The sequence below is a fragment of the Janthinobacterium sp. BJB401 genome (assembly GCF_013372745.1).
Classification (GTDB): domain Bacteria; phylum Pseudomonadota; class Gammaproteobacteria; order Burkholderiales; family Burkholderiaceae_D; genus Janthinobacterium; species Janthinobacterium rivuli.
The window spans coordinates 1-55,978 of the sequence record NZ_JABXFH010000025.1 but is presented as its reverse complement, the minus strand read 5'-3'; the positions used below and the strand labels follow the sequence as shown (position 1 = coordinate 55,978).

At 62.6% G+C, this 55,978-nt stretch carries 56 protein-coding genes and 1 riboswitch (1 of these 57 cut by a window edge); of the genes, 18 read left to right on the top strand and 38 right to left on the bottom strand.

From position 1 onward, the window contains the following. The 16 genes from rnc to HWE17_RS16910 form a co-directional block, all read right to left on the bottom strand. Positions 1–509, bottom strand: the 5' portion of a protein-coding gene (gene rnc, locus HWE17_RS16985) for a ribonuclease III (RefSeq protein WP_034749615.1). 307 nt of this gene lie to the left of the window's left edge; the window shows 509 of its 816 coding nt (coding positions 1–509); the start codon lies at positions 507–509; its stop codon lies off the left edge, out of view. A 74-nt stretch (positions 510–583) separates the two neighbouring features. After that, positions 584–1,501, bottom strand: coding sequence for a signal peptidase I (gene lepB, locus HWE17_RS16980; RefSeq protein WP_034749618.1), 918 nt, complete (start codon positions 1,499–1,501; stop codon positions 584–586). A 3-nt stretch (positions 1,502–1,504) separates the two neighbouring features. Beyond that, the gene (lepA, locus tag HWE17_RS16975; RefSeq protein ID WP_099400486.1) at positions 1,505–3,295 is read right to left on the bottom strand and encodes a translation elongation factor 4; all 1,791 of its coding nucleotides are present in this window, start codon (positions 3,293–3,295) and stop codon (positions 1,505–1,507) included. Positions 3,296–3,613: 318 nt separating this feature from the next. Further along, a complete protein-coding gene (locus tag HWE17_RS16970) occupies positions 3,614–3,859 on the bottom strand; it encodes a glutaredoxin family protein (RefSeq protein ID WP_035820236.1) in 246 nt (81 codons plus the stop codon). A 54-nt stretch (positions 3,860–3,913) separates the two neighbouring features. Beyond that, entirely contained in the window at positions 3,914–5,416 is a 1,503-nt protein-coding gene (locus tag HWE17_RS16965) for a DegQ family serine endoprotease (protein ID WP_176389540.1), read from the bottom strand. A 236-nt stretch (positions 5,417–5,652) separates the two neighbouring features. After that, positions 5,653–5,958 carry a sigma-E factor negative regulatory protein gene (locus HWE17_RS16960; RefSeq protein WP_176389539.1) on the bottom strand — a complete coding sequence of 102 codons (306 nt, stop codon included), beginning with the start codon at positions 5,956–5,958 and terminating at the stop codon, positions 5,653–5,655. Positions 5,959–6,030: 72 nt separating this feature from the next. Continuing rightward, positions 6,031–6,654: an RNA polymerase sigma factor RpoE gene (gene rpoE / locus HWE17_RS16955; protein ID WP_035820241.1), complete on the bottom strand. Its 624-nt coding sequence runs from the start codon at positions 6,652–6,654 to the stop codon at positions 6,031–6,033. A gap of 66 nt (positions 6,655–6,720) precedes the next feature. Further along, on the bottom strand, positions 6,721–7,230 hold the full coding sequence (locus tag HWE17_RS16950) for a hypothetical protein (RefSeq protein ID WP_176389538.1): 510 nt from the start codon (positions 7,228–7,230) through the stop codon (positions 6,721–6,723). A 121-nt stretch (positions 7,231–7,351) separates the two neighbouring features. Continuing rightward, positions 7,352–8,602 (bottom strand): beta-ketoacyl-ACP synthase II, encoded by a 1,251-nt coding sequence (gene fabF / locus HWE17_RS16945; RefSeq protein WP_035820244.1) that lies wholly within the window; start codon positions 8,600–8,602, stop codon positions 7,352–7,354. Positions 8,603–8,631: 29 nt separating this feature from the next. Further along, positions 8,632–8,871 carry an acyl carrier protein gene (gene acpP / locus HWE17_RS16940; RefSeq protein WP_008449912.1) on the bottom strand — a complete coding sequence of 80 codons (240 nt, stop codon included), beginning with the start codon at positions 8,869–8,871 and terminating at the stop codon, positions 8,632–8,634. Between the two features lie 178 nt (positions 8,872–9,049). Then, on the bottom strand, positions 9,050–9,793 hold the full coding sequence (fabG, locus tag HWE17_RS16935) for a 3-oxoacyl-ACP reductase FabG (protein WP_035820245.1): 744 nt from the start codon (positions 9,791–9,793) through the stop codon (positions 9,050–9,052). Positions 9,794–9,842: 49 nt separating this feature from the next. Further along, complete coding sequence (gene fabD, locus HWE17_RS16930; RefSeq protein WP_035820249.1) at positions 9,843–10,784, bottom strand: ACP S-malonyltransferase; 942 nt, start codon at positions 10,782–10,784, stop codon at positions 9,843–9,845. Positions 10,785–10,814: 30 nt separating this feature from the next. Then, a complete protein-coding gene (locus tag HWE17_RS16925) occupies positions 10,815–11,813 on the bottom strand; it encodes a beta-ketoacyl-ACP synthase III (protein WP_099400483.1) in 999 nt (332 codons plus the stop codon). 15 nt (positions 11,814–11,828) lie between these two features. Continuing rightward, positions 11,829–12,896, bottom strand: coding sequence for a phosphate acyltransferase PlsX (plsX, locus tag HWE17_RS16920; protein WP_076566622.1), 1,068 nt, complete (start codon positions 12,894–12,896; stop codon positions 11,829–11,831). Positions 12,897–13,106: 210 nt separating this feature from the next. Further along, positions 13,107–13,289, bottom strand: a complete 183-nt coding sequence (rpmF, locus tag HWE17_RS16915) for a 50S ribosomal protein L32 (protein WP_034749653.1) — start codon at positions 13,287–13,289, stop codon at positions 13,107–13,109. A gap of 202 nt (positions 13,290–13,491) precedes the next feature. Beyond that, entirely contained in the window at positions 13,492–13,989 is a 498-nt protein-coding gene (locus HWE17_RS16910; protein WP_034779242.1) for a DUF177 domain-containing protein, read from the bottom strand. A 221-nt stretch (positions 13,990–14,210) separates the two neighbouring features. Here HWE17_RS16910 and HWE17_RS16905 point away from each other — a divergent pair, with 221 nt between their 5' ends. Both HWE17_RS16905 and HWE17_RS16900 read left to right on the top strand, forming a co-directional pair. Then, on the top strand, positions 14,211–14,819 hold the full coding sequence (locus HWE17_RS16905) for a Maf-like protein (RefSeq protein WP_176389558.1): 609 nt from the start codon (positions 14,211–14,213) through the stop codon (positions 14,817–14,819). An 18-nt stretch (positions 14,820–14,837) separates the two neighbouring features. Beyond that, on the top strand, positions 14,838–15,587 hold the full coding sequence (locus tag HWE17_RS16900) for an SAM-dependent methyltransferase (protein ID WP_035820257.1): 750 nt from the start codon (positions 14,838–14,840) through the stop codon (positions 15,585–15,587). Positions 15,588–15,785: 198 nt separating this feature from the next. Here HWE17_RS16900 and HWE17_RS16895 read toward each other — a convergent pair whose 3' ends face one another. Then, on the bottom strand, positions 15,786–16,703 hold the full coding sequence (locus HWE17_RS16895; protein ID WP_034749665.1) for a 23S rRNA (adenine(2030)-N(6))-methyltransferase RlmJ: 918 nt from the start codon (positions 16,701–16,703) through the stop codon (positions 15,786–15,788). Between the two features lie 278 nt (positions 16,704–16,981). Here HWE17_RS16895 and HWE17_RS16890 point away from each other — a divergent pair, with 278 nt between their 5' ends. Beyond that, the gene (locus tag HWE17_RS16890) at positions 16,982–17,413 is read left to right on the top strand and encodes a thioredoxin family protein (protein WP_176389537.1); all 432 of its coding nucleotides are present in this window, start codon (positions 16,982–16,984) and stop codon (positions 17,411–17,413) included. Positions 17,414–17,416: 3 nt separating this feature from the next. Here HWE17_RS16890 and HWE17_RS16885 read toward each other — a convergent pair whose 3' ends face one another. Together HWE17_RS16885 and HWE17_RS16880 are read right to left on the bottom strand one after the other, a co-directional pair. Next, the gene (locus tag HWE17_RS16885) at positions 17,417–19,690 is read right to left on the bottom strand and encodes a xanthine dehydrogenase family protein molybdopterin-binding subunit (RefSeq protein ID WP_176389536.1); all 2,274 of its coding nucleotides are present in this window, start codon (positions 19,688–19,690) and stop codon (positions 17,417–17,419) included. Between the two features lie 17 nt (positions 19,691–19,707). Continuing rightward, complete coding sequence (locus HWE17_RS16880; protein ID WP_176389535.1) at positions 19,708–22,824, bottom strand: EAL domain-containing protein; 3,117 nt, start codon at positions 22,822–22,824, stop codon at positions 19,708–19,710. Between the two features lie 259 nt (positions 22,825–23,083). On the opposite strand from HWE17_RS16880, the gene HWE17_RS16875 reads away from it, so the two are divergent. Continuing rightward, positions 23,084–23,590 carry a DUF1993 family protein gene (locus HWE17_RS16875; RefSeq protein ID WP_176389534.1) on the top strand — a complete coding sequence of 169 codons (507 nt, stop codon included), beginning with the start codon at positions 23,084–23,086 and terminating at the stop codon, positions 23,588–23,590. A 116-nt stretch (positions 23,591–23,706) separates the two neighbouring features. Here HWE17_RS16875 and HWE17_RS16870 read toward each other — a convergent pair whose 3' ends face one another. Continuing rightward, positions 23,707–23,901 carry a DUF1289 domain-containing protein gene (locus tag HWE17_RS16870; RefSeq protein WP_035820271.1) on the bottom strand — a complete coding sequence of 65 codons (195 nt, stop codon included), beginning with the start codon at positions 23,899–23,901 and terminating at the stop codon, positions 23,707–23,709. Beyond that, on the bottom strand, positions 23,901–24,473 hold the full coding sequence (locus HWE17_RS16865; RefSeq protein WP_035820273.1) for a DUF1415 domain-containing protein: 573 nt from the start codon (positions 24,471–24,473) through the stop codon (positions 23,901–23,903). Before HWE17_RS16865 ends, HWE17_RS16870 begins: the two co-directional genes overlap by 1 nt. Before the next feature lie 338 nt (positions 24,474–24,811). Here HWE17_RS16865 and HWE17_RS16860 point away from each other — a divergent pair, with 338 nt between their 5' ends. From HWE17_RS16860 to HWE17_RS16840, 5 genes are all read left to right on the top strand, one after another. Further along, the gene (locus HWE17_RS16860) at positions 24,812–26,224 is read left to right on the top strand and encodes a transglycosylase SLT domain-containing protein (RefSeq protein WP_034779271.1); all 1,413 of its coding nucleotides are present in this window, start codon (positions 24,812–24,814) and stop codon (positions 26,222–26,224) included. Positions 26,225–26,324: 100 nt separating this feature from the next. Continuing rightward, positions 26,325–27,113, top strand: a complete 789-nt coding sequence (gene fabI / locus HWE17_RS16855) for an enoyl-ACP reductase FabI (RefSeq protein WP_176389533.1) — start codon at positions 26,325–26,327, stop codon at positions 27,111–27,113. Between the two features lie 72 nt (positions 27,114–27,185). Continuing rightward, entirely contained in the window at positions 27,186–27,464 is a 279-nt protein-coding gene (locus tag HWE17_RS16850) for a hypothetical protein (protein WP_176389532.1), read from the top strand. A 5-nt stretch (positions 27,465–27,469) separates the two neighbouring features. Beyond that, complete coding sequence (locus tag HWE17_RS16845) at positions 27,470–27,991, top strand: AlpA family transcriptional regulator (RefSeq protein WP_176389531.1); 522 nt, start codon at positions 27,470–27,472, stop codon at positions 27,989–27,991. Between the two features lie 381 nt (positions 27,992–28,372). Beyond that, entirely contained in the window at positions 28,373–29,779 is a 1,407-nt protein-coding gene (locus HWE17_RS16840) for a DEAD/DEAH box helicase (protein ID WP_035820280.1), read from the top strand. Between the two features lie 87 nt (positions 29,780–29,866). Here the strand turns inward: HWE17_RS16840 and HWE17_RS16835 are convergent, their stop codons facing one another. The 4 genes from HWE17_RS16835 to HWE17_RS16820 form a co-directional block, all read right to left on the bottom strand. Next, the gene (locus HWE17_RS16835) at positions 29,867–30,325 is read right to left on the bottom strand and encodes an acyl-CoA thioesterase (RefSeq protein WP_034750191.1); all 459 of its coding nucleotides are present in this window, start codon (positions 30,323–30,325) and stop codon (positions 29,867–29,869) included. An 83-nt stretch (positions 30,326–30,408) separates the two neighbouring features. Next, entirely contained in the window at positions 30,409–30,777 is a 369-nt protein-coding gene (locus tag HWE17_RS16830; RefSeq protein ID WP_035820282.1) for a hypothetical protein, read from the bottom strand. A 129-nt stretch (positions 30,778–30,906) separates the two neighbouring features. Beyond that, positions 30,907–31,044: a hypothetical protein gene (locus HWE17_RS16825; protein ID WP_176389530.1), complete on the bottom strand. Its 138-nt coding sequence runs from the start codon at positions 31,042–31,044 to the stop codon at positions 30,907–30,909. Between the two features lie 240 nt (positions 31,045–31,284). Then, positions 31,285–31,458 (bottom strand): hypothetical protein, encoded by a 174-nt coding sequence (locus HWE17_RS16820; protein WP_176389529.1) that lies wholly within the window; start codon positions 31,456–31,458, stop codon positions 31,285–31,287. A gap of 138 nt (positions 31,459–31,596) precedes the next feature. Between HWE17_RS16820 and HWE17_RS16815 the strand changes: the two genes are divergently transcribed. The 3 genes from HWE17_RS16815 to HWE17_RS16805 all read left to right on the top strand — a co-directional run bounded on the left by HWE17_RS16815 (position 31,597) and on the right by HWE17_RS16805 (position 35,105). Further along, positions 31,597–32,829 (top strand): glycosyltransferase, encoded by a 1,233-nt coding sequence (locus HWE17_RS16815; protein ID WP_217916804.1) that lies wholly within the window; start codon positions 31,597–31,599, stop codon positions 32,827–32,829. A 188-nt stretch (positions 32,830–33,017) separates the two neighbouring features. Further along, complete coding sequence (locus HWE17_RS16810) at positions 33,018–33,998, top strand: EDSAP-1 family PEP-CTERM protein (protein ID WP_176389528.1); 981 nt, start codon at positions 33,018–33,020, stop codon at positions 33,996–33,998. Positions 33,999–34,106: 108 nt separating this feature from the next. Further along, complete coding sequence (locus tag HWE17_RS16805) at positions 34,107–35,105, top strand: EDSAP-1 family PEP-CTERM protein (RefSeq protein WP_176389527.1); 999 nt, start codon at positions 34,107–34,109, stop codon at positions 35,103–35,105. 32 nt (positions 35,106–35,137) lie between these two features. Here HWE17_RS16805 and HWE17_RS16800 read toward each other — a convergent pair whose 3' ends face one another. The 5 genes from HWE17_RS16800 to HWE17_RS16780 all read right to left on the bottom strand — a co-directional run bounded on the left by HWE17_RS16800 (position 35,138) and on the right by HWE17_RS16780 (position 42,060). Continuing rightward, positions 35,138–36,247 (bottom strand): nitroreductase family protein, encoded by a 1,110-nt coding sequence (locus tag HWE17_RS16800; protein WP_176389526.1) that lies wholly within the window; start codon positions 36,245–36,247, stop codon positions 35,138–35,140. Beyond that, positions 36,248–37,117 carry a ThiF family adenylyltransferase gene (locus HWE17_RS16795; RefSeq protein WP_176389525.1) on the bottom strand — a complete coding sequence of 290 codons (870 nt, stop codon included), beginning with the start codon at positions 37,115–37,117 and terminating at the stop codon, positions 36,248–36,250. Positions 37,118–37,204: 87 nt separating this feature from the next. Then, positions 37,205–38,788 (bottom strand): methyl-accepting chemotaxis protein, encoded by a 1,584-nt coding sequence (locus HWE17_RS16790; protein ID WP_176389524.1) that lies wholly within the window; start codon positions 38,786–38,788, stop codon positions 37,205–37,207. 144 nt (positions 38,789–38,932) lie between these two features. Then, entirely contained in the window at positions 38,933–39,130 is a 198-nt protein-coding gene (locus tag HWE17_RS16785; RefSeq protein ID WP_010399555.1) for a hypothetical protein, read from the bottom strand. Positions 39,131–39,225: 95 nt separating this feature from the next. Then, positions 39,226–42,060 carry a pitrilysin family protein gene (locus tag HWE17_RS16780; protein WP_176389523.1) on the bottom strand — a complete coding sequence of 945 codons (2,835 nt, stop codon included), beginning with the start codon at positions 42,058–42,060 and terminating at the stop codon, positions 39,226–39,228. A gap of 185 nt (positions 42,061–42,245) precedes the next feature. After that, a riboswitch (FMN riboswitch) is annotated at positions 42,246–42,396 on the top strand. A gap of 95 nt (positions 42,397–42,491) precedes the next feature. On the opposite strand from HWE17_RS16780, the gene ribB reads away from it, so the two are divergent. Next, on the top strand, positions 42,492–43,139 hold the full coding sequence (gene ribB / locus HWE17_RS16775; protein WP_176389522.1) for a 3,4-dihydroxy-2-butanone-4-phosphate synthase: 648 nt from the start codon (positions 42,492–42,494) through the stop codon (positions 43,137–43,139). A gap of 4 nt (positions 43,140–43,143) precedes the next feature. On the opposite strand, the gene HWE17_RS16770 is transcribed toward ribB, so the two are convergent. Beyond that, the gene (locus HWE17_RS16770; protein WP_176389521.1) at positions 43,144–44,514 is read right to left on the bottom strand and encodes an MFS transporter; all 1,371 of its coding nucleotides are present in this window, start codon (positions 44,512–44,514) and stop codon (positions 43,144–43,146) included. Between the two features lie 120 nt (positions 44,515–44,634). Between HWE17_RS16770 and HWE17_RS16765 the strand changes: the two genes are divergently transcribed. The 5 genes from HWE17_RS16765 to HWE17_RS16745 all read left to right on the top strand — a co-directional run bounded on the left by HWE17_RS16765 (position 44,635) and on the right by HWE17_RS16745 (position 49,542). Then, on the top strand, positions 44,635–45,501 hold the full coding sequence (locus HWE17_RS16765; protein ID WP_176389520.1) for a LysR family transcriptional regulator: 867 nt from the start codon (positions 44,635–44,637) through the stop codon (positions 45,499–45,501). Between the two features lie 72 nt (positions 45,502–45,573). Beyond that, the gene (locus tag HWE17_RS16760; protein WP_099400686.1) at positions 45,574–46,389 is read left to right on the top strand and encodes an ABC transporter permease; all 816 of its coding nucleotides are present in this window, start codon (positions 45,574–45,576) and stop codon (positions 46,387–46,389) included. 52 nt (positions 46,390–46,441) lie between these two features. Then, a complete protein-coding gene (locus tag HWE17_RS16755; protein ID WP_035820309.1) occupies positions 46,442–47,452 on the top strand; it encodes an MlaD family protein in 1,011 nt (336 codons plus the stop codon). Next, a complete protein-coding gene (locus tag HWE17_RS16750; RefSeq protein WP_176389519.1) occupies positions 47,449–48,129 on the top strand; it encodes a hypothetical protein in 681 nt (226 codons plus the stop codon). The genes HWE17_RS16755 and HWE17_RS16750 overlap by 4 nt, the downstream gene beginning before the upstream one ends. An 87-nt stretch (positions 48,130–48,216) precedes the next feature. Continuing rightward, positions 48,217–49,542: an ATP-binding protein gene (locus tag HWE17_RS16745; protein ID WP_176389518.1), complete on the top strand. Its 1,326-nt coding sequence runs from the start codon at positions 48,217–48,219 to the stop codon at positions 49,540–49,542. On the opposite strand, the gene HWE17_RS16740 is transcribed toward HWE17_RS16745, so the two are convergent. From HWE17_RS16740 to HWE17_RS16710, 7 genes are all read right to left on the bottom strand, one after another. After that, a complete protein-coding gene (locus HWE17_RS16740; protein WP_255206281.1) occupies positions 49,539–50,870 on the bottom strand; it encodes an HD domain-containing phosphohydrolase in 1,332 nt (443 codons plus the stop codon). The two genes, HWE17_RS16745 and HWE17_RS16740, sit on opposite strands and share 4 nt — an antisense overlap. After that, positions 50,867–52,330: an ATP-binding protein gene (locus HWE17_RS16735; protein ID WP_081922503.1), complete on the bottom strand. Its 1,464-nt coding sequence runs from the start codon at positions 52,328–52,330 to the stop codon at positions 50,867–50,869. Before HWE17_RS16735 ends, HWE17_RS16740 begins: the two co-directional genes overlap by 4 nt. Positions 52,331–52,344: 14 nt before the next feature. Next, positions 52,345–53,184 (bottom strand): HDOD domain-containing protein, encoded by an 840-nt coding sequence (locus HWE17_RS16730; RefSeq protein WP_176389517.1) that lies wholly within the window; start codon positions 53,182–53,184, stop codon positions 52,345–52,347. Further along, a complete protein-coding gene (locus HWE17_RS16725; protein ID WP_176389516.1) occupies positions 53,181–53,513 on the bottom strand; it encodes a hypothetical protein in 333 nt (110 codons plus the stop codon). Before HWE17_RS16725 ends, HWE17_RS16730 begins: the two co-directional genes overlap by 4 nt. Next, positions 53,510–54,352, bottom strand: coding sequence for a response regulator (locus tag HWE17_RS16720; RefSeq protein WP_176389515.1), 843 nt, complete (start codon positions 54,350–54,352; stop codon positions 53,510–53,512). The genes HWE17_RS16725 and HWE17_RS16720 overlap by 4 nt, the downstream gene beginning before the upstream one ends. 149 nt (positions 54,353–54,501) lie before the next feature. Further along, positions 54,502–54,960: a hypothetical protein gene (locus tag HWE17_RS16715; RefSeq protein ID WP_176389514.1), complete on the bottom strand. Its 459-nt coding sequence runs from the start codon at positions 54,958–54,960 to the stop codon at positions 54,502–54,504. An 87-nt stretch (positions 54,961–55,047) separates the two neighbouring features. Continuing rightward, positions 55,048–55,978, bottom strand: a 931-nt coding sequence (locus HWE17_RS16710) for a DEAD/DEAH box helicase (RefSeq protein WP_176389513.1), incomplete at its 5' end; no start/stop codon positions are given.

Below are 55,978 nucleotides of genomic sequence, written 5' to 3'. Positions count from 1 at the left end.
TGTGGCAGCGAAATTTTCTTGCTTTGCAAAAACTCCTGCAGCAGGGTCTTGGCATCCTTGCCCAGGGTTTGCGGGTCGACCGAGTCGAGAATGGGGATGTAGAAGGCGCGGATCACCGTGCTGGCGGCGTCAAACCCCGTGTCGAGGAAAATCGCGCCCAGCAAGGCTTCCAGGGTGTCGGCAAGGATCGATGGACGGCGGAAACCGCCCGATTTGAGCTCGCCTTCGCCCAGGCGCAAAAATTGCGACAGTTCCAGCTTTTGCGCGATTTCATACAGCGACTGCTGTTTCACCAGATTGGCGCGCAGGCGCGACAAATCGCCCTCGTCGATGGACTTGAAGCGTTCGTACAGGATGGACGCGACCACGCAGTTGAGGATGGAGTCGCCGAGAAATTCCAGCCGCTCGTTATGCAAACTGCTGTGGCTACGATGCGTCAAGGCTTGCTGCAACAGGCCAGCATCCTGGAACGTATAGCCTAAACGGGTTTGCAATAACTGAAGATTCATTGTTGTTTCTGTGTCATCTGAGTAATTCGGCTGGCCGCCGCGCGGGGAATCGGCGCGGCAGCCATGCGGGCGGCTTAGTGTATGCCGCCCACTCTTTTCGGATTGCTGAAGTTCATCCACACCAGGAAAGCCTTGCCGACGATGTTCTCGTTCGGCACGAAGCCCCAGTAGCGGCTGTCCGCACTATTGTCGCGGTTGTCGCCCATCATGAAGTAATTGCCTTGTGGCACTACACACGTAAAACCGTCTTCGTTGTAGTTGCACGCATCCTTGTGCGGGAAATCCTTCACTTCGCGCAAATTCAACGTAGGAGCAGGCTCGTCGTTAAGGATGCGGTGGCTCACGCCCGTCAGGTTTTCTTCCAATTGCTTGTGGTAGACCGTGCTTTCATCGTCCAGGTAGTCGTCCAGCGGCGTGTACGCCACTTCCTTGCCATTGACCGTCAAGCGCTTGTTTTCATAGGTAATTTTATCACCGGGCACACCGATCACGCGCTTGATATAGTCTTGCGACATATCTTTCGGGTACTTGAACACCATCACGTCGCCGCGCTGCGGATCGTTGACTTCAATGATGCGCTTGTTGACGATAGGCAGACGAATGCCATAAGTAAACTTGTTCACCAGGATCAGATCGCCCACCAGCAAGGTCGGCACCATCGAGCTCGACGGGATCTTGAACGGCTCGTACAGGAACGAACGCAGGCAGAACACGAGAGCGATGACGGGGAAGAAACTGCCCGAATACTCGACCCAGGTCGGCTGACGCAACAGGGCCGCCTCGATACTGGCGCGGCTGCCACCCGCATCGGACTTGATGCCCTCGGCGGCCAGCTTGGACTGGCGCGCATCGAATTCAGCCAGGGCGCGGTCGGCCGCCTTGCGGCGCTGCTTGGACAGATAAAACACATCCAGGCACCAGACCAGGCCCGTCAACACCATCAGCACGAACAGGATTAAAGCGAAATTTCCTAAAATCACTTGCAGGTTCATTGATTAACCATCCACTTGTAAAATTGCCAGGAATGCCTCTTGCGGGATCTCCACGGAACCCACTTGCTTCATGCGCTTCTTACCCGCCTTTTGTTTTTCCAGCAATTTTTTCTTGCGGCTGATGTCGCCGCCATAGCACTTGGCCAGCACGTTCTTGCGCAAGGCTTTCACGTTCTCACGCGAAATGATGTTGGCGCCGATGGTCGCCTGAATGGCCACGTCGAACATCTGGCGCGGGATCAGTTCGCGCATCTTGGCGGCCACCTGGCGGCCACGGTACTGGCTGTTCGAACGGTGGACGATGATGGCCAGCGCATCGACTTTTTCGCTGTTGATCAGCATGTCGACCTTGACCACGTCGGCCGCGCGGTATTCCTTGAACTCGTAATCCATCGAGGCATAGCCGCGTGACGTCGATTTCAGGCGGTCGAAGAAGTCCAGTACGATCTCGGCCATCGGCATTTCATACACGAGCTTGACCTGACGGCCGTGGTAGCTCATGTCCATCTGGATGCCGCGCTTGCCGATACACAAGGTAATCACGGAGCCGACGTATTCCTGCGGCATGTACAGATTGACCGTGACGATAGGCTCGCGCACTTCCTCGATGCGCGACGGATCGGGCATCTTCGATGGATTGTCGACGTTGATCATGGTGCCGTCGCGCTGGATCACTTCGTACACCACGGTCGGCGCCGTGGTGATCAGGTCCATGTCGAATTCGCGCTCGAGGCGTTCCTGCACGATTTCCATGTGCAGCAAACCGAGGAAACCGCAGCGGAAGCCGAAGCCCAGCGCCTGCGACACTTCCGGCTCGTACATCAGGGCCGCGTCGTTCAGTTTCAGCTTTTCCAGCGAGTCGCGCAGCGCGTCGTACTGGTTCGCTTCCACAGGGAACAGGCCGGCGAACACTTGCGGCTGCACTTCCTTGAAGCCAGGCAATGGCGCGGCGGCAGGACGGCTGGCCAGGGTGACGGTGTCGCCCACTTTCGCCGCTTTCAATTCCTTGATGCCGGCGATGATGAAACCCACCTGGCCTGCCGACAACTGCGGCAAGGATTGCGAACGGGGCGAAAACACGCCGATGTCTTCCACCAGCTGCACCGAATCGGTGGCCATCAGGCGGATCTTGTCTTTCGGTTTCAGGGTGCCGTTGACGACGCGCACCAGCATGACCACGCCCACATAGGCGTCATACCAGGAGTCGACGATCAGCGCCTGCAGCGGCGCGTCCGGATCGCCCTTCGGTGGCGGTACCTTGACGATCAGTTGTTCGAGCACGTCCAGCACGCCGAAGCCCGTCTTGGCCGAGCAATGCACGGCGTCGGCCGCGTCGATGCCGATCACGTCTTCGATCTCGGCAATGGCGTTCGGCGGGTCCGCGTTCGGCAAGTCGATCTTGTTCAGGACGGGCACCACTTCCACGCCCAGATCCAGCGCCGTGTAGCAGTTGGCCACCGTTTGCGCTTCCACGCCTTGCGACGCGTCAACCACCAGCAGCGCGCCTTCGCACGCCGACAGCGAGCGCGACACTTCATAGCTGAAGTCGACGTGGCCCGGCGTATCGATCAGGTTCAGGTTGTAGATCTGGCCATCGCGCGCCTTGTAGTGCAAGGCCGCCGTTTGCGCCTTGATGGTAATGCCGCGCTCGCGCTCCAGATCCATCGAATCGAGCACCTGCGCCTCCATCTCGCGGTCGGACAAGCCGCCGCACAATTGAATGATGCGGTCAGCCAGGGTCGATTTACCGTGGTCAATATGGGCGATGATGGAGAAGTTGCGTATGTTGTTCATTAACTAATATAAGTGCGAAGTTGACGACACTGCTTTAACAGGAATCATGGGGATCATGCTCGGGCCAAACAGGGCCAAAACCGGGCGCCCCACTCATGATGAAAAAAAGCGCTCCGGGCAGGACATCTGCATGCCCAGGCGAGCGCTTTTGAAGCGACAGAAGCTGCTGCCTCGGACAGTAGCTTTTTCGACCTCCCCATTTTACCGGATTTCAGAGTAGAAAGCCCGTCTTATGAGGCCGGCACGGGGGCAAGCCGACATTTTCGGCGGTTTTCGGCACCAGAATGGTGCAATGCAGTGTCAATATTGACATTTAAGCTATGCCAGGCGGCGCCGCACGGCCGCTTCGTCGAGGAAATAATGGCATAGCTCGGGCTGCGCCAGATCGCCAAACAGCACCGGCACCAGCTCATCGAAACGGGCCAGCAGCGAGGCGTCGGGCGACGCATCGATGTCGATCACGTCCACCGTGAACGGTTTTCCGGGCGGCTGCAGCAGGAGCAAGGCGTCGAGCATGTCCTGGCAAAGGTGGCAATAACTGCGGGAATAGAGGGTGAAGTGCATGGCGGGCAGGATACCGCATTCCAGCTGCAGCCGGAATGCGGGATGATCACATAGTTACTTCGCCGACGGACGCAGCGAAACGAATTGCGCCACGTCGCCACGGCGCACCAGCACGGCCGACGTCTTCTTCGGATCGAGCTTGGCGACCAGGGCGTTGAACTGCTTGGCGTCTTTCACGGCGACATTATTCAACTGCAAAATCACGTCGCCAGGCTGCAGGCCGGCCTGGGCCGCCACGCCATCGGCATCGTCGACCAGCACGCCCGCGTCGATCTTCAATTCCCGCTTCTTGGCGGCCGGCACGTCGCTGACCTTCAGCCCCAGCGCATTGACGGCTTGCGCTTCCGGCTCCTTGGCGCCCTTCTTCGCCGTTTTCTCGCTTTCGAGCTCGACGACGGTGACGGGAACATCCTGCTGCGCACCCTTGCGCCAGACGGTGATCGTGGATTTGCCGTTGACGGCGGCGCCGCCAACCAGGCGCGGCAGGTCGGATGAACGCTCGATCTGGGCGCCGTTGAATTTCAGGATGATGTCGCCCGGCTTGATGCCCGCCTTGTCGGCCGGGCCGCCCGGTTCCACCATCGATACTTGCGCGCCCTTGGCGTTCGGCAAGCCCAGCGATTCCGCCACGTCCTTGCTCACTTCGCCGATTTGTACGCCGATGCGTCCGCGCACGACCTTGCCCGTCTTTTTCAGCTGCTCGCCCACGCGCATGGCTTCATCGATGGGCACGGCAAACGAAATGCCATTGTAGGCGCCGGACAAGGTGGCGATCTGCGAATTGATGCCGATCACTTCGCCGCGCATATTGATCAAGGGACCACCGGAGTTGCCCGGGTTGACGGCCACGTCGCTCTGGATCAGAGGCAAGTAGTCGCCCGTGTCGCGCGACTTGGCGGAAATGATGCCGGCCGTCACCGTGTTTTCCAGGTTGAACGGCGAGCCGATGGCGATGACCCATTCGCCCACGCGGATCTTGTCCGAGTCGCCAATGGTCAGGCGCGGCAGGTTGCCGCCTTCGATTTTCAGCAGGGCCACGTCGGTGCGCGCATCGGCGCCGATCACCTTGGCCTTGAATTCGCGCTTGTCCGTCAGGGTCACATACACCTCGTCGGCGCCGTCGACCACGTGGGCATTGCTCAGCACGTAACCATCGGCCGAAATGATGAAGCCGGAACCGACGCCGCGCTGCACTTCCTGCTCCTGCGGCACGGCGCGGCGGCCGCCGCGTGGCGCCTGCTGGCGCGGCGTCGGCATGGCGCCGCCAAAGAAGCGGCGCAGGAATTCCTGCATTTCCTGCTCATCCTGGCCGCCCGCGCCAGCCCCGGCGGCGCCCATCTTCAGGCGCTCGGTGGTGCGGATATTCACCACGGCCGGGCCGACGGCGTCGACCAGGTCCGAGAAATCAGGCAGTTTTATGGCGGGCACGGCGGCCTGCGCCTGTGGCGCCAGGCCCAGCATGGTGGGAGCAAGGAAGACGCCAGCCGTACCGAACAATAAAGCGGAAAGCGTCTTCACTGAAAACGACTTGCTGGCGGCACACATGGTTTTTTTCATGGAAAGGATCTTTTCGAATAGATAAACGGATCAAAACGCAAATCAGGCAATTGCCTGCGCGCATGATTGGCCATCATGACGGCAATCCAGGGGCAAACCCACCTGACAACGCACATGGCAGCAACAATATATCGCAAAAGCAAGATATTGCCTGCCCACAGTGTCAATCGTACCGAAGGCCAGTGTCAAGGGGGCGAAGAGGATGTTAAGCCTGGCATAAGATGGAAACGCGCCAGCTAGCGCTGCGCCAGCGGCTCGGCCACGCCCGGCGGCACGAGGGGCGGCAACGGCTCCACATGAGCTGTCCCTTCAGGCGCCGCCTCCGCAGCCAGGCGGCTGGCCATGCGCGCATCGAAGTGGGCGCTCAGTGCATGGCCGTACTGCTCCGAGCGCAGCACGTCACCGATATGGCGATAGGCATCCCAGGCCTGCCGCCCCGATGGCGTATCGAGGGCGGCAAAAGCCAGTTCGAGTTCGCTCGCCGCCAGCTCGCCATCGGCCAGGGCGGAAATAGTCTCGTGCAATCGTGTATGCGTATCCATGATGGGTCCTGCCATTTCAAAAGGATCGGTGCGGAAACCGGACGCAGCCATGCCAGCCTCATACTCCCCAGATTACCAGCGCTTGTCAATCGGCATGTCCAACAACGGTTTCAATTTCTCCGCGATCACTTCGCGCGCGCGAAAAATCCGGCTGCGCACGGTGCCGATGGGGCACGCCATGATTTCCGATATTTCTTCATAGCTCAGGCCCTCGATTTCGCGCAGCACGATGGCCGTGCGCAACTCGATGGGCAGCACATCCATGGCCGCATTGACGGTGGCCGCGATCTGCTTGCTGGCCAGCACCGATTCGGGCGTATTGTTGTCTCGCAATTTATTGCCATCATCGAAGGACTCCGCCTGTTCGGCGTCGGCATCGCTGGATGTGGCGGCGCGCCGCCCCTGCGTGACGAGATAATTCTTGGCCGTATTGATGCCAATGCGATACAGCCAGGTATAAAAGGCGGCCTCGCCGCGAAAATGGCGCAGCGCCCGGTATGCCTTAATAAAGGTTTCCTGCACCACATCTTCGGCCTCCGCCGGATCATGCACCAGCCGCGACACAAGACGCATCAAGCGGCGCTGATATTTCGATACCAGCACATCGAATGCCCGTTTGTCGCCAGCCTGCACCCGCTCGACCAGTAACTGATCATACTCGCGCTCTGTCCTCACGCCCAATGTCCCTGTAGTCATGCAGCGTGGGCGCCTGTATGGATATAGAGTTGGCCCGCTGCAAGAAGTTCAGTGTTCGCCCCACTTTTATTCTTCCCTGTTCCGCGCCGCGATAGCCCGGCAAGCCACGGCCAGCGGGCGGAAGGCGGCGCAACTGCCGCCGCGCTGTACCAGCACTTCCGTGCGACGCCCGGCGGCATCCGCCAGGCACAGCACCAGCAGCGACGGCCACAAGGTCGAGCCCGGCAACAGGCGCAGCCCCGGCGCCGCCTCAATCACCCCGGCAGCACCGCTTCCAGGCACCCCGCCATGCTCCAGATATACCGCCAGCCGCAACTGGCCAACCGGCGAAATATCAAGCGCCTGCGGCTTTCTGCGCCAGCGCAGCAAGGCCAGCAAAAACACGCCGCCAGCCGCACTCAGCAAGGCTGCAAACAAGCCCAGCGCATAGCCGCCCACCAGTTGGCCGGGCACGGGCAGGCTGCGCCAGACACCACTCAAGGGCCAGGCAGCCAGCAAGGCGCACAGCCCCAGCACCGCTTGCAACAGGCGCAAACAGACAGGCGTGCGAATGACAGCCGCTACCGCGATCGACATACTTCATGGGAAAAAAAAGGCGCGCCGGCAACATGCCGGGCAAATTCAGGCGCCAACGAACGTTGGCGCCGAATCAGCGCTCACTACGATTTGACCGTAGCGAGCGCTTGAAAGTTCCTGCTTATTTCGCTTTACCGAAAATCAGCGTGCCATTCGTTCCGCCGAAGCCGAACGAATTCTTCACTGCATAATCGATCTTCATATCACGCGCCGTGTTGGCACAGAAATCGAGATCGCACGCCGGATCCTGGTTGAAGATATTGATGGTCGGTGGCGACACCTGATGGTGCAATGCCAGGACCGTAAATACCGCTTCCAGACCGCCCGCGCCGCCCAGCAAATGGCCCGTCATCGACTTGGTCGAGTTGACGACAATATGCTTGGCGTGATCACCGAAGGTGCGCTTGATGCCCATCACTTCCGCCACGTCGCCTTGCGGGGTCGATGTGCCGTGCGCGTTCAGGTATTGAATCTGATCCGGGTTCAAGCCTGCGTTGTCGAGGGCCGCGATCACCGATTTGCTGCCGCCGCTACCATCTTCCAGCGGCGAGGTCATGTGATAAGCATCTGCGCTCATCCCGAAACCATGCACTTCGGCATAGATCTTGGCACCACGGGCCACCGCGTGCTCGTACTCTTCCAGCACCATGACGCCAGCACCCTCGCCCAGCACGAAGCCGTCGCGGTCGGCATCCCACGGACGCGATGCCGTTGCCGGATCGTCGTTGCGGGTCGACAAGGCACGCGCCGAAGCGAAACCGCCCAGGCCCAGTGGCGACACGGTCGATTCAGCACCGCCGGCGATCATGACGTCGGCATCGCCGTACTCGATCATGCGCGCTGCGGCACCGATGCTGTGCAAACCGGTGGTACACGCTGTAACGATCGCCAGGTTCGGGCCCTTCAGACCATATTTGATCGAAAGGTTGCCAGAGATCATGTTAATGATCGAGGCAGGCACGAAAAATGGCGAGATACGGCGCGGACCGCGCTTTTCGTACTCGGACTTGGTGTCTTCGATCAGCGGCAAGCCACCGATACCGGAACCGATGATCACGCCGATGCGCTCGGCGTTTTCTTCGGTGACTTCCAGACCGGAGTCCTGGATCGCCTGGATGCCCGCAGCCATGCCGTAATGGATAAAGGTATCCATATGGCGGGCTTCCTTACCGGAGATGTACTCTTCGATATTGAAACCTTTGACTTCACCGGCAAAATGCGTGGTGAATGGCTGTGCATCAAACTTGGTAATCGTGGCAATGCCGGATTTACCTTCAACGATTGCGCCCCACGCCTCGGCAATAGTATTGCCGACAGGTGAAACGCAGCCCAGGCCGGTGACAACAACACGACGGTTTTTAGAACGGCTCAAGCGATTCTCCTGAAGTCGGTCAGACAGGCTTAGGCCTTAACGTGTGCGGTGGCGTAGTCGATCGCCTGTTGCACGGTGGTGATTTTTTCAGCTTGTTCGTCAGGAATTTCCATTTCGAATTCGTCTTCCAGGGCCATGACCAGTTCCACGGTGTCCAGGGAATCGGCGCCGAGATCGTCGACGAAGGAGGATTCGATTTTGATGTCTGCTTCTGCAACGCCCAGTTGCTCAGCGACGATTTTCTTAACGCGTTGTTCGATATCCGACATGTTATGGCTCCAAAGTGTGTGTTACGGAAAGTGCGCGCATTTTATCAGGTTTGCGCGTCCGAATACTAATTTCGGTGTCTGCTGCTAATTCGACCGAAGCTGCTGCTAAAAGATGCGATTATAGACAAAAACGACCGTTGAATCATGCCACAAACGCCCGTCCCGTCTACCTTTCACATCAATTCATGTACATTCCACCGTTCACGTGCAGGGTCGTGCCCGTGATATATGCCGCTTGCGGCGAAGCCAAAAAGGCCACCGCCGCCGCCACGTCTTCCGGTTTGCCCAGGCGGGACAGGGGAATTTGCGTCAACAGGGCCGCGTGCTGCTCTTCGCTCAGCGCCTTGGTCATGTCGGTATCGATGAAGCCCGGCGCGATGCAGTTCACGGTAATGTTGCGGCTGCCGATTTCGCGCGCCAGGGCGCGGCTCATGCCTTCCACGCCAGCCTTGGCCGCCGCGTAATTCATTTGCCCCGGATTGCCCGACGACGCCACCACCGACGTGATATTAATGATACGCCCAGTTTTGGCTTTCATCATGCCGCGCAGTACCGCCCGCGACAAACGGCCGACGGCCGACAGGTTCGTGGAAATGACGCTATCCCACTCTTCATCCTTCATGCGCATGGCCAGCTGGTCTTGCGTGATGCCCGCATTGTTGACCAGGATCGACAGGCTGCCGTAGGTTTTCTGCACCTCGTCGACGACGGCCGCGCAGCGCGCCGCATCGGTCACGTTCAGGACCAGGCCCTTGCCCGCCACGCCTTCGGCGGCCAGGTAATCGGTGATGGCTTGCGCGCCGCTTTCCGAGGTGGCGGTGCCAACCACGGTGGCACCCTGCTTGCCCAGTTCGGTGGCGATGGCGCGGCCGATGCCGCGCGAGGCGCCCGTGACCAGCACGACTTGATTTGCTAAATTCATGAGTATCCTTAAAAGCAACCGCGGCAGGCAAGCTGCCGCGATCTGATGTTTATTTGAGCTGCGTCAAAATGCGTTCCAGCGATGCCTGATCGACGATGGCGTCGCCCACCAGCACCGGATCGATGCGCTTGGCCAGGCCCATCAGGACCTTGCCCGGGCCGCATTCGATCACTTGCGTGATGCCGTCGGCCGCCACTTTTTGCATGGTTTCCACCCAGCGCACGGGGCTGGCCGCCTGGCGCACGAGCGCATCCTTGATGCCGGCCACGTCGTTGACGATGGCCACGTCGACGTTGTTGATCAGGGCGATTTGCGGCGCCGAGAACGTCAAGCCGGCCATATACTCGCGCAAGCGGTCCGATGCCGGCTTCAGCAGCGACGAGTGGAATGGCGCGGAGACGGGCAGCTTCATGGCGCGCTTGGCGCCCTTGGCCTTGGCCAGTTCGCAGGCGCGCTCAACGGCCGCCGTATGGCCGGCGATGACGACTTGCGCTGGCGCATTGAAATTGACGGGCTCGACCACCAGGGCCGGGTTTTCCGCCGCCGCTTCCGCACAGGCGGCGCGCACGTCGTCGTCCGACAGGCCCAGCACGACAGCCATCGTGCCCTGCCCGACCGGCACGGCTTCCTGCATCGCTTGCGCGCGGAAACGCACGAGCGGCACGGCGTCCTTGAACGAGATGACGCCAGCGGCGACCAGCGCCGAATATTCACCGAGACTGTGACCGGCCACGACCGTCGGCACGGGGCCCCCAGCCGCCAGCCAGGCGCGATAAAAGGCCACGGCCGCCGTCAGCATCACCGGTTGCGTGTTGGTGGTCAGATCCAGCTCTTCCTTCGGACCTTCGGCGATCAGCTTGCCCAGGTCGAATTGCAGGGCGTCCGACGCTTCGGCGACGGTCTGCGCCACCACAGGGTTGCCGGCGAAACCGTCGAGCATCGCAATCGCTTGCGAGCCTTGGCCTGGGAAAACAAATGCAAATTGTGTCATGGTGACTCCGTTTTTAATATTGTTGCGGGATTACATGCGCGCCAGCACGGCGCCCCAGGTAAAGCCGCCGCCCACGCCTTCCATCATGACATTGTCACCCTTCTTGACTCTGCCATCGCGCACGGCGATGTCGAGCGCCAGCGGGATCGAGGCGGCCGAGGTGTTGCCATGCTGGTCGACGGTGACGACCATCTTTTCCAACGGCAAGCCGAGTTTCTTGGCCGTACTGTTCATGATGCGGATGTTCGCCTGGTGCGGGATCAGCCAGTCGATCTGGTCCGACGTCATGTTGGCGTGCTCCAGGGCTTCGTGCGCAACTTTCTCCAGCACGGACACGGCCAGCTTGAACACGGCCGGGCCATCCATGTAGAGGAAGGCGCTGCCGTCCAGCGCGCCGCCAGCCAGGCTGCCGGGAACGCTGAGGATGTTCGAGTGACGGCCATCCGCATGCAGCTTGGTGGCCAGGATGCCCGGCTCTTTTGACGCCGTCATGACGATGGCGCCGGCGCCGTCGCCGAACAGCACGCAGGTGCCGCGGTCGTCGAAATTGAGAATGCGCGAAAACACTTCGGCGCCGATCACCAGCACGTTTTTATGCATGCCCGACTGGATGAAGCTGTCGGCCGTGGCGACCGCATACACGAAACCGCTGCAGACGGCTTGCACGTCGACGGCGGCGCAGTTGTTCGTGATGCCCAGCTTGTTTTGCACGATGCAGGCGGTGCTGGGGAAGCTGCCGAAGAAATCGGGGGTCGAGCTGGCGACGATGATCAGGTCCAGGTCGTTGCCGCTCAGGCCAGCCATTTCCAGGGCCTTTTTGGCCGCTTCCACGCCCAAGTCCGAGGAATTTTGCGTTGGCGCCGCGTAATGGCGCGCCGAAATGCCGCTGCGCGACACAATCCATTCATCCGAGGTCTCGATGCCCTTGGCGGCGAGCTGTTCGGTCAAATCCTGGTTGGTGACGCGCTTCTCCGGCAAGTAGCTGCCGGTACCGATAATTTTGCTGTAAGTTTTGCTAAAAACAGTCATGCAAATACCCGTCCACTAAATGGTAGAGCTTGTTGATGTAGGTTCGTCCGGTACTGGCGTGCGCGGCATCAGCTCGGCGATCAGGCTGGCCAGGTGTGCTTGCACGTCATTTTTTGCCGCATCAAAGGCGCGGCGCAAGGCCCATTCAAACGAATAGGCATCGGCGCTGCCATGGCTCTTGAAGACGAGGCCACGCAAGCCCAGCAGGCTGGCGCCGTTGTAACGCGATGGATTCAGGCGGTTGCCGATGGCTTTCAGGGCCCCGCGGGCGATCAGCGCGCCCAGCATGGTAATCGGATTGCGCTTGAATTCGGAAGTGAGCACGTCTTTCATGAAGCGCGCCAGGCCTTCGATGGCTTTCAGGGTGACATTGCCGACAAAACCGTCGCAGACGACGATATCGGTCGTGCCCTTGAAGATATCGTTGCCTTCCACGTTGCCGTAGAAGTTCAGCGCGCCACGCTCGTGGTCGGCCTGCAGCAGCTTCGAGGTGAGTTTCACCACTTCATTGCCTTTGATATCTTCCGTGCCCACGTTCAGCAAGCCGATCGTCGGGCGTTCGATACCTTCCATGGCGGACACGAGCACGGAACCCATGATGGCGAACTGGTGCAAGTGATGCGGTTCGCAATCGACGTTCGCGCCCAGGTCCAGCATGTAGGTCGGGCCGTTCTTTTGATTCGGCAAGATGCTGCAGATGGCCGGACGGTCGACGCCGGACATGGTTTTCAGTACGTAGCGCGACACGGCCATCAGGGCTGCCGTATTGCCGGCGGAAACGGAGGCTTGCGCCACGCCGTTCTTGACCTGTTCGATGGCCACGCGCATGGAGGAATCCTTCTTGCGGCGCAGGGCCACTTCCAGGGGATCGTCCATGGTAACTTGTTCGGAGGCATGCAATACCGACAGGCGCGGATGCGTGTCGGCTTTATGTTTTTTCAGTTCGGCACGGATCACGTCTTCCAATCCAACAAGGATCAGTTCGGCTTCAGGCTCATGTTTTACGAAGGAAATTGCTGCGGGGATAGTGACTGAGGGACCGTGATCTCCGCCCATGCAGTCGATAGAAATTTTGATTGTCATTTGTGTTGATTCAATACCGCTGCGGGCGTGCGGCAAGATGTGAATCGGACTGGAGCATATGCAGGGCGCAGCATGTCATGCACCGCCTGAGCAAGCTTGATTCAAAATGACGGGTGCGCAAGATGAATTGCAGCCGATAAAAAAGAAGAAGCGGCGCCACGCCGAATAACCACGCAACACCGCTTTCATCTTACCCAACAAAAACGTCGATTACTCGTCGTTTTTGGTCTTCAACACTTTACGGCCACGATAGAAGCCGTTAGGGCTGATATGGTGACGCATGTGTGTTTCGCCGGTAACTGGCTCGACGCTCAATTGCGGCGCGACCAGGAAGTCGTGCGAACGGTGCATGCCGCGCTTGGAAGGGGTTTTCTTGTTCTGTTGAACTGCCATGATGACTCCTAATACATAAGTTCTAAAATTTTAGCACAATCGATTGGCAAATACATGCGAATCGAGTATCCCAGCGGCAAAGACTACCCGAAAATAGCCCGGACCGACATCGTTTATTACAATTACATTTCACTACACTTGCCATACTCGATTACAACACGCGTTTGACACGTTCCTTGATGGGGAAAACCCCTTTACTACTTTATTCTGGCTTCAAGTCTTTCAGTGCCGCAAACGGCGACTTCTTTTCAGTCTTGAGAGCATCGAGCTGCGCCGTATCGGGGCAGACGTCGTGTTTGGGTACCTGCGGCAGGGCCAGCAAGGCTTCATCTTCGATCAGGGCCGCGGCATCCATGCTGCGGCTGCCGACGATCACGTCGATCGATTCATCGTTGATGATTTCTTCGATCTCGTCCGCGTGCTCGTCATCCTTGCCCAGCATCAGAGTGGTCGTCGAATCAATTGCGTAAGCATACGGAGTCAGGCAGCGCTGGCAAACCAGCTGAACGGTGCCGTTGACCGACAAGGTCAGTTGTGGGTAGCCCAGCTTGCTGGTGCCGCCGACGATCTTCCAGGCGATCTCGCCGGAACTATCTGCACAATCCTTGGTCAACCGGGTCATTTCAGCGACAGGAGTTACACCCTCGCGGCTCCCGCTGATACGACAAAAATCAAAGGCGTCGATCACAAAAGCATTCATTGGTAGAAAATTTCCCCGGAAAACCTGCGATAATAACAGGGTTTTTAGCACGGAGTCAAAGGCTAAGCATCTTTTTTGACGCAATCATTGCCATCAACATGACAACTTCATCAACACCGTCATGCCGCATGGAGCCTCGTTGTGGGCTCTGCGCCTTGGAACCACGTGAAATTCCACTGACATCGACCAGCGCGGCCATGCCGGCCGCCATCCACTACCGAATGATACCAACTTCCGCCCCATTGCGCTTGATTCTTGCATCGAGTTCGACCTACCGCAAGGAATTGCTGGAACGCCTGCGCCTGCCTTTCGAGGTGGCCGTGCCCGATCTCGATGAAAGCCCCCTGCCCGGTGAAAGCCCCAGCGCCACGGCCCTGCGCCTGGCCCAGGCCAAGGCGCAAGCCGTGCTCGACCGCTACCCCGGCAGCCTCGTCATCGGCTCCGACCAGGTCGCCACCCTGGACGGCGCGCAGATCGGCAAGCCCGGCAACCATGCGTATGCCTTGCTGCAACTGCAAACCATGCGCGGACGCCAGACCGTGTTCCACACGGCACTTTGCCTGCTCGACGGCCGCCAGAATCCTCCCGTGGCGCAAGTGGAAGACGTCCAGACCCTCGTCACCGTGCGCGACTTGCACGACGCCGAGCTGGACGCCTACCTGCGCATCGAGCAACCATACGATTGCGCCGGCAGCGCCAAGAACGAAGGCCTGGGCATCGCCCTGCTTGAATGCATCGCCACCACCGACCCGACCGCCCTCACCGGTTTGCCGCTGATCGCCCTCACCGGCATGCTGCGCAAGGCGGGCGTCACGTTTTTCACCATTTAATTTACCGACAATAACAATATGACCGGCACCCTGTACCTGATTCCCAACCACCTCGGCCTCTCCGACAGCCCGGCCGACCCGCTGGCCCACATCATTCCAGAGCAAGTACGGCAGATCACGTCGCAGCTCGATTATTTCGTTGCGGAAAACGCCAAGACGGCGCGCGCCTTTCTGAAATTGATCGGCAACCAGCATCCGCTGGCCAAGCCCTTGCAAGAAATCACGATTTCCGAACTGAACGTGAATACCCCCGCGCAAGCGCTGGCGGGCTTGCTGGCCCCCTTGCTGGCGGGACGCGATGCGGGCCTCGTATCGGAAGCGGGCGTGCCCGCCGTGGCCGACCCCGGCGCCGACCTGGTTCGTCTGGCGCATCAGCACGGCATTAAAGTACGCCCGCTGGTGGGCCCGTCGTCGATCCTGCTGGCCGTGATGGCCAGCGGCTTGAACGGCCAGAGCTTTGCCTTCAACGGCTACCTGCCCACGGACGCCGCCCTGCGCGCCAAACGCATCAAGGAACTGGAAAGCCGCTCGCGCAATGAAAAGCAGACCCAGCTGTTCATCGAAACGCCGTACCGCAACGCCGCCATGCTGGAAGCCCTCGTGGCGCAATGCGCACCGTCCACCCTGATCTGCGTCGCCACCGACCTGAGCCTGGACACGGAAAGCGTGCAGACGTGGAATGGCGGCCAGTGGAAGAAACAATTAGCCGCCGGCAAGGCGCCCGACTTCCACAAGAAACCGACCGTGTTCCTGTTGCTGGGACAGTAAACGACAAACGCCACGGAAATATTTGCCGTGGCGTTTATTTACTTTGCTCAACTACGATAGTTACGACACCTGACAAAACCGTAGCGAGCGGAAGGGAGAGGTAGCTAAGAAGCGCAACCGTACTCTGTACGGGGGCGCCGAGCCGGTGAGCATCGCAGGCCGCCTATACCGACGCGCAGTAGGTTTGGTCAGGTGTCTTCAGACTCGACGGGTGCCCGTGTTCTTTTGTCCGCCCTTACCCGTTTCCAATACGAACTTCGCGCCATCGTCGCGGCCCAGTACCTTCACCAGGTACGGCATGACTTCGCGCAACATCGGCTCCAGCGTGTACGGCGGGTTCAAAATGAACATGCCGCTGCTGTGCAAGCCAAAACCGTCCGGCGACGGGGTGTTGACCGTCAGGGTCACATGCAGCCAGTCCGAGCTGGGCAATTGCTTGAGCTTGTCGGCGAACTGGCGCGATTCCATGCGCTGCAGCACCGGGTACCAGACGGCATACATGCCCGACGGGAAACGCACGAGGGCATCGGCCAGGGTGTCCTTGACCTTGCGGTAATCCATCTTGTCTTCATACGGCGGGTCAATCAGCACCAGCGCGCGGCGCGATGGCGGCGGCAGCAGGGCTTTCAGGCTCTGGAAGCCATCGGCCTTGGTGATGAGCACGCGCTTGCCGCGCACGGTCGGACGCTCGCCCTGGGCCAGCGCATGCGCCTCGACCTTGCGGAAGTTGTCGGCCAGAATCTTTGCATCGGCTGGATGCAGCTCGAACAGGCGCAGACGGTCTTGCTCGCGGCTGACCTTGTCGGCGCAGTACGGCGAACCCGGGTAGTAGCGCATCTTGCCGCTCGGATTCATTTCCTTGATCAGTTTCATGTACTCGGCCAGCGAGGCCGGCAGGTCCGTGCGGTCCCACAGGGGCGCGATGCCCGTTTCGTACTCGGCATTTTTCGAGGCATAACCACCGTCGAGCGCATATACGCCCGCGCCGGAGTGGGTATCGATATAACTATAGGCGGTATCTTTTTGATTCAGATATTGCAACAACTGAATCTGCACATAATGCTTCAACACATCGGCGTGATTACCCGCGTGAAAGGCGTGGCGGTAACTCAACATAAGCTGGCTAATTCCATAATAAAAATAAATAAAGGCGGGAGCGCTGACACCGGGCAGGGCATGAAAACAGACTGGAGGGGTCAGGCTGCGGGGCCAGGAAACAGCATGGACCAGCGTAATCAGCGCGCAATTACCAGCATTATCCACCAGAAAGGTCGATTGCATCAAAAAACACGGCTAAACAAGCTCATGCATTACCAGGACTGGCGTCGCCGGGCGCGGTAGAATACGCGCATCGGGCGCCCGGCGCCCATCCGCCCCACTATATAGATACGACCATGCACAGCCTGACCCTCACGACCGATAACCGCGCCGACGTCGCCACAGCCCTGGCCGGCCCGCGCTGGACGGTGGCCTGCCTGTGCGCGCTGTGGTGCGGCACGTGCGGCAGCTACCGCGCCACGTTCGAGGAACTGGCCGCGCGCCACCCGGACACCGTCTTCGTCTGGATCGACATCGAAGACCAGGCCGACGTGGTGGGAGACCTCGACATCGACAACTTCCCCACCCTGCTGATCCAGCGCGAGGACAACGTGGCCTTCTTCGGCACCGTGCTGCCCGACGGCGGCCTGGCGCACCGCATGGTGCAGGCACAGCAGGCGCTCAGCGCCGAGGAGCTGGTGGCGCTGGCCGGCAGCACGCAGGAACGGCGCGACTGGCAGCGCGACTGCAATCTGCGTCATTTACTGGCCGCCACCCTGGCAGAGTAAAAGTCACGCCAGCCGCAGCGGCAGGCTGCGCAGCCTTTTCCCCATCAAACTGAACACGGCGTTGGCCACGGCCGGCGCAATTGGCGGCGTACCCGGTTCGCCCACGCCTTCCGGGTGTTCCGCGCTGGCGATGATGATGGTTTCCACCTCGGGCGTTTGCCCCATGCGCAGCACAGGATAGTCGTGGAAATTGCTCTGCTCGACTTTGCCCTCCTTGAAGGTGATCTCGCCGCCCAGCGCCGCCGACAGGCCAAACAGCACGGCCGATTCCATCTGCTGGGCGATGATGTTCGGATTGACGGCGATGCCGCAATCGATGGCGCACACCACGCGCTGCACGCGAATTTCTCCGTTTTCCACCGACACCTGCGCCACTTGCGCAACGATGCTGCCGAACGACTGGTGCAAGGCCACGCCATGCGCATGGCCGGGCGGCGGAGTGCCTGCCTTTGCGACGGCCGCGTCGAGCACGGCCAGGTGGCGCGGATGCTTCACCAGCATGGCGCGGCGGAAGGCAATGCCGTCCTGTCCCGCCGCGTGCGCCAGTTCATCGATAAAGCTTTCCTTGAAGAACGCGTTGTGCGAGTGGCCCACCGAGCGCCAGTAACCGATCGGCACGGGGCTGTCGGCGATCACGTGGGCGATGCGCTGGTTGGCGATTTCATACGGCATGTCGAATTCGCCTTCGGCCGTGGTCTTGTCCGGGCCAGCGCCGGGCAAGCCGAAATTGCGCTGCAAAAACTGGTGCGTGATGGAGCCGCTGACGGATTTATTGTCCCAGGACGCGATGCGGCCATGCTCGTCGAGGCGGGCCGCAAAGCGGGCCAGCGCGGCGGGACGGTACATATCGTGCCTGGTATCCTGTTCGCGCGTCCACACCAGCTGCACCGGCGCGCCACCGCACTGCAGCGCGATGGCGACGGCTTGCGCGATCATGTCCACTTCCAGGCGCCGGCCGAAACCACCACCGAGCAGCAGCACCTCGATGCTGACGTCCTTCGCGTCGACGCCGGCCACTTTCGCCGCCACGTCGACGGCGATGCCGGGCGCCTGCGTCGAGACCCACAGCATCACCTTGCCATTTTTCACCTGCGCGGTGCAGTTGACGGGTTCCATGGCGGCGTGCGCGAGGAACGGCGCGCGGTACTCGGCGCTGACCTGGCGCATGCCCTGCACGGCTTTACCTTCCACTTCGCCGCTGGCGTGGTAGGCATAACCGGCTTCAGTGTCGAGCAGGCGGGCAAACTCCGCATACACGCCGGCGCTGGAAAAATTCGCCTGCGGGCCAGCCTTCCACTGCGTCGGCAAGGCGGCCGCCGCCTGCTTGGCGCGCCACCAGGTGTCGGCCACCACGGCGGCGCACGAGACGCTGCGCTGGGCCAGCTGCGGCGTCAGGTCCAGCACCTTTTTCACGCCGGGCATGGCCAGCACGGGCGCCGCGTCGAAGGCGGACAGGGTATCGCCCAGGCGCGGCGGCAGATGCAGGGCCGCGTACAGCATGCCGGGCGGACGCGCATCGATGCCGAAACGCGCGCTGCCATTGACTTTCGATGGCGTGTCGCGGCGCGGCGCCGGCTGGCCGATCAGTTTGAAATCCTTGGGCGACTTCAGCTGGGGCGTGCCCGGATCGATGGCGGCGGCGCGCTGCGCCAGGCTGGCGTAGCTGGCGCGCCGGCCGTCCGGGTGCAGCACTTCGCCATTTTCCGTGCGGCATTGCGCGGCCGGCACCTGCCACAGCGCGGCAGCGGCCCCCACCAGCATGGCGCGGGCCGACGCTCCCGCCTCGCGCATGGGGCCCCAGCCATCCTTCACGCTTGACGAACCGCCCGTGACGATCACGCCCAGTTCGCGCGCCGCCTTGGCGACCGTCCACTGGGCCAGCGCTTTGACGCGTCCGTGGTCGTCCGGGTGGAATGGCAAGCCATCCTGGAGCATGGCCACATTGCCGAAGATTTTATCCATGGGCGCCTGGATCAGCTTGACGCTGGCCAGCGGCACGTCGAGTTCCTCGGCCACCAGCATCGGCAAGGCCGTGTGCACGCCCTGCCCCATCTCGCTGCGCGGCATGGCCAGAATGACGCTGCCGTCGGTTTGAACGGCCAGCCAGCCATTGAGCGCCACGGCGCCATCGGCCACCGGCAGCGGCGCGCTGCCATGCAGGCGCTGGCGCGGCGGCAGCACGCCCCAGCCCAGCACCAGGGCGCCCACGCCGGCCACGCCGAGGCCCAGGCCGCCGAGCAGGAAACGGCGGCGCGAGGTGTTTTTTTCTGCGGCCATGGGATACCCTTTATTCGTTAGTGATCGATCCAGCGCTCCAGCATATCCTGTGCCAGCACCGGACGGCTATAAAAATAACCTTGCGCCAGCTTGCAGCCATGGCGCAGCAGGAAAGCGGCCTGCTCTTCCGTCTCCACGCCTTCGGCAATCACGGACAAATGCATGCTCTTGCCCAGCTGGATGATGGCAATCGCAATCGCCTCGTCATTGACGTCCGTCGAGATATCCTTGATGAAGGAACGGTCGATCTTCAGGGTTTGCACGGGCAGCTGTTTCAGATACGCGAGCGAGGAATAGCCGGTACCGAAATCGTCGATGGCCAGGCCCACGCCGATGGCGTGCAAGTCGTTGATGAAACCGAGCGCGTCGCCCGTGTTCATGATGACGGACTCCGTCACTTCCAGCTGCAGCCGCTGGGGTTCCAGCCCCGTTTCTTTCAGAATGTCGGCCACCATGCCGGCGATGCTGCCCCGCTCGAACTGTTTTACCGACAGATTCACGGCCATCTTCGGCACGTGCAAGCCCTGCGCCTGCCAGCGCATCATCTGGCGGCACGCCTCGTCGAGCACCCATTTGCCCAGCTGGTTGATGAAGCCGCTGTCCTCGGCCAGCGGAATGAAGCGCGCCGGCGGCACCAGGCCCAGCTCAGGATGGTTCCAGCGCACCAGCGCCTCGACGCCGACCAGCCGGCCCGTGTCGATTTCCACCTGCGGCTGGTAATTGAGGAACATCTCGTTCTTTTCCAGCGAGCGGCGCAAAAAGGTTTCCAGGCGCAGCCGCTCGACGCCTTCGCCCGTCATCGACGGCGCATAGAAGCGGTAGCCGTTGCGCCCGCGCGCCTTGGCCTGGTACATGGCCACGTCGGCATTGCGGATCAACATGTTCAAGTCCAGCGCATCATCCGGATACAGGCTGATGCCCACGCTGCAGGTGACGAACAGTTCGTGGTCGGCCACCGTGAACGGCTGGTCGAACATGGTCATCAGCTTTTCCGCCACCTGCGTCGCGCCATACTCGCCGTCGACGCGTTCGAGCAGGACGATGAACTCGTCGCCGCCCAGGCGCGCCAGCGTATCTCCTTCGCGCAGGCGGGCCGCCAGCTGGCCAGCCACCTTTTGCAGCAATTCGTCGCCCACATGGTGGCCCAGGGTGTCATTGACGTTCTTGAAGCGGTCCAGGTCGATGAACAGCACGGCCAGCTGCTCCTGGTCGCGCGCGGCGCGCAGCAGCGCGTGCTGCAGGCGGTCGTGGAACAGCAGCCGGTTCGGCAGCGCCGTCAGCGGATCGTGGTGGGCCATGTGGTCGAGCTTTTCCTGCGACTCCTTGATCAGCGTGATATCGCTGAACACGCCCACGTAATGCGTGGTGCCGGCGCGCGCGTCGCGCACGGCGCTGATGGTCAGCCATTCCAGGTACAGTTCGCCATTCTTGCGCTGGTGCCAGATTTCGCCGCGCCAGAAACCGCTGGTTTTCAGCTCGTTCCACATGGCCTCGTAGAATGCCGAGTCATGGCGCGCCGAGCGTGTCAGCGACGAGTGCTGGCCCACCGCTTCGGCCTCGGTATAGCCGGTGATTTGCGTGAAGGCGGGGTTGACGGTGACGATGATGCCGCCGGCATCGACCACCATCACGCCGTCGGCGATATGTTCGAGCACGGTGGCCGACAAACGCAGTTTTTCCTCGGCTTCCTTGCGCGCCGTGATGTCGGCATACACCCAGATGCTGCCTTCGTTGGGGCGCAGCGGATCGAGCGCGCAGCCGCTCACCAGCGCCCAGAACACACTGCCGTCGCGGCGCTGGTACTGGCGCTCCTCGCTGAAGTCGCCACCCATGGCCAGCACCGGATACTGACGCTCGCCCGCGTCCTCGAAGTCATACGAACTGGTAAACACGATGGCCGTCGAATTGCCCGTCATCTCGGCATGGTCATAGCCGAACAGTTCCTCGCAGCGGCGGTTGACGGAAATGATGCGGCGGTGGCGCACGAACATCACGCCGAACATCACGTTGTCGAGAATCGCGCTCTGCTCCGTCAGCAGCGCTTCGATGCGCATCTCGTGGTGCTTGCGCTGGCTGATGTCGGCAATGATGCCGTCGACCCAGGTGACGCCCTGCTCGCCCGCCTGCGGCTGGCCATTCTCGGCCACCCAGCGCTCGATGCCGAAGGCGTCGAAGATGCGGTATTCCAGCGCATACGGCCGTACCTCGGCCACCGCCTGGCCGACGGCACGGCGGTGCGCGCGGCGGTCTTCCGGGCAGATCAGGTCTTCCCAGGCATGCGTGGTGCCGCGCATGAACTGGCGTGCCGAATAGCCGGAAATGTCTTCGATGGCGTCGCTGACGAAATCGATGGGGCCATCGGGCCGGTAACGGAAGACGGCACCCGGCACCTGCGTGACGATGGTGCGGAAACGCTCTTCGCGCTGGCCCACGTCCTCGAACAGCTGGCCGATGGCCGCGCGCATTTGCTCAAGCTGGGCCGTCAGGCGGCCCAGTTCGTCATTGCTGTGCGAGGTCAGGGGCGTATCGAAATCGCCGTGCGACAGGCGGTCGGAAAAACGCGTCAGGCGGCGCAGGGGTTTGAGCAGGCGGCGGTTCAGGAACAGCACGATCAGCGCCATCGACACGGCCAGTTGCGCGCCCAGCACGAAAATATACGACATCTGCTTTTCGCGCAGCTCCTGCTGGCTACGCGCATCGTCCATCTCGACGACGACGTGGCCGATGCGTTCGCCGCGCACGAGGATGTCGCGCTCGGCGCGGTACAGATTGCCGACGGGCCGCTGCGGCGCCTGCAGGCTGATGAATTCCGTGTCGCCCTGCCCCAGCACCTTCACCAGCAGCACGGAGCGGTCGCGCATCACCGACTCGACCAGCGAGTGGGCCGATTCCGCATTCATGTTCCACAGCGACTCCTGCATGCCCAGCGCCAGGATGTCGGCATTGCGCTGCAAGGCTTCGTTCAGGCTGGTGCGCGCCGACTGGCGCTCATGCACGCCGACCAGCACATAGCTGCCGAAGATGGCGGGCACGACGAGGCCGCCAAATACCACCAGCAGCAAGGCGCCATAGATCGACGAGCCGTACAGCACGCGCAGGCTGGCGCGCAGGCGCTGGTAAGGTGAATTAAACATGCGGCAACAGGGCAACAGGGATCAGGCGGGCGATCATTGACTTTACAGGGGAATCGGGTGGTCAGGCGGGAAGAAACTTTATGAGGAGCAATTATGCATGCAAAAAGCGGGGAAAGTCACCAATAAACACACGCCAGCGGTGTCCTCGTGTCATATAAACAGGGTGGAAAAACCACACGCGGGCCGGCGCGCCCGGCCGGCGCCAGCAGAAAAACGCGCGGCTTGCTATCATCGCGCCACTTTACCTAGAGGAACCACCATGACCTTCTCCATCTACTCCGCTTCGATCCCCGTCTTCAAACAGATCCTGGGCAGCCTGGCCGCCATCCTGGACAAGGCGGAAACGCACGCGCAAGACAAGAAAATCGACCCGAACGCCCTGCTGCAATTCCGTTTATTCCCGGACATGCTGCCGTTCGTGCGCCAGATCCAGATCGCCACCGACTTCGCCAAGGGCTGCGGCGCGCGCCTGGCCGGCGTGGCCGTGCCACCGTATGAAGATAGCGAACAGAGCTTTGCGGAACTGAAAGCGCGCATCGTGAAAACCATCGCCTTCCTGGAAAGCCTGCCGCAAGCGGACATCGACGGCAGCGAAACGCGCGCCATCTCCACCGGCAGCGGCGAAAAGACCAAGCACTTCACGGGCCAGACCTATCTGTTCCACTACGCGCTGCCGCACTTCTTCTTCCACGCGACGACGGCGTACGACATCCTGCGCCACAACGGTATCGAAGTGGGCAAGAAAGATTTTATCGGTAGCTATTAATAGTTGACCCCAATAGTACCGGGGTCAGACCCTCAATGCCGTCCACACAAAAGTCATCGCTGACATGTGAGGGGGTCTGACCCCAGCAGTTGCAGTTGGGTTTGGCAACACAAACGTCAGGTATTCCGGCGCGGATACCCCTGCGCCAATATCCTCACCCACACCACTTCCTTCTCCTCATCCGTCATCGACACCCAGTGGGCCACTTCCACCACGCTGCGGCCACAGCCACGGCAGATTTCATCGAAAGTCGTCGAGCACACTGCCACGCAGGGCGTATCGGGACGCGGCGGCAATTCCTTGTCACCCATCAGGACACCTTCGGCAAGCCGAGCTTTTCCCAGCCTTCGTTGCCCAGCGCTTCCAGGGTGGCGATATTCTTGTCGAAAATCTCCGACGCTTCCGGGAAGGCCTCGACGGCGCGCTCGATGCTGTCTTCGCGCAGCAGGTGCAAGGTCGGGTACGGCGAGCGGTTGGTGTAGTTGCTGATGTCGTCCTCGAACGTCTCGGCAAACTGGTAATTCGGGTGGAAACTGGCCACTTGCAGCTCACCGGCCAGGTGCATGTCTTCCACGGCCGCGTCGGCCACGTCAAGAAACTCGTTGTAGTCGAGGAAATCGTTCAGGGTGTACGGATGGATCAGCAGCGTCGTGTCGATTTGCTCGGGATCCGTGTCGGCCAGGGTTTGCAGCTCGTCCATCAGCATCGCCAGCAAATCTTCGGGATTGCTCGATTCGCACACCACATAGCGGATCTGCTTCTTGACGTGCACGGCCTTGGCGAACGGGCACAGGTTCAGGCCGATCACGGCCTTTTCCAGCCAGGCAACGGTATTGGCGATGATGACGGCGTTGTCGTCGTCGTGGCGCGGCGGGGTGTTCATATACTTGACTCTCTATCAATATGGCGGCCGGCGGCTGAATGGCCGGCCAAAGCCAAATTGTACGCACTTTTGCGCAGCCTCATGCCGGGCGCCATCCAGGCTTGCGCCAGCCTTCTCGCCATGTATGCTATAACAGCGGCCGAATCACGCATTGGGCAAATTAAATTTGCAATAATGACAGCATTTGCGAATGGAAACTCAGCCGTTTCCGACTTATTGCCGCTTATTTCCTGTCATCATGCTGACATAATTCTTGACTCCGGCATGTGGATATACGTACACTCGCTGCTGAATCATGGGTCTGTCCGATGTTTCTCCGACGACAACAATGGAACACTATGCACGAAAACTCCTTTAAATCTACCGTCCTGGCGGCGTTGGCCCTGGCGCTTGCGCCCGCCCTCAGCCAGGCGTACGAAGCCGGTGTTGAGAGCGATAACGCGCCAGTCGCCGCCGCCGCACCCGCCCTGATCCCGATGACCGCCCAGGTCACGGCGAAACTCCCCACCCTCGACAACCGCCTGCAAAAGACCGACCGTCTGCTGAAAAACCTCAGCGACAATTCCGATCCGCTGCGCGAAGCCGACGTCTGGGGCCGCATCCGCAGCGGTTATGCGATTCCCGACATCAACAACCAGCTGGTAGCGAACCACGTCAACTGGTACGCCACCCGCCCCGACTACATCGCCCGCACCACGGCGCGCGCCTCGCGCTACATCTTCCACGTGGTGCAGGAACTGGAAAAGCGCGGCATGCCGACGGAACTGGCCCTGCTGCCGTTCATCGAGTCCGCCTTCAACCCGCAAGCATTCTCGAGCGCCAATGCAGCCGGCATGTGGCAATTCGTGCCCGCCACCGGGCGCGATTTCAACCTCAAGCAAAACATGTTCAAGGACGAGCGCCGCGGTGTGCTGGCCTCGACGGATGCGGCATTGACGTACCTGCAGCGCCTGTATGACATGTTTGGCGACTGGCAGCTGGCTCTGGCCGCCTACAACTGGGGCGAAGGCTCGGTGCAGCGCGCCATCAAGAAAAACCAGGCGCTGGGCAAGCCGACGGACTTCGAAAGCCTGGCCGACCTGATGCCGGCCGAAACGCGCAACTACGTGCCGAAACTGCAAGCGGTGAAAAACATCATCGCCAATCCAGCCCAGTTCGGCCTGACCCTGCCCGTGGTCGACAACCAGCCGTATTTCACGGCCATCGACAAGACCAGCGACATCGACATCACCGTTGCCGCCCAGCTGGCCGAACTGTCGATGGATGAATTCAAGGCCTTGAATCCGCAATTTAACCGCCCCGTCATCATCGGCGGCGAAAAGACCAAGATTCTGTTGCCACAGGAAAACGCCGCCAAGTTCACCACCAACCTGGCGCAATGGGGCCATGCCTTGTCGAGCTGGACGACGCACAAGATCACCAATGCGCGTGAACGCATCGAAACCCTGGCGTCGAAATTCGGCACCACGGCCGACGTGCTGCGCCAGGCCAATAACATTCCGCAGCGCACCAGCCTGCGCGCCGGCTCCACCATCCTCGTGCCGAAAACCTCGGCCACGATGAACAAGGACATCACCCAGGAAATCGCCGACAGCGCCACCATGCTGCTGGAAGCGGACCGTCCGGAACGGGCCGCCAAGGCACTGCGCCGCGCCGCCAAGGGTGGCAAGGTGCAAGCCGCGCCAATTTCCCTGGTGAAACCGCGCATCCAGCGTGGCGGCGGCAATAGCCGGGCCAAAGCGCGTCACTGATCGCCTGAGTTATTGACGCACCGCACCGGCCGCCACAGCTTTGCTGTCGCGGCCGGTTGCACATCCGCCTTACCCGTCCACCACCCAGACAGGAGTCGTCATGGCTTTCTTGCAAGGCAAAAAAATCCTCATCACGGGCTTGCTGTCGAACCGCTCCATCGCCTATGGCATCGCCAAGGCTTGCCACCGCGAAGGCGCCACCCTCGCCTTCACGTATGTGGGCGAGCGCTTCAAGGAGCGCATCACGGAATTCGCGGCCGAATTCGGCAGCGAACTGGTGTTTGACTGCGACGTGTCCAGCGATGAACAGATCAACGCCGTATTCAGCGACCTGGCGCGCCACTGGGATCAATTGGACGGGCTGGTGCACGCCATCGGTTTCGCGCCGCGCGAAGCGATCGCCGGCGACTTCCTCGACGGCCTGTCGCGCGACAGCTTCCGCATCGCGCACGACATTTCCGCCTACAGTTTTCCCGCCATGGCCAAGGCTGCCTTGCCGCTGCTGCATCCGGGCGCCTCGGTCCTGACCCTGACCTACCTGGGCGCCGTGCGCGCCGTGCCCTACTACAACACCATGGGCCTGGCCAAGGCATCGCTGGAAGCGTCCGTGCGCTACCTGGCCGAATCGCTGGGTCCACGCGGCATCCGCGCCAACGGCATTTCCGCCGGCCCCATCAAGACCCTGGCCGCTTCCGGCATCAAGGATTTCAGCAAACTCCTGGGCTTTGTGGCCGAACATGCCCCGCTGCGGCGCAACGTCACCATAGAAGAGGTGGGCAACACGGCCGCCTTCTTGCTGTCCGATCTGGCTTCCGGCATCACGGGCGAGATTACCTACGTCGATGGCGGCTTTTCGCAAGTGATGGCCGTCAATCCCGAAGTAGAGTGATGCGGTGATGGTCGATATTTTTCGGTTGTCACTTGACAACCTAAAGAAGTTGACATACATTGGAGGCATCACATGGCGCGCTCCTCGCACCCGAAGAAAGAAATCGAAGCGGCGCTGCGCCACGCGGAAAGCCAGGGATGGCGTGTGGAAGTCGGCGGCAGCCATGCCTGGGGCAAGGTCTATTGCCCCTACAATGACGACGGCTGCCGCTGCGGTGAATTTTGCATCGCCTGCATCTGGAGCACGCCAAAGAATCCCGGCAACCACGCGCGGGCGATCCGGCGAGTGGTCGACAATTGCGCTTTCAATAAACTGATCCACGACTGCATGCAACGCAAACCCAGGGGCTAACAATTATGGATTACATCTTTACTCTCAAGTACCGCCTGCCCGACCACGAAGCCGATCTCGACGCGCTGGCCGAGCGCCTGGGCAGCGGCGGTTGCGACGACGCCCTGGTCGGCATCGGGCAAGCGGGACGCCTGGCGCTGGAATTCACGCGCGAGGCCAGCAATGCCAGGGAAGCACTGCTCAGCGCCCTGGCCGACGTCAAGGCCATCGTGCCCGATGCCGTGCTGGTCGAGGCATCGCCCGACCTCGTGGGTTTGAGCGATGTGGCGCAGGTACTCGGCCTGTCCCGGCAAAACCTGCATAAACTGATGAGCAAATACCGCCACAGTTTTCCTGTGCCCGTGCATGAGGGCAGCGCCACCATCTGGCACCTGGCCGACGTGCTGGCGTGGCTGCATGCCAAGGGGACGTATCAGCTGGAACGCAGCCTGGTCGAACTGGCTCAGGTCACCCGGCAAATCAACCTGGCCAGAGAAACGCGACAGGCGCCGCCGCTGCCCGCCGACATCGTGGCCATGCTCAATTAAAAACGCGCAAAATCTACGTATTCCTACTGATTTCACATAGGAAACATCATCAAAACGTGGTAGGACTGTCGTTTCTTCCCATTTAGACCGTGCAAAACGGCATCAAATACGGTATAGTGTCGTTGTGCGCTGCAATATGTTTCCTTGAAGCGATGGCAACACCGCAGTCCAGCACTACAAACTTAGCAGCTTCGCAAGCCTTAGCGCATCCACAGGATGCCGCTTATAAAGCCCTCCCGCCTTGTGTGTCGCACCTGACACCGTCCCGGCGCAAAGCTTTTGTGCCGAAATTTCTTTTTAGTTGAGTCATTTCGTTTTGGTTGGCGTTGCTATTTTGCGTTCTGCTTTTTGCAAGAACGCTGATTTTTACGAAAGAAAAGAATGACATTTGAATCCTTAGGCCTGCATCCGTCCATCATCGCCGCTCTGACCGAATCGGGCTACACCGCGCCAACCGCGGTACAGTCGCAAGCGATTCCAGCCGCGATCGAAGGCCGTGACCTGCTGGTCTCGTCGCAGACCGGTTCGGGCAAGACGGCAGCTTTCATGCTGCCATCGCTGCACAAACTGGCCAGCGCCGAACAAAGCGCCGCCGGCAAGACGCCGAACCAGGAAATGCAAGCATCGCGCGCCCGCGGCGAGCGTCCACGTTTCAAGGCTGCCCAGCCAAAAATGCTGGTGCTGACGCCAACGCGCGAACTGGCCCTGCAAGTGACCACAAATACCGACAAGTACAGCACCGGCATCCGCCGCATCAAGGCTGTATCGATCCTGGGCGGCATGCCTTACCCTAAACAGATGCAATTGCTGGCCAAGAATCCTGAGATTCTGGTCGCGACCCCTGGCCGTCTGATCGACCACATGGATTCGGGCAAGATCGACTTCTCGCAACTGGAAATCCTGGTGCTGGACGAAGCCGACCGCATGCTGGACATGGGTTTCATCGACGACATCGAAAAAATCGTGGAAGCGACGCCAGAAGGCCGTCAAACCATGCTGTTCTCGGCAACCCTGGACGGCGTCGTTGGCAACATGGCCCGCCGCATCACGAAGAACCCGCTGGTCATCCAGGTGGCAAGCTCGAGCAACAAGCATGAAAACATCACCCAGCGCGTTCACTTCGTCGACGACCTGTCGCACAAGAATCGCCTGCTGGACCACCTGCTGCGCGACGAATCGCTGGACCAGGCTGTTGTGTTTACCGCCACCAAGCGTGACGCCGACACCATCGCCGACCGCCTGAACATCGCCGGTTTCTCGGCTGCCGCCTTGCACGGCGACATGCATCAGGGCGCGCGTAACCGCACCCTGGACGGCATGCGTCGCGGCCAGGTCAAAGTGCTGGTTGCCACCGACGTTGCCGCCCGCGGTATCGACGTGCCAACGATCACCCACGTGTTCAACTACGACCTGCCGAAGTTCCCGGAAGACTACGTCCACCGCATCGGCCGTACCGGCCGCGCTGGCCGCAATGGCCTGGCCATCTCGCTGGTGAACCACGCTGAAGGCATGAACGTCAAGCGCATCGAACGCTTCACTAAGCAATTGATCCCGGTCAATGTCATCGAAGGTTTCGAGCCTAAGAAAACGGCGTCGGCACCACGTTCGAGCGCCCGTCCAGGCGGCTGGAAACCAGGCGACAACCGTGGCGGCGCGAAGCCAGGCCAACGCACGTTCAGCAAGCCAGGCGCACCACGCAAAGACGGCGCACCGAGCACCGGCGGCGGCTACAAGGGTTCCAACCCGCGCAGCACCGACGGCGCACGCCGCAGCTACGGCGACCGTTAATCACGGCGCCATGCCGCCCACAGGCGGCAGGCAATAAAAAACGGCCGCCAGATCACTCTGGTGGCCGTTTTTTCATGTCCGCCGCATTTATTTTTTCGACACCTTCTGGCGCGACAGCTTGCGCAGCTTGGCCTGTTCGAAGCGCGCGTGCTGCTCCGGCGTCTCCAGCACCAGTGGCGGCACGGCCACGGGCTTGCGGTTGGCGTCCACGGCCACCATCGTGAAATAGCAGCTGTTGGCATGGCGCACCAGGCGCTGCTGGATGTTTTCCGTCACCACGCGGATACCCACTTCCATCGACGTCGTCCCCGTGTAATTGATCGACGCGAGGAACGTCACCAGCTCGCCCACGTGGATAGGCTGCAGGAACATCACCTGGTCCACCGACAGGGTCACCACATAGCTGCCCGAATAGCGGCTGGCGCAGGCATAGGCGACGCTGTCGAGGTATTTCAGGATGGTGCCGCCGTGCACGTTACCGGAAAAATTGGCCATATCAGGCGTCATCAGGACCGTCATCGTCAGTTCGTGGGCCGACCAGTTCATCGCGCTATCCAAAGTGCTCTCCAAAGGGGAAATTAAAAGTGAGGGAAGATGTGAAAACCGGCCACGAGGGCCGGTTGTGAGCCTTACAGACCCAGGGTGTCGATGTCGGCCAGCGATTCGCGGCCCTTGTCGGAAATGTCGTGGCCTTCGCCTTCGGCGCGCGCCACGATGTGGGCTTTCTTGCCCAGGAAATACGCCACGTCCGACTCCAGCTTGGTCAGCGGATCGGTGGCGACAGCGCGCAGCCCCATGATGCAGCGGCGCAGGAACAACAGTTGTTGTGCTTTCTCGGTGATGGACAGACGGCCATCGCGTGCATAGCTGAGCAGCTTCAGGCCGGACAGGCGCTTGGCATTGCGGGCCACGCAAGCACTGGGGCGCTCGGTCTTGATGCCGCGTGCAACTTGCTCCAGCGCGTCATATTCATCGGTTGTTAATTTCTCGTTCTTCATTACTTTTCCATAAAAGGCCAGGTGTTCGGCCCCCATGGTACGCGCCCCGCTGCGCATCGGCAACAGGCAACGTGAATCAGTCTCCGCCCGCGCGGCGAACGGATGGCTGAAAGACGGGCTGGACAGCCCTTATTTATAGCTGCGCAGCAGCAGCCAGGCCAGGCCGCAACCCGCCACGGCGCCCGCCAGCGCCAGCGCCAAAAGGTTTTTGCTGGTGATCACAGGCCGCCGGCCCAGGTAGATTTTGTTATGCAAGGAATTGCCCACGATGGTCTCCTGTACAAGAATTTTTATGATGTCTCATTATAAGAACAGAATCGTGACGGCCGCATGACACTCGACAGTTAGCGTTTGATTTGTATCCAGTCGGCAACATTTATTGACGTTTTTGTTGTTTAAATGGCGTGGCGCCGGCGGCCGCCCCGCAGTCCATTTCCGATAGGAAATAAACGCGGCGCGCGTCCCCCCTCCGCAGGCCATGGCGCGGTGCAACGGTCCGAAAACCACTCAATGCATTTTCACGGGCGGCGGCGGCGGCGTCGGCTCCTCGACCGGCACGGGATCAATGTGGGGCGGCTGTTCCGGCGGCGGCGTGAGCGGGTCGCCTTCCGGCGGTGGCGGCATATCGGGTTCGGGCGTGCTGTGCGCACGCAACGGGTCAAGATGGAATTGTGGCTGCATGGTGGCCTCCTTTGCCCCACTGTAGCCGATGCGGCCAAATCCTGGCGCCCGCCAGTGGCACGCTGCAGGGAACTAAACGGCGTGGCGCCACTCCAACTTGACAAGCATCCCCTCCAGCTACGAGTGCAAGCGATTTCCATGGCGCGCAAGAAAATCCTCTTTATGGCCGAGGCAGTGACCCTGGCCCACGTCGGCCGTCCCCTGAGCCTGGCCCAGGGCCTGGACGAGGACAAGTACGAGGTGCATTTTGCCTGTGCCGACGGCTATGACTTTTGCTTCAAGCAAGCGCCCTTCCGGCGCTGGCGCATCGACAGTATTTCATCGCTGCAATTTCTGCAGGCGCTGGCGCACGGCAAGCCCGTCTATACAGAAAGTACGCTGCACGCGTATGTGGAAGACGACTTGCGCCTGCTCAATGCCGTCCAGCCCGATCTGGTCATCGGCGACTTCCGCCTGTCGCTGTCGGTCAGCGCGCGCCTGCAGCGCATTCCCTACATTACCGTCAGCAATGCCTACTGGAGTCCCTGGGTGCGCCAGCACTACACGGTGCCCAGCCTGCCCCTGACGGGCATGCTGCCCATCTGGCTGGCCAATCCCCTGTTCCGCCTGATCCGCCCGCTGGCCTTCGCCTCGCACGCCGTGCCCCTGAACCGCGTGCGCCGCCGCCATGGCCTGCCATCCTTGGGCAGCGACTTGCGGCGCATCTATACGGATGCCGACCGCACCTTGTACGCGGATATTCCGCAACTGTTTCCGCCGCAAGCCATGCCGGCCACGCACGACTACCTGGGCGCCGTCATCTGGGCGCCGCCGCTTGATTTGCCCGACTGGTGGCAGCGCCCGGAACTGAGCAGCGGACGCCCCATCATCTATGTCACCCTGGGCAGCTCCGGCCAGGGGCAATTGCTGCCACGCGTGCTGCGCGCGCTGGCGCCCCTGCCCGTCACCGTACTGGCGGCCACGGCCGGCACCATCCGCGTCGACGCCGTGCCGCCGAATGCCTATGTCGCGCCCTTTCTGCCCGGCGACACGGCCGCCCGGCGCGCCAGCTTGGTGATCTGCAACGGCGGCAGCCCCACCAGCCAGCAGGCGCTGACGGCGGGCGTGCCCGTCATCGGCATCGCCGGCAACCTTGATCAATTCCTCAACATGCACGGCATCGCCGGGGCCGGCGCCGGACTGCTGCTGCGTGCCGACCGCTTCCAGGAAACCGCCCTGCGCCATGCCGCCACGCGCATGCTCGACGATGGCCGAGCCAGGCTGGCGGCGCGCCAGCTGGCCACGGCCATGCGCAACTATGTGCCAGGACAACGCTTGCTGCCCCATATGCACGCCCTGCTGGGCTCGTTGCCACCAGGCGGCCTGCCTTGACGGGCGGCGTCGGTTTTTCTTACAGAGCGTCCGACAACACCTGCAGCACGTCAACAAAAGCACGCCAAGTCCTTGATTTCAAAAGAACCTCATGCGTTGGCATGGAAGTCGCTTAGATCTGGCCATGAGCACCTGCCGACAGGACTCAAGCAAGACTCCCAGACTCACTCAACCACGAGGTGAATACAATGAAACTCTCGAAACTGAAACTGCTCCCGGCCGCAGCGGCACTGGCCATGCTGTGCGCCGCCGGTAGCGCACAGGCGGGCGCCTACGGCTATTCCTACAACAACATCTTCGGCCTGGTGATCGCCGTGCCAACGGGCCAGATCACGGTGGCCAACAGCACCACCATCTCGCGCAGCACGGCCACCCTGAATGGCGTAAGCGTCATCAATGGCGGCTCCGGCTCGCTCGATGCCCCGCGCGCCAACGTCGGCGCGGTCACCAAGGGCGAGAATGACTTCACGCAGCAAGGCCCCACCAACACCTATTCGCGCGGCGATGCGCAGATCGTCAGCACGCAGTTCCCTTCGTTCCCGCCCGGCTCCACCTCCACCCAGGTGGTGAACGTGGCCGAAGCCCACCTCGCAGGCCCCGCCGGCACGGCCGATGCTTCCGGGCGCAACGGCTCGACCACGGGCTTTTCCGTCGATTTCGTCGTCGGTTCACCCACGGCAACCTTGAGCTTTGACTTCCTGGCCTCGCCGTTCATGCAGGTCTTCCTGCAAAGCACGGTCGGCCAGCTGTCCACGGCGACGGCCAATATTGTCGTCACTTTCACCATCACGGACGCGGCTGGCCTGACCGTGTTCAACTGGGCTCCCGATGGCGTGCTCGGCTCCATCTTCGGCGGCACGGAAAATGCCGATGGCGCCAACCTGAACACCAGCCTGGCGACCAATTTCCTCACGCGCGGCAAGCTGTTTACCTACGACCCCTCCGGCTGCGGCACGCCCACGGGCACCGGTGTCGGCACGGTGTGCGGCAGCAACTTCAGTTCCGTCAGCAATGCTCTGATAGCTGGCAACTACACCCTGACCTTGAATGCGGTGGAAAGCGTGGATCTGGTGAAACAGCAAGCGACACCGGAACCAGGCACCCTGGCCTTGCTGGGCCTGGGTCTGGCTGGCCTGGGCTATGCCCGCCGCCGCAAGGTTGCCGCCTGAACCAGGCAACAGGGGGACTCACAGGCGAGGGGGCTCTCCTCGCCTTTTTTATGTGGCAAACCTGTCGGTTTTCCTTACAACGCGGCCGACCAGGAGATGAGGATTTTCATGACTATATTTTCTTGCACCCGGCTGCCAACAGTCCTGTTAGCTTTTCTGCTGCTGGCCAGCAGCGGCACTGCCAGTGCCGCCGCCTACGGCTATTCGTACACCAGTGTCTTTGGCCTGGTCATCAGCAATCCCACCGGTTCCACCAGCTTGCTCAGCAATATCGACCTGTCGCGCACCACCGCCACGCTCAACGGCAGCAGCATCATCAATGGCGGCAGCAACGAGATCGACGCGCTGCAAGCGAAGCGCGGCGCCGTTACCAAGGGAGAAAACGACTTTACCCGGCAAGGCATGGGCAACGCCTCGTATGCGCGCGGCGAGGCGCAGATCGTCACTTCGCAAATTCCCCCTTTCCCACCGGGCTCGACCAGCACGCATACGGTGAATGCGGCGGAAACCTTTCTGACGGGCGGCGGCAGCGCCGACGCCTCGGGACGCAATGGCTCCAGCACCGCGATGACGGTCAATTTCGTCGTCGGCCAGCCTGGCGCAACCCTGGCCTTCGACTTCCAGGCCCTGCCCTTCATGCAGCTGTACCTGGACGCGCTGGCCGGGACGGGCTCGGCGGCCACCACCAACATGGCGCTGACATTTACCATCATCGATGAAAATGGCCAGATCGTCTTCAACTGGGCGCCCGACGGCAACCTCGGCTCCGGCATCCTGGGCGGCACCGAACTGGCCGATGCCGCCAACCTCAATACGGGCTACGCGCAAACGCCGCTCACCAGCGGCAACATGTTTACCTACGACCCCAGCGGCTGCGGCGCGCCCACCGGCACGGGCGTCGGCACGACCTGCGGCGGGCAGTACGGCGCCGTCACGGATAATCTGGCGGCGGGCAACTACACCCTCGTGTTGAACATGCTGAACAGTTCCGAACTGGCCTACGTGCCAGGCGTCACGCCAGTGCCGCTGCCCGGCACCTTGCCGCTATTGGCGGCTGGCCTGGCAGCGCTGGCTTGCCTGGCGCCACGACGCCGACGCAGACGCTGATGCTGATGCTGATGCTGATGCTGGCGCGCGCCTCACTGCCCCGCCGTCGGCGCCACCAGCAAGTCCTGCAGCGGACGGCGCAGCGAGCGCGCACTGGCGGCAGGCCCCGCGCCTATGCGTCCAAGAAACACGGCCCGGTCAAATGCCGCCGCCCCCAGCACGGCCTGGCATTGCACGGCCAGCTCCTGCGCCATTTCCTGCATGCCATCGGTGCGTGAAAAGCTGCGCCGTTCGCGCACATAGCGGGCAAAGATCAGCGGCGTCAGTTCCGGCTGCAACTGCAGGCCCAGCTGCGTGGCCGTCAGCCAGAAACGCTGCATGGCGCGGCCGGCCGCCACGTAATCGTCGATATGGTTCGGTGACGCCTCGGCCAGCAACACGAAATGCGCGCCGCAATACAGGCCCGGCAGCAAATCCATCTGCAGGCGCGGCGCGACGGTGCCCGCCAGCCAGGTATTGAAAAAATCCACGCGGCGCCAGCTGTGCATGACCCAGCGCATCAGGCGCGCCGTCATCGGATCGACGCCGAGCGCCTGCTCCGGGATGCGGTCGCTGCTGTAGCGCGCCCCCCATTCGATCACGTCGCGGTGTACCTTGTGCGCCTCGGGCATGGTCAGGCGCAGCTTCGCGTTGTCGAACATCAGGCGGGCGCAGGCCAGGCGCGCGCGCCCGCCTTCGAACCATTGCACGCCATAGCCCGGCGGCAAGCTGGCCGCCAGCGCCGCCTTTTCGCTGGCGCGCAAGCGGCGCGTGCTGAGCCGGCGCCGCTGCACGCTGCGCTGCGGCAAGAAGGCCGCCAGCGGATCGGGCGGCATGCCCGGGCTGTCGAGCAGATGCACATCGAAGGTGGGCAAGGTGTCGGGCATCGACAGGCGCCGGCGCGCTTCCATGCGCAAGCCGTGACAGCTGGCCGCCAGCGCCATGCTTTCGAGCAAGGCACCGAGCGACAACTGGCTGGGATGGCCGTCGAGGTCGTACACGCAGTGGCTGCGCGTATCAAAGCCATGTACGACCACGTGCCGCGGGTCCGCGACTTCAAAGCGCCACGGCTGCGTGTTGTCGCCGCTGGGAGCCCAGCGCGCCTGGTCGAGGATATTTTCCAGCACAGAATCAATCTGCGCGATCTGCGGTGCTTGCGCCATTTATGCCCCCTGCGCCGCGCGGCGCCGCTTGATGATGGCCATCGTCAGGCGCTGCAGCGGATGACGGTTGCCGCCGGGACGCCAGGTATGCACGAGCTTGTTGCGATAGGCGTCGAAATGCATGCCGTGGGGCGCCGCCATCACCTTGCCCCGCTTTAACAATATCTTCAAGGCTTCCGTGGCGGCCGCGCCCGCGCACAACTGGCAGCCCATGATGGTCGACGGCCCGCGCCGCTCTTTCAGATTAATGGCGGACGGGTCGACCAGGTAGGGAGCGTGCAAGCCGGCCGGCGCCAGGCCGACGAGAAAGCGCAGGGCTTTTTCTTCCTCGGGCAAGTCGCCCCAGCCGAAATACTCTTCGAACGTCATGCCGCCCGGCATGAAGCTGAGCACGGCCGTGCCCATGCCCAGCGGCGCGGCCGTGATGGCGGGGATGCCCAGGCGGGCGCACGTGGCGAAGGTGGCCTGGCGCGCGGGGAAGGCGAAAAAATCCAGGCCGTCCACATACAGGTCGACACCGGCGAAGAACTCGGCCAGGTTGCTGTCGTGTATGCCGTCGGGAAATTGTTTAATCTCAAGTTCAGGATTGATGTCACGCGCCATCTGCGCCAGCACGGCCACCTTGGGCTGGCCCAGGGTGGACACCATGGCGCCGGCCTGGCGGTTGAAGTTGGCGATATCGAAGGTGTCGAAATCGGCGATGTGGAAGGCGCCGATACCGAGCCGCGCCAGGGTCAGCAAGTGCACGCCGCCCACGCCGCCCATGCCGGCGATGGCCACGCGCTTGCCGCGCAAGCTATTTTGCTCCGCCTGCGTGACCCAGCCCAGGTTGCGGGCGAACGCCGCGTGATACGAAAAACCGTCTGTCATGCTCACCTCTTCTGTGCATCCCTTGCGGACGAAAAAGTTTGGACAGGTGAGCCGGGGATAAGTTCCCCGTATGACAGAAAAAAGCGCTTAGCGCGTCAGGCGCCGCGCCGCAGGCACGCTGCGCTGTAGCGCTGCCGCTGCCGGCGCCACCGCACCCACCTTGAACACGCTGACGATCTGCGCCAGACCCGCGGCCTGCTCGTTCATCGCCTGCGCCGCCGCCGACGCCTGCTCGACCAGGGCCGAGTTTTGCTGCGTCATGTTGTCCATCTCGACGATGGCCTGGTTGATCTGCTCGATGCCGGCGCTCTGCTCGGCGCTGGCAGAGGAAATCTCGGCCACGATATCGGTCACGTGCTGCACGCTGGAGACGACTTTTTCCATCGTCTCGCCCGCCAGCGCCACCAGTTTTTCACCGGCGCCCACTTGCTCGGCAGAACTGTCGATCAATTGCTTGATTTCTTTGGCGGCCGCGGCCGAACGCTGCGCCAGATTGCGCACTTCGCTGGCGACAACGGCGAAACCACGGCCCTGCTCGCCCGCGCGCGCCGCTTCCACGGCCGCATTCAGGGCCAGGATATTCGTCTGGAAGGCGATGCCGTCGATGACGGCGATGATGTCGCCGATCTTCTTCGACGAGGCATTGATGGCGCCCATGGTGTCGACCACCTGGCTCACCACGCCGCCCGCCTGCGTCGCCACTTGCGATGCAGAAATGGCCAGCTGGTTGGCCTGGCGCGCATTGTCCGCATTCTGGCGCACGGTCGAGGTCATTTCTTCCATGGTCGAGGCCGTTTCTTCCAGCGATCCCGCCTGCTGCTCCGTGCGCGCCGACAGGTCGTGGTTGCCCGAAGCAATCTCGCCCGACGCCGTGGAAATGGATTCCGCATCGGTGCGCACCTGGCTTACCAGATGGGCCAGGTTGTCGCGCATGGCCTTGATCGCCATCAACAGACTGGAGGTATCGCCGGGACGCGTATCGATGTGCGTGGTCAGGTCGCCCTGGGCGATTTGCGCCACGATGGCTGCCGCATAGTCGGGTTCGCCGCCGAGCTGGCCCAGGATACGGCGCAGCATCAGGGCCGCCAGGGCGCCCACCACCACCATCAGCGCGCCGCCGATGGCCAGCAGCACGCCCGCCTGGGCCCAGAACTTGTGGTTGATGTCATCGATATACGTGCCCGTGCCGATGAGCCAGTCCCACGGCGCAAATTTCACCACGGCATACATCTTCGCCACTGGGTCCTTCACGCCGGGACGCGAGCCGTCCGCCTGCACCAGGCCGATGCGGCTGTTGGCCAGGGCCAAGCGGTAGCGGTCGCCCGACTGCTTCATGTTCTTTTGCGGCGTGCCGATGCGCGCGGGATTCGGGTGCACATACAGCAAGTCGGTGCTGAAATCGCGCACGAAATAATACATCTCGTCCTTGACGAAGCTGCCGATGGCCAGCTTGGCCTGCTGCTGGGCCTGCTCACGCGTGAGCTTGCCCGACTGTTCCAGCGCATATGCCTTTTCCACCGAGGCATTGGCCAGTTCCACCAGCACCGTCAATTGCTCGACCCTTTCCGCCATCATGGTCTGGCGCAGCGAATACAAGGAGAATGAAGCGATGAGGACGATGCCCAGCAAGGTGCTGAAACACAGGAGGAGAATGCGCGAACGAAGAGTCATGGGAGCCTGGGTAAAGAATAAAATGTGAAATTATAAACAATTTCCATGTGGAAATCTTTTCAGAAAAGCAAAGCGGGCGGCGCTACCAGGCTGATGCCCGGCAGGCACCGCCCGCATATGTCTTGCTGAAGTCTGGATGAAAGGTCAGGCCAAGGCTTCCTTGGCTGCCTCTTCCGGCGTCAAGCCGTCGTAGAACTGGTCGGTAAACCACTCGACCTGCTCTTCGATGTGGTCCTGCGCCTGCGCCACGGTGGCGCCGCCAGCCACGAGGAAGCCTTCGACCTCGATACACCAGTTGATCAACTCCAGGGTTTCCGGATCGAGCTCTTCTTTCTTAGCCATCGTATTTCCTTGCTTGTTAAATTGCGATATCACATCAATATGCGGCAGTTTAACAGCTTCGTCACCTTGCCGCCCATGCAGATGAAACACGAGGATTACTTGGCTGCAACGTTTTTACGTTCCGGATACAGCACCACCTGCACATAATTGTGCATGTCCAGGTAGCGCTGCGCCGCCAGTTTGACGGCTTGCGGCGTGATGGCGCGCACGCGCTGCTCGTAGCGCAGGATGTGCGCCGGGTCGCGCCCCTGCGTCACCGAACCCATCAACTGGCTCATCCAGTAGCGGTTTTCGCGCAGCGACTTTTGCTGGCGCGTAATCCAGTTCAGCTTGACCTTTTCCAGGTCGGCCGCCGATGGCCCGTCCGTCTTCATCTTGTTGATTTCGGCAAAGGCGGCGGCGATCACCTTGTCCACGTTTTCGGGTCCCGTCGGCAAGTTCAAGGCCACGGAATAATGACCGTACGGATGCTGGCCCATCGACGTTTCAAAGCCGCCGCCATAAATCATGCTCATCTTTTCGCGCAGCACTTCGATGACTTTCAGGTTCAGCACTTCGCCCAGCGCCTGCAGGGTCAGCTTTTGCTCGTCCGAATACGCCACGTCGCCATTGAAGGTGATGGAAATCGTGCTTTTCGGCTCGCTGCCCATGTAGATATCCTTCTTGACGACCCCGGTCACCGGACGCATGCCCACGTCGCGGTAGGCGTGCGGCACGTCGGCCACGGGCAAGGTGCCCAGGTAGCTGGCGATCAGCGGCTTGATCTTGTCGAGCTCGAAGCTGCCCGCGAAGATGAAGGTCATGCCGCGTGCGCTGGAAAAGCGCTGGCGGAAGATGTCCAGCGAGCGGTCCAGGCCCACCTTGTCGAAGTCGGCCACGCGCGGCACGCCGTCGACGCGCGGATTGTCGCCAAACATGGCGTGCTGGATGGCGTCGTAAAACACGGCTTCCGGCTGCGCCATGCTGTTTTTCGCCAAGTCCTGCTGCTTGCCGATGAAGGACTGGTACAGGCCCGCATCCTTGCGCACGTCGTTGAAATACAAATACACCAGTTGCAGCATGGCTTCCACGTCGGCGCTGCTGGCCGAGCCGCCAAAGCCTTCGCTCAGCTCGCCCAGCGACGCGCCCACGTTGACCGTCTTGCCGGCCAAGACTTTTTGCAAGTCCAGCGGCGCCAGGTCTTTCAGGCCCATGCTGCCGACCACGGCGCTCGCATAGCGGGCGTTATAGATATCGGCGTCGCCGAACAGCGACTGGCCGCCGAAGCGCGTCGAGCCCATCAGCACCTGGTCATTCTTGAAGTCCGTCGGTTTGAGCAGCACGCGCACGCCATTGCCCAGGGTCAGTTCCGTCACGCCGATGGCGCTGTTCAACTTTTCCGAGACGATGCTGCCACCGGCCGGCGGGCCATCCATCAGCTTGCTGGCCAGCACTTTTTCCGTGCGCGGCTCGATGGTTTGCTGCTCGGCTTTCGCCACGGCGTCGAGCAATTGCTGCTGCGTCGGGACGCTGGCGCCTGCTTTCGGCTCGGCGCCCATGAAGACGACCAGTTTCTTTTGCTGGTCGGGAATTACCTTGGCCACCGTCTCGTTGATTTCCTGCAAGGTTACCTGCGGCAAGAGTTCCTGCGCGTACAGCAATTCATTGGCGATGCCGGGGATGGCTTCCTGCTCCAGGAAGTTGCGCGAATATTCGGCCACGAAACCGGCCGAATCGGACTTGTCGCGCTCGCTGTATGCGCGCTCGTAATTGCGCAGCATGTTCTTGCGCGCGCGGTCCAGCTCGTCCTGGCTGAAACCGAAGCGGCGCGCCCGCTCGTCTTCCTGCACCAGCGCATCGACGGCCGGCTGCACGCCGCCCTTGCCCAGCAAGGCGTACGCGCTGAACGATTCATAGCCGCGCACCAGCTTGCCCATGCTGCTGCCGCCCTGGATGAACGGCGGGTTCGCCTGCTGCGTCAATTCCTGCATGCGCGCGCTGAGCATTTGCCCGTACAGGTTTTCGATCATCTGGCGGCGGTAGTCGGCGATGGTGACGGGTTCCTGCGCGGCGCGGATCGGGTAGCGGATAAAGACGGTGTCGTCCGGCGCTTCCTTGTCCGTGATCACCAACGCTTCCGTTTGCGAGCGCTGCGGCACTTCCGCATACAGGCGCGGACGCGGTTTCGCGGGGTTTTTCAGCTTGCCGAAATGCTGGCGGATCATCGCTTCAGCCTGTTTCGGCTCCACGTCACCGACCACCACCACGGCCATCAGGTCGGGACGGTACCAATCCTTGTAGAAACGCTTGATGGCTTCCGGCTTGAAGGTTTTCAGCACGGTTTCCTTGCCGATCGGCATGCGTTCCGCATAGCGCGAACCGTTCAGCAGCTTCGGATACAGCACCTTGTTCATGCGGTCGCTGGCACCCTTGCCCAGGCGCGCCTCTTCCAGCACGATGCCGCGCTCGCTGTTGATGTCGGCCGAATTGAATTTCAAGCCATGCGCCCAGTCTTCCAGCACGAGAAAACCCTTTTCCAGGTTTTCCTTCTTGTTCGTCGGAATCGGCAGCACGTACACGGTTTCATCAAAGCTCGTGTAGGCGTTCAAGTCGGCGCCGAACTTCACGCCGATCGATTGCAGGTATGAAATCAGTTCATTGCGCTTGAAATGCGTGGAGCCATTGAAGGCCATGTGTTCCGTGAAATGCGCCAGGCCTTGCTGGTCGTCATCTTCCAGGATGGAACCGGCTTTCACCACCAGGCGCAATTCCACTTTCTGCGCGGGACGGGCATTTTTCTTGATGTAATAGGTCAAGCCGTTCGGCAGTTTTCCGACGGTAACTTCTGGTGCCAGCGGCAAGGGATCGCTCAAACGGATTTCTGCCTGGGCCATGCAGGCGCACGCCAGCAAGACGGCGCCCGAGATCAGGCGTAATTTACTCAGCTTCATGTATTCTCAACGGTAAGATTCAGTAAGCGTACCTTACACTGAAATCGTCTTTCCGCCATTAAAAACAGCTTAGGAAAAACTGCTTTCCCCAGGCAATTTTGCCGAATAACAAACTCAACAGTGCCCTGCCAGCTTTTGTCAATTGTGCTAAAGTATTGCCGCCGGTCATGTGGACCGGCACAACAATACGTCTTCGGGGCGGGGTGCGATTCCCCACCGGCGGTAAGACCGGCAACGGTCAAGCCCGCGAGCGCTTGTCAGGTTTCGCCTGATAAGGTCAGCAGATCCGGTGTGATTCCGGGGCCGACGGTATAGTCCGGATGAAAGAAGATGTGCAGTAAACGCGATGTCCGCTCGACCTGTCGATGCGGCCGGCTGCGTCTATTCGCTTGCCCTGCAGCGTTTTTCGCCTATGCGAGGAGCGTTTCACCATGTTAGTCAACAGCTATACCCTGCTTTCCAACGATCTGGAAGGTCGCATCCAATCCGCCCTGGCCGCCATGCGCGCCGGCATTCCCGTCATCCTGCTCGACGATTTCGACCGTGAAAACGAAGCCGACCTGATCCTGTCTGCCGAGAAACTCACGAATGAAACCATGGCCCTCTTGATCCGCGAATGCAGCGGCATCGTCTGCCTGTGCCTGCCGACGGACGTCGTCAGCGCGCTGGAATTGCCGCCCATGTCGTCCGACAACGGCAGCCGCTACGGCACGCCGTTCACGGTGTCCATCGAGGCGCGCGACGGCGTCACGACAGGCGTGTCGGCCGCCGACCGGGTCACCACCATCCGCGCCGCCATCGCGCCAAATGCGAAGCCAGCCGACCTGGTGCGCCCCGGCCACGTATTTCCCCTGCGCGCCGCGCCCGGTGGCGTGCTCGAGCGCCGTGGCCACACGGAAGGCTCCGTCGATCTGTCGCGCATGGCGGGCCTGAACCCGGCCGCCGTGCTGTGCGAGCTGATTAACCCGGACGGCACCATGATGCGCGGCGACGCTATCGAACGTTTCGCCGAACTGCACGGCATGCCGATCCTGACCATCGAGGAACTGGTGGAATGGCGCAGCACGCGCGAGCAATAACGCTTCAGGCGGCCACGGCCTTCGGCAGATGCACGTGCCGGTAGACGAGGCCCGCCGCCAGGCCATACGCAACGGCAATCGTCGCGTAGGCCAGCGGCAAACGCAGCGACCAGTCCTGCACCATGTGCAGGATGCTGCCGATCAGGGCCACGCCCACCAGCGCGCCGATTTGCCGGTTGGCATTCAGGGCCGCCGCCGCACTGTTCGCATGCTGCTTGCCGGCCACCCGCATCACGGTGGCCGTCATGGCGGGAATGGCGATGCCGATGGCCACGTTCATGATGGCCGTGCCCAGCGCCAGCAGCGCAAACGGCGTACCCGGACGCAAGCCCATCAGCAACAGCGCCATCATCGCCCCCACCAGCAAGCCGGCCAGCATGGGCAAGCGCGTGCCGTGACGGGCCGCAATACTTCCCGCCATGAAATTGCCCACCGTGTAAGCCGCCATCATGGGCAGCAGGCGCAAGCCCGACTGCAAGGCGTCGGCGCCGCCCGATTGCTGCAGGAACAGGCTCAATAAGAACAGCTGGCCAAACACGCAGAAATTGATCAAAAAACCCACGCCATTGGCCGCGCCAAAGCTGCTGCTATGAAACAGTGCACGCGGCAACAGCGGATGGCTGCCGCTGCGCTCGCGCCGCAGCAATTGCCCGGCCGACAGCACCGTCAAGGCCCCCGCCGCCAGCACACCGGGCGACAGCCAGCCCAGCACGGGCCCTTCGATCAGCACGAAACTGAGGCCCGCCAGCGCCGCCACGCCCAGCGCATGGCTGAACAGCGATAAATCGCGCGGCTGGCGCGCCGGCGCGGCCAAGAGCACTTGCGCCATGACGATGGCCAGCACGCCCAGCGGCACATTCACCCAGAACACGCTGCGCCAGCCGAACTGGTGCACGAGGATGCCGCCGATCAGGGGGCCGGACGCACCGGCCACGCCCACCAGCGCCGACCAGGCGCCCAGCATGCGCGTGCGCTCGCGCTCGTCGTCAAAGCTGTGCGTCAGCAGGCTCAGGGAACTGGGCATGAACAGGGCCGCGCCCGCGCCCTGCAACAGGCGCGCCGCCGTCAAAAAATGCCCGTCGGGCGCGGCACCGCACAGCACCGAACCAATAATGAAGACGCCGAGGCCGCCCTGGTACACGGCTTTCGGCCCGTAGCGGTCGGCCAGCGCGCCGCCGGCCAGCAGCAGCGCGGCAAACGTCAAGGTGTAGCCGTCGACCACCCAGACCAGGCCCGTCAGCGGGATACGCAAATCCAGCGCGATATCGGACAAGGCCACGTTGACGGCAGTGACGTCGAGCATGGCCATGACGAAGCCGAAGGCCAGGGTCAGCAGGATCAAGCCGCTGGCGCGGCGCGGTGTGGGGGCAGACATGGAATTCCTTGCAGGGACAGCGGGGCAGCCATTATGCGAGCATTGCAGGATGCAGTAAACAGGCATAAAATCGGCAGCTTGATGCAAAAATGCATCACAAACATCGAACGGAAAGCACTCATGGACTGGGATAACGCGCGCATCTTTCTCGCCATCGGCCGGGCCGGCACCCTGCGCGGTGCGGCCGCCCTGCTGCGCATCGACCAGGCCACCTGCGGGCGCCGCCTGGCCGCGCTGGAAAGCTCGCTGGGCGCCACCCTGTTTCTGCGCACGCCATCGGGCTACGTGCCCACGCCGGCCGGCGAACTGGCGCTGACGGCGGCCGAAGCGATGGAGCGGGCGGCCGACAAGCTGCAGCGCGAGATGCAGGGCGTCGACAACCGTTTAAGCGGCCTGGTGCGCGTGGCCACCACCGACACCATGGCCAGCCATTTCGTCATCCGCGCCATGCAGCAGCTGCATGCGGCGCATCCTGACATCCGCATCGTGCTCAACGTGGCGCCGGCATTGGCCAGCCTGACGCGGCGCGAAGCGGACCTGGCCGTGCGCGGCGTGCGCCCCACCGACCCGGACCTCATTTCGCGCCACCTCGTCAAGCGCAGCCTGGGCCTGTACGCGTCAAAAAGCTACCTGGCCGAGCGGGGCGATCCCGTGCGCGGCACGGCGCTGGCAGGGCACGACATCGTCATCTACCACCATTCCGTGACGCCCCGCCATGGCGACAAAATCGCCGGCGAGTCCGTCGCCAACGCCCACGTCGCCATGGAAGTCAATTCGGCGGCGATGCTGCAGGACGCCACGCGCGCGGGCCTGGGCGTGGCCGAGCTGGCCACCCACCTGGGCGACATCGACCCGCTACTGGTGCGCATCTGGCCCGAGCGGGCGGAAAGCTACGACGTGTGGCTGGTCATGCATGCCGACCTGAACCGTTCTGCCCGCGTGCGCGCGGCGGCCGACGCGATCATTGCGAGCGTGGCCGGCGAATAGCGGGCTTGCCGTGCACGGCCGCACGGCTGGACAATCGCTTGTATCGAACGCATCCAATGTTAAGATGCCATGATGACCCTATCCGTCTCCCTCATCATCAGCCTGCGCCGCCTGCACCGGGCCACCATGGCCTGGCTGGTCAGCTGGTGGCGCATGCTGCATTTCGCCATCCTCGTGTTTTCGCTGGCCCTGTCGCCGTCGAGCTATAACCGCGACAACCGCCCCATCCTCGCCCACCGCCTGGTGACGAACACGGCGCCGAACCTGGTCTGGTTCAGCGTGGCCTGCGCGCTCGTTAGCCTGGTACTCATCCGCATCGTCGTCGTCAGCGCGCAAAGCTACGGCCTGTCGCGCTATGCGCTGGAAATGGTGGTGCGCGTGCTGGTGCTGGAACTGATACCGCTGACGGCCGCCCTGTTCGTCGCGCTGCGCCTGACCTTGCCAGACGGCATTGCGTTCGCGCAAATGCGCTCGTCCGGCATGCTCGATACCATGCAGCGCCAGGGCGTCGACCTGCTGCGCCGCGAATACTTTCCGCGCGTCATGTCCGGCATCTTCGCCGTGTGGATGCTGGCCATCGTCAGCTGCGTCACTTCGCTGGTGCTCGCCTACCTCACCATCTACGGTTTTACGCCGTGGGCGCTGCAAGGCTACACGCGCGTCGTGGGGCAGATCTTCAATCCGGCCGTGGCCCTGATCCTGATGCTCAAAGTCATCTTCTTCAGCTTTGCTGTGGCCCTGATCCCGCTCGCCTCGTCCTACTACCCGGAAGAGCCGCATGGCCGGCGCAACCGTTTGTGGGCCGCGCACGGCCTGTCCGAAATGCTGCGCCTGTTTTCCGTCATCCTGCTGGTCGAAGTGGCTTCGCTGATGGGCAATTACTACTGATGCCCCGCCACCGCCAGCCAATCTTGAATCACCCATACCAGAGCCAGAAGCCATGAGCCAACCTCAAAATCCCGACCAGACCGACGTCACGGCGCCCGACGCTGTGCTGCCCGCCCCGCCGCCCGTGCGCCACGCCGAACTGAAGGCGGCCATCCTGCTCGTCTTCATGTTCGTGCTGGTGGTCGGCTCCGTCGTCTACCTGATGTATGCGCGCGGCGCCTTCGAAGCCACGCAAACGCTGGTGCTGACGGCCGACGATTCCGACGGCGTGGGCGTGGGCGCCGACCTGACCTTTTCCGGCTTTCCCATCGGCCGCGTGCAGCGCATCGAGCTGGCGCCGGACGGCCGCGCGCGCGTCATCATCGACGTGCCGCGAAAAGATGCGCACTGGCTTCGCACCAGCTCCATCTTCACCCTGGAACGGGGCATCGTCGGCGGCGCCAAGCTGCGCGCCTACAGCGGCATCCTGACGGACCCGCCGCTGCCCGACGACGCCACGCGCGACTTGCTGGTAGGCGACATGGCGGCGGAAATCCCCCGCCTGCTGGCCGCCGCCAAGGATTTGCTGAACAACCTGGGCAACCTGACGGGCACCGATTCCGCACTCGACGGCACCATGCGCAACGTGCAGGCCGTCACCGGCAAGCTCAGCGGTCCGGGCGGCGCCATGGGCTTGCTGACGGGCGACGACAAGCAATCGCGCCTGCTGATTGAACGGGCCAACGCCCTGCTGATCACGGCGGACCAGTTGGCGCGCCGCACGGATGGCCTGGTGGCCAATGCCGATACGCGCGTCTTCGGCGACAAGGGCGTGATGACGGATGCGCAGGCGACCATCGTGCAGCTGAACGCCCTGCTGGCCGACACGCGCAACAGCCTGAAAAAAGTCGACGCCGTGCTGGTCGAGGCGCAAGCCGTGGGCGCCAACGCCAAGGCGGCCACCGCCGACCTGGGCCCGCTGCGCGCCGACGTGGAAAGCAATCTGCGCAAGGTCGAGCAACTGGTCAATGACATCAACCGCAAATGGCCGTTCAAGCGCAATCCGGAGATCAAACTGCCATGAGAAAACTCAACGCCTCCTTGTCCGCACTGGCCGCATTGTTGTGCACCGCGCTGGCAGCCTGCTCCAGCGGCCCGCCCGTGCCGGACTGGAAAATGAATGCGCAAAGTTCCGTCGAACGCTTTCAAGCGGCCTACTTGAATGGCAATGCCCTGGTCGAGCAGACGGAATTCCGGCGCGCCCGCAGCCAGGTCGCCGGCACGGGCAAGCTTGACCTCGTGGCGCGCATCGAACTGCTGCGCTGCGCCGCGCGCCTGGCCAGCCTGGCCTTCGAGGACTGCGCCGGCTTTGACGCACTGCAAGCCGACGCGACAGCCGCCGACCGCGCGTATGCGGCCTGGCTGGCCGGCAAGGCGCAGGCGGCCGACGTCGCCCTGCTGCCGGAAACGCAGCGTGCCGTGGCGGGCGCCGCTTCCGACACGGCTGCCGCCAGCGCCGTGGCCGCCATCAAGGACCCGCTGTCGCAACTGGTGGCGGCCGGCGTGCTGCTGCGCTCTGGCCGCGCCACGCCGAAGCTGCTCGATACGGCCGTCGCCACGGCATCGGACCAGGGCTGGCGCCGTCCGCTGCTGGCCTGGCTCGGTGTGCAGCGCCTGCGCGCCGAACAGGCGGGCGACACGCAGGCGGCGCAGCGCATCGCGCGGCGCATGGCGATCGTCGAGCAGCCGCTGGCGCCTTGAGCGCGCCGATGGCGGCCCAAGGCAGGCAGAATCAGGCATAATCGAGCGAGGATGACATCAAGGCCGTGCAGGCAGCGAGGTGTGACGATGCAGTTCGAGGATTTCGACCTTTCCACTCCCGATACCGGCCGGCATGCCGGGACGGCGCCTGGCGATGACGCATCGGCCGCGACGGCCGTGCGCCTGCAATACCTGCTCGACAATACACCTTCCATCATCTATTGCACCGTGCCCAGCGGCGACTTCAAGATGACATTTGTCAGCAACAATGCCCTCAACGTGCTGGGCTACCAGCCCGAGGAGATGGTCGCCGATCCGAATTTCTGGTTCGACCACATCCACCCCGACGATGCACCCGGCATCTTTTCCAGCCTGGCGCAGATCTTCGTCGAAGGCGCGCGCGCCTACGAATACCGCTTCCGCGTGCGCGACGGCAGCTACCTGTGGATGCACGACAGCCTGCGCCTCGTGCGCGACGATCACGGCGTGCCGTTCGAGGTGATCGGCTCGCTGACGGACATCACGGAACGCAAGGGCATGGAAGCGATGCTGCAGGCGCGCGGCGAAGAGCAGCAACTACTGATCAGCAAGTTGCAGGAAGCGCACGACCAGCTGCTGCAATCGGAAAAGATGGCCTCCATCGGCCAGCTGGCGGCCGGCATCGCGCATGAAATCAATAACCCGATCGGCTTCGTCAATTCGAACATGAGTTCGCTGCAAGGCTATGTCGGCACCCTGTTCGACGTCATCGCCCAGTATGAAGCGGCGATGGGCGAGCCGCTCGACGGCCCGGCCCGGGCCGAAAAAGTGGCGCAGGTGCGCGCGCAGGCCGACCTGGCTTTCCTGCAGGACGACATCGGCGACCTGGTGCGCGAATCGATGGATGGCTTGAAACGCGTGCGCGACATCGTGCAGGCGCTGAAGGATTTTTCCCACGTGGGCGAGACGGACTGGCAAGTGGCCAGCCTGCATGCGGGCCTGGACAGCACCCTCAATATCGTCGCCAACGAATTGAAATACAAGGCGCGCATCGAAAAACACTATGGCGAGCTGCCGCAGATACTGTGCCTGGCGTCGCAGCTGAACCAGGTCTTCATGAACCTGCTCGTCAACGCGGGCCAGGCCATCAACAGCGACGGCGTGATCAGCATCCGCACGGGCCACGCGGGCGACTGGGTGTGGGTGGAGATCGGCGACACGGGCGCCGGCATCGCGCCCGAGCACCTGAACCGCATCTTCGAACCATTCTTCACCACCAAGGCCGTGGGCAGCGGCACCGGCCTGGGCCTGTCGCTGTCGTACGGCATCGTCAACAAGCACGGCGGACGCATCGAAGTGGCCTCAGAAGTGGGCCGCGGCACGCGCTTTACCGTGCACCTGCCGCTGCAGCCGCCTGGCGCCGCGAAGGCCTAGGCGTCTTTCGGCGGCGCGTACACGCGGATGCTGAGGCGCCCGCCATTCTTGCCTTCGAAGTCGAGCAGCTGGGCAATCACGCGGGCCGTCAACACGTGTTCGGCCGCCAGCAGCATCAGGCCATCGCGGCTGATCAGGTCGCGCGACAGCACCATGCCCGGCTCCAGCTGGCCCGACAGCACCGTCAGGTCGCGCGCCGGCGGTTCCGTCTCTTCCATGATGCCGCGGAAAGCGGCCACCACGGCCGGGTCGTAGCGCTTGCCGACGCTGTCGTAGATCAGGGTGCGGGCCTCGTCGGCGCGCAGGCTGCGCTGCACCATGGCGCCGATCTGCAAGCCGTCGTAGTCGGACGCCAGCGCCAGGATGCGCGCGCCCATGGGAATGGCCAGGCCCACCAGGCCATCGGGAAAGCCGCCGCCGTCGAAGCGCTCGAGCTGCGAGCGCAGGATCACGGAGACGGCGCGCAACTCGTCGAGCGCCATCAATAACTGTTCGGCGCGCAGCGGATGCTTGCGGAAGGCGGCCAGCTGCTCGCCATTCCAGGCGCTGGCCGGCAGTTCCAGCACGTCGTCGCTCAAGCTGAGCTTGCCAATATCCTTGAGCAGGGCCGCGATGAACACGTCGCGCGCCTCCTGCCCTTCCAGGCCCAGCGCCTGCGCCAGCTTGCGCGACAGCTCGGCCACCCGCCGCGCATGGCCGGCCAGCTTGCCGCCACGCATTTCGATCAGGTTGGAAAACACCTTGATGGTCGTCACGAACGTGGCTTTCAGGCGCTCATTGGCCGCCTGCACTTCGTCGTGCGACTGCTTCAGCTGCTGCGTGCGCGTGGCCACCTTCGCTTCCAGGCTGGCATTGAGCGCCTGCAGCTCCACGTTCTGGCTGGCCGTCAGCGCTTCGAGGCGCAGTTTTTCCTGCTCCAGCGCGCGCCGTTCCAGCGCGTGGCGCACCACCAGCACGATATCGTTCTCGTCCCACGGCTTGGTCACGTAGCGGTATATCTCGCCCTGGTTGATGGCGTCGAGGATGGACTGGATGTCGGCATAGCCGGTCAGCAGCAAGCGGATGGTGCCGGGCCAGCGCTGGCGCACCTGGGCCAGGAACTGCGCGCCATCCATGTGCGGCATGCGCATGTCGGAGATGACCAGGTCCACCGTCTCGCTCTCGAGCAGGGCCAGGCCGGCCGCGCCGCCATCGGCCGTCAGCACGCGGTAGCCGTGCGGGCGGAACAGCCGCCGCAGCGACGACAGGATATTCGGCTCGTCATCGACGCACAGGATGGTGGGCGGCGCGGTGCTGGTGCTCGTATGCATGCTGTCCTGTTCGGTCATGGTGCGACGGCCTGCGCCTGGCGCACGGGCAAGGTGATGCGGAAGGTGGTGCCGCTGCCGATGACGCTGCGCACGTCGATGCGGCCATGGTGTTTCTGCACCGTGGTGTAGGCCAGCGACAGGCCCAGCCCCGTGCCCTTGCCGACGGCCTTGGTGGTAAAGAAGGGGTCGAAGATGCGCGACAGGTGCTCGGGCGCGATGCCGCCGCCCGTATCCTCGACCTCGATCCACACTTCCGTCGCATTGTCGCTGCCCGTGCGCAGGGTGATGCGTCCATGCGCCTCGCCCATGGCGTGGGCCGCGTTGACGACCAGGTTCATGATCACCTGGTTCAGCTCGGAAGGCTGGCATTCGATATCGGGAATGTCGCCATATTCGCGCACCACGTCGGCCTTGTACTTGACCTCGTTATTCACGATATTGAGCGTGGTATTGATGCCCTGGCGCAGGTCGGCCCAGACCCACTCCTGGTGCGCATCCGTGCGCGAAAAATCCTTCAGGTCCTGCACGATGCGGCGCACGCGCGAAATGCCTTCCTTCGACTCGCCCATCAGCATGGGGATGTCGGTGCGCAGGAAGTCCAGGTCGATCTGTTCGCGCAGCGCCCGCAGGCGCGCCGCCACCACGGGGTCGGCGACGGCCGGCTCGGCTTCCTCGTAGGCGTCGAGCATGCTGAACAGGTCGTCCAGGTAGCCTTCAAGGGTACCGACATTGGAAAACACATAGCCGATGGGATTGTTGATCTCGTGCGCCACGCCGGCGGCCAGCTGGCCGATCGAGGCCAGTTTTTCCGACTGCAGCAGCTTTTGCTGGGCCAGCGACAGCTTGCTGTTCAATTCCGTCAGGGCCAGGTTACGCTCGCGCAATTCCAGATCGGCGATCTGGCGCTGGCGGATATCGTCGGCCAGGCGCTCGTTCATGTCGGCCAGCTGGGCCGTGCGCTCGGCCACCAGGTGTTCCAGGTTGTCGTGCGCCTTGCGCAGCGCCAGTTCCGCCAGGCGCCGCTCGCTCACGTCGCGCAGGGTTTCGATGGCGCCCACCAGGCGTCCCTGGCGATCGCGCAGGGGCGCCGCCGTGAAATGCAGCCAGTGGCCGTCGGGGCCGATATCGGCAAAAAAATCCTCGGCCTCGTAAGCGCCGGGGATCACGGAAGAGCGCTTGAGCTTGCCAAGGTAGCGGTCATTTTCGCCCAGCGCGATGTCGTCGGCCACCAGCAGGTCGGCCAGGCAGGCGCGCGGCTGCGGATAAAACGCCTTCCAGTGGTCGCGCGTGCCGACCATCTCGGCGGCCGCAAAGCCCAGCAACTGCTCGCAGGCGCTGTTCCAGTGCGTCACCACGTGGTTCGTGTCGATGGCGAAAGTGGCCACGGGATGGCCGTCGAAAAATGCCGACAGCGCGATGGTGTCGCCCTGACGGCGTTCCGGCTTGGCCGGCAGCGCCTGCCCTGCATCTGTTTCCATGGCCTCTATCCTGTTCATGCCAGCATGATCCGCGACATTTCATCGAAGGTGTGTTCCGTTTGCCCCAGCAGCGCCAGCCAGGCCTGCTCGTCCAGCGCGACGCTGCGCCAGCCCGTCGGCGACAGGGGCGGCACCAGCGCATCGTCGACGCCAGCCAGGTCGAGCGCCAGGGCAACGGCATTGGCCAGGTGCACGGCCAGCGGCAGGCCGCCCGCTTCCAGGCGGTCGATGGCATGGTGGTCGGCCACCGCCTGCTGTATCGCCTCGGGAAACTTCCAGTAGGCGGCAAGGGCGCTGCCCACCTGCGCGTGATCGATGCCGATGACGGCCAGTTCCGCCTCGGCCATCTGGCAATCGTGCGCCTGGCGGTGGCTGCGCACGAGCGCGTATTCGGCCGGGAAGCGCGTCACCAGCACCAGGGTGCCCAGGTCGTGCAGCAGGCCGGCCGTGAACGCCGTTTCGGGATTGACGCGCAAGTGCGGCGCCAGCAGGCGCGCGGCAATGGCCGTGGCCAGCGAGTGGCGCCAGAAGGCCTGGAAATCGAAGCCGCCGGCCACCGGCGCGAAACTGCCCGTCAGGGCGCACGCCGTGACGACGGTGCGGATGCTGTGAAAGCCCAGCACGGACACGGCTTGCGGAATACTGGTGACCTTCGATTGCATGCCGTAGAACGAGGAATTGGCGATACGCAGGGTCTTCGCCGCCAGGGCCTGGTCCAGCTCGATCTTTTGCGCCAGCACGTGCACGTCCGTGTCGTCCTGGTCCATGCTCGACAGCAGTTCCAGCACCACCACCGGCAGCGAAGGCAGTTCCTGGATCTGGCGGATGATATGTTCAAAACTGAGGCGTGTCATGCCGCGCCCCCTTGCCGGTAGCGCTGCAGCAGCGCCAGCAGTTCGGCCCCGGCGGAATCGGCCGGCGTGGCGCGGAACAGCACGGCCAGCCGTTCCAGGCGGCGCACCCGTTCCTGCTCGGCATGCACCTGCGCGGCGGGGTCGATCGCCTCGTCCATGACGACGCGGCAGCGCTCCACATTGCGCCGGCGCAGAGCCGTCAGGTTCGCCGCCGTCAGAGTGGCGCCCTGGGCCAGCAGCACGGCGCCGCTGGCGTCGTTCAAGGCCTGCGCCAGCACCATGCCTTCCTGCGCCTGCTCCATGGAAATCTCGCGTCCGCTTTCACTCATGTATCTGCTCCATGACGACTCAGGGTGACGAGGCTGCCGCGCGAGCGCGAATGCAGGCCCATCGGATGGACGGCCACGGCGTACGGCTGGCCATCGATGGCGGCCAGACGGGGAGCGCCCTGCCCGTCGAACAATTGCGGCAAGACGATCGCCGCCTCGTTGCCCAGCAGGGCCGCGCCCCGTTCGAACAGGTTGGCCGCCGCTGCGTTGATAAAGGCGATCATGCCGTCTTCATCAAGCCCGATCACGGGCAGCGGCAGAAATTGCAGCAATTCACGCGCGATGCCCAGGCTGACTTCATCGCGGCTGATCTGGTGCTGCTGCTGGCGCACCAGCGCCTGCATGGCGGCATTGGCGGCCGCCAGCGCCTGGTTGGCGTCGCGCAGCTGCGCATTGAGGCGCACATTGTCGTCGTCGATGCCTTTCAGGCGAAACGCTTCGGCGATATGCTCGCGCAGCTGGTGGTCTTCCCAGGGCTTGGTGAGAAATTTGAAAATGGCGCCCTCGTTGACGGCGTCCGTGACGGCCTGCAATTCGGTATAGCCCGACAGCATGATGCGGATGGTTTGCGGGCGCAGCAGCTTGGCCTTGCGCAGGAAGTCGGCGCCCAGCATGCCCGGCATGCGCTGGTCCGAGACGATCACGTCGACGGCGTGGCTGGCCAGCACGTCCAGCCCTTCCTGGCCGCCGTTGGCCGTCAGGATATGGTAGCCGTCGCGCCGCAGCAGGCGCTTGAGGGAAGCGAGGATATTCGGTTCGTCATCGACCAGCAGCAAGGTGCGCGGCGCCGCCGCAGGCACCGCCGTCCCTGGCATGTCATGCTCGTCGTGCACATCCATCGGACCATCCTCTCATCGCCGCAGCGATATCGGAGCTTGCCTGGAGGGAGAATTTGCCGCGCGAGACCATCTTGCGCGGCAGCCAGCTTGCGCTGAAATTATACGACTAAATATTCCCGTATAACACTAATCCGGCACTTATCCGCCACTTATCCGCGCTGTACAGGACAAGGCGTGTCGCGGTAAAACACAAAGCCGCCCAGGCCGATGGCTTGCGTGTCGGCCTTCACGGCGTAGACCAGCGTATTCTTGGCGGCCTCGACCCTCAGCAGGTTCTTGTGCAGCACCGTTTGCGCGTGCGACAGTTCCAGCGACGGCGTCGGCGCCAATTGCAAACGCAGCTCGGACGTGGCCGCATCGTAGGCCCAGCGGCCCGGATTGAAAAAAGCGAAGCCGCCGTCGAAACGCAGGCTGCCGTCCTTGAACTGGGTCAGGCAAATGCCGGGAAATTCGCTGGGCGGGTTGTACCAGGTGGCGGCCACGGCGGCGTCGGCCGGCGTCTTGCCCGGCATCTGCATGCCGGTGCTGGCATTTTTTCCGCCCATGCCGGCGCAACCGGCCAGCGCCAGCGCGCAAGCCAGAGCGCCCGCGCGCGTGATGAAGGTCATGTGCATTCCCGTCCCCTTGCTTTATAGAAACATCATCTTAAAGCGGGACGGCCAGCCGTTCAAGCGGCTAGCGCACATAAGGGGGATTTAATTGCCTTCGGCCGCCTTCGCAGCCGCTTCGCGCAATTTGTCCTTCTTGCTCTTGCGCGCGCCCTTCACGCCGCCATTCACCGTGTCCGTGACGGGGTTCACGGGCGCGGGCAATTCCGTCGGCTCGAAACCGGCCACCACTTCGCGCACGATGCGCAAGTCGTTGCGGTTCTCGATCAGGCGGAAATGCGCTTCCGTGTCGGCCGTCACGAAACTGATGGCCGTGCCGCTTTCGCCGGCGCGGCCCGTGCGGCCGATGCGGTGCGTGTAGTCGACGGCCGAGCGGGGCAAGTCATAGTTGACGACGGCCGGCAAGCCGGCGATGTCGATGCCGCGCGCGGCCACGTCGGTGGCCACCAGCACCTGCAAGCGGCACGCCTTGAAGTCGGCCAGCAGCTGGCTGCGCGTACCCTGGCTGAATTCGCCATGGAAGGCGCCCACGTGCAAGCCGGCGCGCTGCAGCTTGTCGGCCACGTGTTCGGCCGCGTACTTGGTGGCGACGAACACCAGCACGCGCTCCCACTGCTGCTGCAAAATCAAATAGCGCAGCAGCTGCGTGCGGCGCGGCACGTCGACCGTGATGGCGCGCTGCACGATGTCGGGTTTGTCCTGCGGTTCGGACGCCACTTCGATGCGCACGGGGTCCTTGAGCAGGCTGTCGGCCAGCGCCTGCACGCTGTCGGGGAAGGTGGCGGAGAAGAACAGGTTTTGCCGCTTGCCCGGCAGTAGCGCCAGGATGGCGTTGATTTCCTCGCTAAAACCCATGTCGAGCAAACGGTCGGCCTCGTCGAGCACGCACAGCGACACGCCGCCCAGTTTCAAGGCGTTCTGGCGCACCAGGTCCAGCAAACGGCCCGGCGTGGCGACGACGATGTCGGCGCCGCCGCGCAAGTCCATCATCTGCGGATTGATCGAGACGCCGCCGAAC

Excerpts from the sequence above, each read along its gene's own strand:
- lepB (WP_034749618.1), bottom strand. The coding sequence starts at position 1,501 with ATGAACCTGCAAGTGATTTTAGGAAATTTCGCTTTAATCCTGTTCGTG.
- lepA (WP_099400486.1), bottom strand. The coding sequence starts at position 3,295 with ATGAACAACATACGCAACTTCTCCATCATCGCCCATATTGACCACGGT.
- HWE17_RS16970 (WP_035820236.1), bottom strand. The coding sequence starts at position 3,859 with ATGCACTTCACCCTCTATTCCCGCAGTTATTGCCACCTTTGCCAGGAC.
- HWE17_RS16965 (WP_176389540.1), bottom strand. The coding sequence starts at position 5,416 with ATGAAAAAAACCATGTGTGCCGCCAGCAAGTCGTTTTCAGTGAAGACG.
- HWE17_RS16960 (WP_176389539.1), bottom strand. The coding sequence starts at position 5,958 with ATGGATACGCATACACGATTGCACGAGACTATTTCCGCCCTGGCCGAT.
- rpoE (WP_035820241.1), bottom strand. The coding sequence starts at position 6,654 with ATGACTACAGGGACATTGGGCGTGAGGACAGAGCGCGAGTATGATCAG.
- HWE17_RS16950 (WP_176389538.1), bottom strand. The coding sequence starts at position 7,230 with ATGTCGATCGCGGTAGCGGCTGTCATTCGCACGCCTGTCTGTTTGCGC.
- acpP (WP_008449912.1), bottom strand. The coding sequence starts at position 8,871 with ATGTCGGATATCGAACAACGCGTTAAGAAAATCGTCGCTGAGCAACTG.
- fabG (WP_035820245.1), bottom strand. The coding sequence starts at position 9,793 with ATGAATTTAGCAAATCAAGTCGTGCTGGTCACGGGCGCCTCGCGCGGC.
- fabD (WP_035820249.1), bottom strand. The coding sequence starts at position 10,784 with ATGACACAATTTGCATTTGTTTTCCCAGGCCAAGGCTCGCAAGCGATT.
- HWE17_RS16925 (WP_099400483.1), bottom strand. The coding sequence starts at position 11,813 with ATGACTGTTTTTAGCAAAACTTACAGCAAAATTATCGGTACCGGCAGC.
- plsX (WP_076566622.1), bottom strand. The coding sequence starts at position 12,896 with ATGACAATCAAAATTTCTATCGACTGCATGGGCGGAGATCACGGTCCC.
- rpmF (WP_034749653.1), bottom strand. The coding sequence starts at position 13,289 with ATGGCAGTTCAACAGAACAAGAAAACCCCTTCCAAGCGCGGCATGCAC.
- HWE17_RS16910 (WP_034779242.1), bottom strand. The coding sequence starts at position 13,989 with ATGAATGCTTTTGTGATCGACGCCTTTGATTTTTGTCGTATCAGCGGG.
- HWE17_RS16905 (WP_176389558.1), top strand. The coding sequence starts at position 14,211 with ATGATACCAACTTCCGCCCCATTGCGCTTGATTCTTGCATCGAGTTCG.
- HWE17_RS16900 (WP_035820257.1), top strand. The coding sequence starts at position 14,838 with ATGACCGGCACCCTGTACCTGATTCCCAACCACCTCGGCCTCTCCGAC.
- HWE17_RS16895 (WP_034749665.1), bottom strand. The coding sequence starts at position 16,703 with ATGTTGAGTTACCGCCACGCCTTTCACGCGGGTAATCACGCCGATGTG.
- HWE17_RS16890 (WP_176389537.1), top strand. The coding sequence starts at position 16,982 with ATGCACAGCCTGACCCTCACGACCGATAACCGCGCCGACGTCGCCACA.
- HWE17_RS16885 (WP_176389536.1), bottom strand. The coding sequence starts at position 19,690 with ATGGCCGCAGAAAAAAACACCTCGCGCCGCCGTTTCCTGCTCGGCGGC.
- HWE17_RS16880 (WP_176389535.1), bottom strand. The coding sequence starts at position 22,824 with ATGTTTAATTCACCTTACCAGCGCCTGCGCGCCAGCCTGCGCGTGCTG.
- HWE17_RS16875 (WP_176389534.1), top strand. The coding sequence starts at position 23,084 with ATGACCTTCTCCATCTACTCCGCTTCGATCCCCGTCTTCAAACAGATC.
- HWE17_RS16870 (WP_035820271.1), bottom strand. The coding sequence starts at position 23,901 with ATGGGTGACAAGGAATTGCCGCCGCGTCCCGATACGCCCTGCGTGGCA.
- HWE17_RS16865 (WP_035820273.1), bottom strand. The coding sequence starts at position 24,473 with ATGAACACCCCGCCGCGCCACGACGACGACAACGCCGTCATCATCGCC.
- HWE17_RS16860 (WP_034779271.1), top strand. The coding sequence starts at position 24,812 with ATGCACGAAAACTCCTTTAAATCTACCGTCCTGGCGGCGTTGGCCCTG.
- fabI (WP_176389533.1), top strand. The coding sequence starts at position 26,325 with ATGGCTTTCTTGCAAGGCAAAAAAATCCTCATCACGGGCTTGCTGTCG.
- HWE17_RS16850 (WP_176389532.1), top strand. The coding sequence starts at position 27,186 with ATGGCGCGCTCCTCGCACCCGAAGAAAGAAATCGAAGCGGCGCTGCGC.
- HWE17_RS16845 (WP_176389531.1), top strand. The coding sequence starts at position 27,470 with ATGGATTACATCTTTACTCTCAAGTACCGCCTGCCCGACCACGAAGCC.
- HWE17_RS16840 (WP_035820280.1), top strand. The coding sequence starts at position 28,373 with ATGACATTTGAATCCTTAGGCCTGCATCCGTCCATCATCGCCGCTCTG.
- HWE17_RS16835 (WP_034750191.1), bottom strand. The coding sequence starts at position 30,325 with ATGAACTGGTCGGCCCACGAACTGACGATGACGGTCCTGATGACGCCT.
- HWE17_RS16830 (WP_035820282.1), bottom strand. The coding sequence starts at position 30,777 with ATGAAGAACGAGAAATTAACAACCGATGAATATGACGCGCTGGAGCAA.
- HWE17_RS16820 (WP_176389529.1), bottom strand. The coding sequence starts at position 31,458 with ATGCAGCCACAATTCCATCTTGACCCGTTGCGTGCGCACAGCACGCCC.
- HWE17_RS16815 (WP_217916804.1), top strand. The coding sequence starts at position 31,597 with ATGGCGCGCAAGAAAATCCTCTTTATGGCCGAGGCAGTGACCCTGGCC.
- HWE17_RS16810 (WP_176389528.1), top strand. The coding sequence starts at position 33,018 with ATGAAACTCTCGAAACTGAAACTGCTCCCGGCCGCAGCGGCACTGGCC.
- HWE17_RS16805 (WP_176389527.1), top strand. The coding sequence starts at position 34,107 with ATGACTATATTTTCTTGCACCCGGCTGCCAACAGTCCTGTTAGCTTTT.
- HWE17_RS16800 (WP_176389526.1), bottom strand. The coding sequence starts at position 36,247 with ATGGCGCAAGCACCGCAGATCGCGCAGATTGATTCTGTGCTGGAAAAT.
- HWE17_RS16795 (WP_176389525.1), bottom strand. The coding sequence starts at position 37,117 with ATGACAGACGGTTTTTCGTATCACGCGGCGTTCGCCCGCAACCTGGGC.
- HWE17_RS16790 (WP_176389524.1), bottom strand. The coding sequence starts at position 38,788 with ATGACTCTTCGTTCGCGCATTCTCCTCCTGTGTTTCAGCACCTTGCTG.
- HWE17_RS16785 (WP_010399555.1), bottom strand. The coding sequence starts at position 39,130 with ATGGCTAAGAAAGAAGAGCTCGATCCGGAAACCCTGGAGTTGATCAAC.
- HWE17_RS16780 (WP_176389523.1), bottom strand. The coding sequence starts at position 42,060 with ATGAAGCTGAGTAAATTACGCCTGATCTCGGGCGCCGTCTTGCTGGCG.
- ribB (WP_176389522.1), top strand. The coding sequence starts at position 42,492 with ATGTTAGTCAACAGCTATACCCTGCTTTCCAACGATCTGGAAGGTCGC.
- HWE17_RS16770 (WP_176389521.1), bottom strand. The coding sequence starts at position 44,514 with ATGTCTGCCCCCACACCGCGCCGCGCCAGCGGCTTGATCCTGCTGACC.
- HWE17_RS16765 (WP_176389520.1), top strand. The coding sequence starts at position 44,635 with ATGGACTGGGATAACGCGCGCATCTTTCTCGCCATCGGCCGGGCCGGC.
- HWE17_RS16760 (WP_099400686.1), top strand. The coding sequence starts at position 45,574 with ATGACCCTATCCGTCTCCCTCATCATCAGCCTGCGCCGCCTGCACCGG.
- HWE17_RS16755 (WP_035820309.1), top strand. The coding sequence starts at position 46,442 with ATGAGCCAACCTCAAAATCCCGACCAGACCGACGTCACGGCGCCCGAC.
- HWE17_RS16750 (WP_176389519.1), top strand. The coding sequence starts at position 47,449 with ATGAGAAAACTCAACGCCTCCTTGTCCGCACTGGCCGCATTGTTGTGC.
- HWE17_RS16745 (WP_176389518.1), top strand. The coding sequence starts at position 48,217 with ATGCAGTTCGAGGATTTCGACCTTTCCACTCCCGATACCGGCCGGCAT.
- HWE17_RS16740 (WP_255206281.1), bottom strand. The coding sequence starts at position 50,870 with ATGACCGAACAGGACAGCATGCATACGAGCACCAGCACCGCGCCGCCC.
- HWE17_RS16735 (WP_081922503.1), bottom strand. The coding sequence starts at position 52,330 with ATGGAAACAGATGCAGGGCAGGCGCTGCCGGCCAAGCCGGAACGCCGT.
- HWE17_RS16730 (WP_176389517.1), bottom strand. The coding sequence starts at position 53,184 with ATGACACGCCTCAGTTTTGAACATATCATCCGCCAGATCCAGGAACTG.
- HWE17_RS16725 (WP_176389516.1), bottom strand. The coding sequence starts at position 53,513 with ATGAGTGAAAGCGGACGCGAGATTTCCATGGAGCAGGCGCAGGAAGGC.
- HWE17_RS16720 (WP_176389515.1), bottom strand. The coding sequence starts at position 54,352 with ATGGATGTGCACGACGAGCATGACATGCCAGGGACGGCGGTGCCTGCG.
- HWE17_RS16715 (WP_176389514.1), bottom strand. The coding sequence starts at position 54,960 with ATGACCTTCATCACGCGCGCGGGCGCTCTGGCTTGCGCGCTGGCGCTG.